Origin of the sequence: Flavobacterium sp. HJJ (assembly GCF_015351475.1) — a bacterium.
GTDB classification, from domain to species: domain Bacteria; phylum Bacteroidota; class Bacteroidia; order Flavobacteriales; family Flavobacteriaceae; genus Flavobacterium; species Flavobacterium marginilacus.
This window is the reverse complement of record NZ_JADKPR010000007.1, coordinates 173,015-217,754: the sequence shown is the minus strand read 5'-3', so window position 1 is coordinate 217,754 and position 44,740 is coordinate 173,015. Positions and strand designations below refer to the sequence as shown.

Annotated in this window: 26 protein-coding genes (1 of these 26 only partly in view); 13 read left to right on the top strand and 13 right to left on the bottom strand. The window is 35.5% G+C overall.

What is annotated here, in order from left to right; genetic code table 11:
- Positions 1–328 precede the first annotated feature (328 nt).
- The 11 genes from IRZ80_RS08175 to IRZ80_RS08125 all read right to left on the bottom strand — a co-directional run bounded on the left by IRZ80_RS08175 (position 329) and on the right by IRZ80_RS08125 (position 14,063).
- Positions 329–1,384, bottom strand: a complete 1,056-nt coding sequence (locus IRZ80_RS08175; protein ID WP_194641063.1) for an NAD(P)-dependent alcohol dehydrogenase — start codon at positions 1,382–1,384, stop codon at positions 329–331.
- Positions 1,385–1,948: 564 nt separating this feature from the next.
- Complete coding sequence (locus IRZ80_RS08170) at positions 1,949–2,365, bottom strand: helix-turn-helix domain-containing protein (RefSeq protein ID WP_228520839.1); 417 nt, start codon at positions 2,363–2,365, stop codon at positions 1,949–1,951.
- A gap of 194 nt (positions 2,366–2,559) precedes the next feature.
- The gene (locus IRZ80_RS08165; RefSeq protein ID WP_194641062.1) at positions 2,560–2,964 is read right to left on the bottom strand and encodes a hypothetical protein; all 405 of its coding nucleotides are present in this window, start codon (positions 2,962–2,964) and stop codon (positions 2,560–2,562) included.
- Positions 2,965–3,313: 349 nt separating this feature from the next.
- A complete protein-coding gene (locus IRZ80_RS08160) occupies positions 3,314–3,949 on the bottom strand; it encodes a Crp/Fnr family transcriptional regulator (RefSeq protein WP_194641061.1) in 636 nt (211 codons plus the stop codon).
- 350 nt (positions 3,950–4,299) lie between these two features.
- Positions 4,300–4,668, bottom strand: coding sequence for a hypothetical protein (locus tag IRZ80_RS08155; RefSeq protein WP_194641060.1), 369 nt, complete (start codon positions 4,666–4,668; stop codon positions 4,300–4,302).
- 154 nt (positions 4,669–4,822) lie between these two features.
- Entirely contained in the window at positions 4,823–5,503 is a 681-nt protein-coding gene (locus IRZ80_RS08150; protein WP_194641059.1) for a hypothetical protein, read from the bottom strand.
- A 235-nt stretch (positions 5,504–5,738) separates the two neighbouring features.
- Positions 5,739–6,614, bottom strand: coding sequence for a hypothetical protein (locus IRZ80_RS08145; RefSeq protein ID WP_194641058.1), 876 nt, complete (start codon positions 6,612–6,614; stop codon positions 5,739–5,741).
- Positions 6,615–6,985: 371 nt separating this feature from the next.
- Positions 6,986–7,951 (bottom strand): DUF3800 domain-containing protein, encoded by a 966-nt coding sequence (locus IRZ80_RS08140; RefSeq protein WP_194641057.1) that lies wholly within the window; start codon positions 7,949–7,951, stop codon positions 6,986–6,988.
- A 264-nt stretch (positions 7,952–8,215) separates the two neighbouring features.
- Positions 8,216–9,292 carry an efflux RND transporter periplasmic adaptor subunit gene (locus IRZ80_RS08135; RefSeq protein WP_194641056.1) on the bottom strand — a complete coding sequence of 359 codons (1,077 nt, stop codon included), beginning with the start codon at positions 9,290–9,292 and terminating at the stop codon, positions 8,216–8,218.
- A 92-nt stretch (positions 9,293–9,384) separates the two neighbouring features.
- Positions 9,385–12,666 (bottom strand): efflux RND transporter permease subunit, encoded by a 3,282-nt coding sequence (locus IRZ80_RS08130; protein ID WP_194641055.1) that lies wholly within the window; start codon positions 12,664–12,666, stop codon positions 9,385–9,387.
- A gap of 11 nt (positions 12,667–12,677) precedes the next feature.
- Complete coding sequence (locus IRZ80_RS08125; RefSeq protein WP_194641054.1) at positions 12,678–14,063, bottom strand: TolC family protein; 1,386 nt, start codon at positions 14,061–14,063, stop codon at positions 12,678–12,680.
- 162 nt (positions 14,064–14,225) lie between these two features.
- Here IRZ80_RS08125 and IRZ80_RS08120 point away from each other — a divergent pair, with 162 nt between their 5' ends.
- Together IRZ80_RS08120 and IRZ80_RS08115 are read left to right on the top strand one after the other, a co-directional pair.
- Complete coding sequence (locus IRZ80_RS08120; protein ID WP_194641071.1) at positions 14,226–15,260, top strand: sensor histidine kinase; 1,035 nt, start codon at positions 14,226–14,228, stop codon at positions 15,258–15,260.
- Positions 15,260–15,964 (top strand): LytR/AlgR family response regulator transcription factor, encoded by a 705-nt coding sequence (locus IRZ80_RS08115; protein WP_194641053.1) that lies wholly within the window; start codon positions 15,260–15,262, stop codon positions 15,962–15,964. Before IRZ80_RS08120 ends, IRZ80_RS08115 begins: the two co-directional genes overlap by 1 nt.
- A 103-nt stretch (positions 15,965–16,067) precedes the next feature.
- On the opposite strand, the gene IRZ80_RS08110 is transcribed toward IRZ80_RS08115, so the two are convergent.
- Both IRZ80_RS08110 and IRZ80_RS08105 read right to left on the bottom strand, forming a co-directional pair.
- Positions 16,068–17,258: a thioredoxin family protein gene (locus IRZ80_RS08110; protein ID WP_194641052.1), complete on the bottom strand. Its 1,191-nt coding sequence runs from the start codon at positions 17,256–17,258 to the stop codon at positions 16,068–16,070.
- A 328-nt stretch (positions 17,259–17,586) separates the two neighbouring features.
- The gene (locus IRZ80_RS08105; protein ID WP_228520838.1) at positions 17,587–18,084 is read right to left on the bottom strand and encodes a 2'-5' RNA ligase family protein; all 498 of its coding nucleotides are present in this window, start codon (positions 18,082–18,084) and stop codon (positions 17,587–17,589) included.
- A 368-nt stretch (positions 18,085–18,452) separates the two neighbouring features.
- On the opposite strand from IRZ80_RS08105, the gene IRZ80_RS08100 reads away from it, so the two are divergent.
- The 11 genes from IRZ80_RS08100 to IRZ80_RS08050 form a co-directional block, all read left to right on the top strand.
- A complete protein-coding gene (locus IRZ80_RS08100) occupies positions 18,453–22,526 on the top strand; it encodes a hybrid sensor histidine kinase/response regulator transcription factor (RefSeq protein WP_194641051.1) in 4,074 nt (1,357 codons plus the stop codon).
- Between the two features lie 909 nt (positions 22,527–23,435).
- Positions 23,436–24,833 (top strand): hypothetical protein, encoded by a 1,398-nt coding sequence (locus tag IRZ80_RS08095; RefSeq protein ID WP_194641050.1) that lies wholly within the window; start codon positions 23,436–23,438, stop codon positions 24,831–24,833.
- Positions 24,834–24,879: 46 nt separating this feature from the next.
- Positions 24,880–27,912: a SusC/RagA family TonB-linked outer membrane protein gene (locus tag IRZ80_RS08090; protein WP_194641049.1), complete on the top strand. Its 3,033-nt coding sequence runs from the start codon at positions 24,880–24,882 to the stop codon at positions 27,910–27,912.
- An 11-nt stretch (positions 27,913–27,923) separates the two neighbouring features.
- A complete protein-coding gene (locus tag IRZ80_RS08085; protein ID WP_194641048.1) occupies positions 27,924–29,531 on the top strand; it encodes a RagB/SusD family nutrient uptake outer membrane protein in 1,608 nt (535 codons plus the stop codon).
- A gap of 1 nt (position 29,532) precedes the next feature.
- The gene (locus tag IRZ80_RS08080; RefSeq protein ID WP_194641047.1) at positions 29,533–31,179 is read left to right on the top strand and encodes a glycoside hydrolase; all 1,647 of its coding nucleotides are present in this window, start codon (positions 29,533–29,535) and stop codon (positions 31,177–31,179) included.
- A 189-nt stretch (positions 31,180–31,368) separates the two neighbouring features.
- A complete protein-coding gene (locus tag IRZ80_RS08075; protein WP_194641046.1) occupies positions 31,369–34,197 on the top strand; it encodes a LamG-like jellyroll fold domain-containing protein in 2,829 nt (942 codons plus the stop codon).
- Positions 34,198–34,316: 119 nt separating this feature from the next.
- Positions 34,317–35,900 (top strand): glycoside hydrolase, encoded by a 1,584-nt coding sequence (locus IRZ80_RS08070; protein WP_194641045.1) that lies wholly within the window; start codon positions 34,317–34,319, stop codon positions 35,898–35,900.
- Positions 35,901–36,304: 404 nt separating this feature from the next.
- Positions 36,305–38,521, top strand: a complete 2,217-nt coding sequence (locus tag IRZ80_RS08065; RefSeq protein WP_194641044.1) for a family 43 glycosylhydrolase — start codon at positions 36,305–36,307, stop codon at positions 38,519–38,521.
- A gap of 60 nt (positions 38,522–38,581) precedes the next feature.
- Positions 38,582–41,002: a sugar-binding domain-containing protein gene (locus IRZ80_RS08060; protein WP_194641043.1), complete on the top strand. Its 2,421-nt coding sequence runs from the start codon at positions 38,582–38,584 to the stop codon at positions 41,000–41,002.
- A gap of 179 nt (positions 41,003–41,181) precedes the next feature.
- Positions 41,182–42,819 (top strand): DUF6377 domain-containing protein, encoded by a 1,638-nt coding sequence (locus IRZ80_RS08055; protein WP_194641042.1) that lies wholly within the window; start codon positions 41,182–41,184, stop codon positions 42,817–42,819.
- 196 nt (positions 42,820–43,015) lie between these two features.
- A protein-coding gene (locus IRZ80_RS08050; protein WP_194641041.1) for a glycoside hydrolase family 3 C-terminal domain-containing protein crosses the window boundary here: on the top strand, positions 43,016–44,740 show its 5' portion. It continues 492 nt past the right edge of the window; 1,725 of the gene's 2,217 nt are visible here — the first part of the coding sequence; it begins with the start codon at positions 43,016–43,018; its stop codon lies beyond the right edge, outside the window.

The window sequence follows — 44,740 nt, the reverse complement described above, 5'->3', positions numbered from 1 at the left end:
AATCTGTGGCAAAATTTAATCAATTTTCGCAATCCAATCTTGCAGACTTTCAGTCTGCCTAACCAAATCTACGGACTTTCAGTCCATAGTGGTTTAGTTTTAGAAAAAAGAAAATTCACAAGGTCTGGGTCATAATTTTTGTCAGCAAAACTCCGATAACTTAGTATTACTTCGTCAGTTCGCTATCGTTGTGCAGATCTGAGACAGGGTTAATTTTTTTTCAGCAAACCGTTACCGCTTATATTTAAGTGATAACGGTTTTTTTTTTGAGCCACTGAGGAACTAGCGGTAAAGTTACTGAAGTCTTAAAAGTTAGAATGACAGCAGCTTATTTAAGTGATGCCATATCTATCACAAAACGATAACGGACATCGCTTTTCAGCATTCTTTCATAAGCCTCGTTGATGTCCTGTATTTTGATTAATTCAATTTCGGAAACAATGTTGTGTTCACCGCAAAAATCGAGCATCTCTTGAGTTTCGGCAATACCGCCAATTAAAGATCCTGCTACCGATTTCCGTCCCATTATCATCGGAACTGTGTTTAGAAACGGTTCTATTCCTCCAAGATAGCCTACAATTACGAGTGTTCCATTTGTGTTCAAAGTTCCCACATAAGGATTGATATCATGGATATAAGGAACGGTATCGATGATTAAATCAAATTTTCCGTTTACAGCTCTCATTTGATCCGCTTCAGTAGAAATAATTACTGAATCGGCACCCAGTTCCAAAGCATCTTTTTCTTTTCCCGGAGTTCTCGAAAACAGCGTTACTTCGGCACCAAGACCTTTGGCCAGCTTTATTGCCATGTGACCAAGTCCGCCCAATCCTACAACGGCTACTTTACTTCCTTTCCCTGCTTTCCAGTGACGGAGCGGTGACCAGGTTGTAATTCCTGCACATAATAAAGGCGCTGTGGCGGCCAAATCAAGATTTGCTGGCACTTTCAGGACAAAATGTTCCTCTACCACAATTTTCTCCGAATAACCGCCAAGGGTCATTCCTCCCAAATGTTTGTCTTTACCATTATAAGTTCCTGTAAATCCATTCGAACAATATTGCTCCAAATCCTGTCTGCAGCTGTCACAAGTCTGGCACGAATCTACCATACAGCCCACAGCTGCAAAATCACCCACTTTTAGTTTCGTTACTTCGCTTCCTACTTTGGTCACTTTCCCTACAATTTCGTGACCAACAACAGTTGGGTAAGTTGTAAATCCCCAGTCGTTTCTGGCGGTGTGCAGATCAGAGTGGCAGACACCACAATACAGAATATCAATTTCAATATCCTTTGCCGTAACGGTTCTGCGCTGGATATCCATTTGTGCCAGAGCCGCATCAGCCGATGCGGTTCCGTAAGCTTTTACATTTATAGTTTCCATATTTTTTTAATTATAAGTGCGTTATTCCATTATACAAAGTTAATTGTTTGAGTATGGTTCGATTTATGGAAAACAATCCAATACTTAAGAAATTCAAATATTTTATCAATTATTTTTGTACTGTATGCTGATTGATTTTTTTGCGGTTACATCACTATCCGAATTAAAACCAGTCAATGGAAGAATTGCTGTTTCAATTAATCTGCATAGTGAATTGTTTTCTGTCCCTGTAAAGCAGAGCAAGAATAATTGTCTTTTGAATTTCTAAAAACATCAAAATAAATGCAGCATACCACATCTAAATCATTTTCTACACCTGAATAATTGCGCACTGAACAAATAACAATCTTCGGGAAATTAATAAGCCGTTAGTTCTGCGTGCTCGTTAGCGCAGTTTTACAAACTTAGCCCACTCTAATTGGTAATTAAAACATTTTTATATGCTTTGTTTGCTGTACTTTGTGGGCTCAGAATGCAATTCTGTGCTATCGTTGTCTATATCGCTATCGGGTCTTTTTTAATTAAATTTTTACACTTATTATCAGAAACTTTCTGAGATGGTAATTATTTTAATTCACCATACTGATCCACATAGCGTTCTAGTTCTGAATTGGTTCTTTTTAGAAGCTTTTCTAAAAGGATAATTTTATCTTCATAAAGTTTTTTTAATGTTGTTTGATTTTCTGAGTTTATAAGAATATTGCCATTGTAATTCCCGTTCACATTATTAAAACTATTAAAATATTTTTGAGTATCAAAACTAATTATTGCTTCTACAGTAAGCCCAAACACATTGGCAATTTCTTCGAGTTTACTGTATCCTAAATCTGTTTTGCCTTTTTCAATTTTGCTGTAACCTGCTTGAGTGATACCTAACTGTTCAGCCATATATTCCTGAGTGTAATTTTTCAGCTCTCTAATGTTTTTTATCTTTTTTTTAATAGATGAAGTACTCATATTATTTGGGGTGTTTTTATCCATGTAGTTTGTATTTGGGTTCAATACAAATGCAGAGTCTTTTAAATGTTCAATTTTGAAATATTTTAAAAGTAGGGTTTAAAAATATTTTTTTATTTTTTCTTTGTTGTAATAATAAAACCATAAACTACCGCTATGCCTATTAAAACAAAATCGTATTGGGAAATTCCTGTATATAACATAAGCTGTTTGAGGTATTAAATTTCTTGGGAAACTAATTTTTTGAACTTTAAATCCAAATATAAATCAATGTGTTTACCAATTTTTGTTCTGTCTGTTGTCTTAATTTTAATTATAGTTTCTTTGTTATAAATGTCTTTTACAAATACATAAAATTCAAATTTAGAAGTGTCATGAAAACGCAATGTAATAATGACGGAATAGCACAAGATGGCTGGGATTATATAATACAGATCCATTAAATTTGAGAAAAGCATAAAATAATAGGCTAGTGCTGTAACAGAGATAAAAGCAAAATTCTCTTTACTGTAGGATTTGTTTTTTTTTACTAGACTCAGTTCTTCAATTTCATCAAAAGTGTAATTCCAGCTTTTTGAACCATAGCGAAATTGGACGTTGTTATAGGTAAGAATTGTAAACATAGTATGTTAATAGTTGTTAAGATAGAATATCTTAGTTTGGAATAAAAAATGTAGAAGTTTGCTAGAAATAGATTTTACTCAATTCAAAGTATGCTTAGTTTTTATACGTAATGGGAAAATTATTTTCAGTAAAACTATATTATATTAATTTGATTTTCTTACAATTTTAATCATAGAATATAACTATTAGTTATAATATAGTTTTAATAAAAAAAATCTTAATTCAGGTATTTTATAAACCACTTTGAAAGACTATAGCAAATTAGTTAATGATTGATTTTCATTAATTATAACACAAAGGAACAATGTAAAGCGGATTAAACTGATAACATTTGTTATCGATTTGTAATTATTCTTCTGCAGCGTATTTCTTTAAGCGGCTAAGATGAACGGAACTAATATTAAGATAAGAAGCAATATAATGTTGTGGGATGCGCTGCAATATTTTTGGAAATTTTGCATTCATTGCATTGTATCTTTCTATGGGAGTCTGGGTATAAATTGCTTTTATTTTATCACTAACAATAAAAAAATAGTCTTCAGCAATTAGTCTGCCAAGTTTTTCACCATTTCTTACTTTTTTATAAAAATCCTCCAGTTTTTCAAGAGTAATCTTCATTACAATTGTATCCTCCAGAGCTTGAATAGCAAAACTTGAAGGAATATCTTTTAGAAAGCTTTCATAATCAGCTGCAAAAGTATTTTCAATCGAAAAATGAAATGTTTTCTCTTCTCCTTTGTAATTCACAAAATAAATTCGAAGCAATCCGCTAATAACAAAATAGACATTCCTACATGTCGAACCCTGAAGAAGAAGAACATCTTTTTTATTGATATATTCAATACTGAAAAGAGAAGAGCAATAGAGCCACTCCAAATCATCAATTTCGATATATTTTAAAATTAGCCGGCGTATAGTGTCAATATTATTAGTCACATCAATTTTTCGTACGGTTTTAGTGCTAAAATATTGCTGAAATTTCAAAAAATATGTTGTATGATATACTTTAACATATTCGTTGCAAGAAAGGTTTTTTTCAGTCTATTTTTTTACATGTCTAATCATAATTTTATATGACTATCTGTGACTAGTACCATTTTACAGAATAAATTAGTTTTGAATGTTTTTCAAAAACTTTATCCTTTATGTTCTTTGCGCCTTTGCCTAATTTCTGGCAGAGGCGCAGAGGCAAGCACTCGTTAGAGCAGTTTTGCAAAATGTGCCCATTCGAATTGGCAATTGAATATTTTTATATGCTTTGTCTGCATCACTTTGCGGGCATAGAATGCAATTCTGCGTGATCGTTTCGTAGATCTGCGCGGTCGGATTTATTTTTACAACGAATAATGTTGTTCAATTTTCTGAAGTAATAAATCTTTATATTCAGATTTCAAATCACTTTGTTTTAAAATTCTTTTGGCTTCTGACAATTCATTATCGAATTGATCAAAATTTTCTCCATGATATATTTGATCGGCTAATGTCCAATAAAAAAAAAGTAAATCTGAATTAAAATTTGATTTTTGAAGTATTGAATTTATGTTTTGAAATACTTTGTGCATTCTTTCAATAAAATCATCATTGACAATGTCAAAAAAGGTATCTAAATCAATCTTGGCAAAGTTATGATGTAGCAAATCATATCTTTCAATGCTAAGTTGATTAATTATATTTTCAAAAAAAGTTGTTTCAGGCGGTGTCATTTCTACTGATTTTTTTGTGCAATTTCGCTTAACGTTGTGATGGATTAAGGAATCGTAATCTTTTAATTAATGACTAATTTTCCAAGTACAAAATCATCTTTAAATTAAGCCAAATCCCGCCATATTGCCAACGACGGTTGTAGGACGTTTTTATTTAATCATGTTCTAAAAGTGTTTTTACTTTGTTGTTTTTTTTTGAATATCCAATCATTTTTCCGCCTTCATCACAGTCAAAGCAAACTATGTCAATAACATTTACTGTTGAATCAGTAAAAACTTCATTAAGAAATTCTTTATCTTCAATATCTTCTTCCCAATCTTTTATTTCGTTATATTTCTTTTTTTGAATCGGATATACAGCATTATCAAAGAAATCATTAACGTTCTTGTTGAAATAAGATTTGTATTGATTGGCAGTTAAAGACTTTATATATTTTTTGATGTATTTTTCATATTCCTTTTGAGAACTAGTCGGAATTGTTTTGGGCTCTTCTATACCTTTTATGAAGTAATATGTTTGAAAAGATTCTTTGTAAATAATTTCATTTTCTTTTGTAATAATTTTTAATTCTGACTTTGAACTCTCAATAGTTCCAGGATTAATAGTCAACAAAAACAAGTCTTTAGATTTAGAGTTTGAAAAAAAATATGTTTTTGAATTCTTTATTGTATCATCAATTGAAAACTTCAATTTGTCTTCATTAATGTCTAATGAAACTTCTGAATTTTTGGTTTGTATAGAGTCTATTGAATTGCTTTCTAATTTGTTTTCTTTACAAGAATAAATAATTATAGAAGTTATTATTAAGACAATGCGTGTTTTTATTAATTTCATAATTCTGTCGTTTTCAACTAAAATCCTAACTAACTTTTTATTAATGTTCTGTAAATCATATATTTAAAAAAAAAAACTATTTTTTTGTATTAATTCCTTTCATTTTTCCGCTTTTCCGTCGTTAGAATGCGATGAGGCGGATTTAAGGAAGCAAAATCTTTCAGTTAATGACTATTTTCCAAGTACAAAACCATCTTTAAATTAAACCTAATCCCGCCATATTACCAAACGACGGTTATAAGCCGTTTTTATTTCCTTTTCGCCACTCTTCCAGTGTCTTCAAAGTTTTAGTTTTTGCATTAAAGTATTTTATTTCATAATTCTTTGGATAAACGTAATAGTTTCTTTCTCTATTTCCTGCTGTTACTCTAATCCAATAATAATCTTTTCCACTATCATATGGAGATTCTAAAATGGTAGTTGAAGACCAATTTTGATTTTCGGGCATCTTTATCAATAGATTCATGATCTTCTCTCTTTTTTCATTATCAACATTACAAATCTCACAAATTTCAAAACTTGGATTTCCAGTAGGAAAAAAAATTTCATTCAATAGAGGCTTATTTTTTTCAAGTTCTTCAACTCTTTTTTGAGTCCATATGTAATAAATAAAGTGTTTTCTCGATTTATCATCTTTTAGACCATACTTATAAGTTTTAAGAGCAGATGTTTTGTCTCCTATACTTTCATAATAATTCCCAATCGCATAATAGTCACCATTCGAATTACCAATGCTGTCAATAAATGATTTAGCTGTTTTGAAGTCTTTTAGTTTTACATAATTTGCAGCATAGGAAATAGCTGTATTTCCAGTTTTGTCATCTTCGAAATTTAGTTCCCTAATCGATTCTTTGTACTTGTCAATATGATAAAACAACTCTGCCTTAAAACTATGTAAGCTTCGGTTTATGTTAGGTTTAATTTGGGATTTGTATTTATCTGTTTCATTTTGGTTTGCAGTAAATAAACTGTCAATTTTTAAAAGCACTCTATTAGGATTCTTTTCAGATTCGCTATATAATTTAGTTAAAACAGCTTCGAAATTTTGTATTTCTTCTGAAATTTTTTCGTCTTCTTGATGCATTTCCATATGACTTTTTTCAAATGTCATATCAGGAGTATTTTCTTTACAAGAAAAATAGAGTATTAACAAAAAGAATGTCGTTGTTTTTAGGTTTCTCATAAAATAAATGGCTTATAACGTGTTGCTACTACAGCGGGTTTGGGGTTAAATTAAGACCATTTTTCGGATTTGCTAAACACTCCAAATACAAAAACATTTTTCCATTAAGCTTATTGCCCAAATCCGTTGTAGTAGCAGTTAGTGGCTGTTTTATTTGAAGAATCTGTTTATAATATATTCTTTTTCCATTTCTTCATTACTAAGTGTATTATGTATAAAAGCTCTGTTTTTTTTATCTGATTTTTGAATTATATCTAAAATAAGTTCAAAATTTGAAAATTGAACATCATCTAAAATATCTAAAATTTTTTAATTTCATCAATTGTATTTTCATTTATGAAATTAAAATACTTACCTAAAACGCCAATAAATATATCAGATGCTTGAATAAAAAAATTATTTTTTGAGTCGTCAAAAACATAATTTTTAAAATTTTTTGTGTTTGATTTAAGCTTATAGTCTTTGAGAAGTTCTTCAATTGTCACTTCTCTATCAAAAACGTGATTTGAATTTTTAAATATATAAATTGTACGTAAATAAAAATGAATGAAATTTTTAATTAGTTGATGGTCTTCTTCATCTGTAATAAATGGCATTTTACCAACCTCTTTAGCTTCATTTAGAATTTTAATCAGTTTTGGTAATTTTTCTTGGAATTCTTTTTCACTTAAATAGGGTTCTAAAATGCTAATTAATATAGATACAAAATCGCTAATTGATTCAGATTTTACATTAGGATATTCGAAAGAAAAAAATAACTTAACGATTTTTTCTTTTTCTTTTTTCGCAATCTTAAATAATATGTTTTTTAGTTCACGATTTTCTTTAAAATCAAAATTTCGTTCAATTGATTCGCTTTCTGCTGAATCTACAATATCGACTAATGAAAAATATAAAAAGTTAAGTGATGAATAATGAATGTATAAATCGCTATGAAATAAAAAATCTAAAAATATCCTAAGCTTTTTTGATTTAAGACAAGAAATAAAATCTCCTGTAGCAAGATTTTTTAATTTTACTTCAGTTACATTGTATTGTAAATTTAATTTATTAAAACAATCTCGAAAATCAGTTTTAGTAGTTTCAAAAACAATTCCACCAAGTACAAAATTACTTTTGGAAGAATCATTAAAATCATTTTCCTTTAAATAGAATTTTCTAATATTATTGGTTTCGTCATAATAGAAATTATATGTTTTTTCGGTATGTTCTAATTGATTTGAATCAATTGTCAGTTCTCTAATTTCGTCAATTTCAAAATCCATAATATTTTATTATTTAATCTGTTTCTGCGGAAAAATAGCCACTAACTCGTTTATATTCGATACAAACATTCACCAACCGACCGAATTTGGGTTTATATGTGAATGTTTGTGCCTAATTATTATTTCCAAATATATTCATTTTTTCTTACAACCCATCCACATCTTTTCGTAAAATGTATTATAAAACAGGTACTGCAAAACAAAAAAAGTGCCATAAAACCCTAAAGTCTTACAGCACTTTAACCACAAATTAACTATTAAAGATTATTCCTTTATATCATCACCTTCTTTAATTTCTTCGCTGGCAATTTTTACCATTTTATCATTCGAATTCAAATCACCAAATATTTCAATTTTATCATCGATTTCTCTTCCTTTTTTAACATCCACTCGGGTGGCTTTATGATTGACAACCTTAATAACAAAAATACCTTCCGCTGAATTCACCAATGCCGTTTTTGGAATGACAAAGGTGCTGTCTTTGGCGTTAAGCGGTAACAGGACTTCGGCTACCATTCCGGGCAGTAAACTGCCTTTGGTGTTGTGCACATCCATTTCGACTCTTTCGGAACGCAGTTTCAAATCCAGAGCACCGGACATTCTCTGAATCGTCGCTTTAAAAGTATCCGGCAGTGATTTTACATTAAAACTCATTTCGTCGCCCTGGTGCAGGTAACCCGTGTACAGCTCCGGAATAGAAACCGCCAGACGCAGTTTGTCCTGCTGCTGGATTGTCAATAACGGCAAACTCGAAGCAGGGCCAACTAAGGTTCCCAAATTCACGTTTCTTGCCGACACAACACCGTCAAAAGGAGCGCGTATTTCGAGATAGCCTTTCATAATCGAAACTTCTTTGTGCGCCGCAATTGCTGCCTGATATTGTGCGTAATCCGAGTTTTTCTTGCCGTTTGCCATTTCCAGATCGTTTTTGGAAATCGTTCCTTCTACTTTGCTCGTTTCATACAGGCGGCTGTAGGTGCTTTTGCTGGTTGCATAAATCGCTTCCATCGATTTTAATCTCGATTCGGCTGCCGCCAGCTGTGAACTGATTTCGGGTGCTTCCAGAACAATCAACAGCTGTCCTTTCTTCACTTCTGATCCAATATCAACTTTCAATACCTTCACAAAACTGCTCACTTTGGCATACAGATCCACCTGCTGGAAACCTGTTAATTCGGCTGGTAAACGCAGTTCGGTGGTTAGTTTTTCTTTTTGCAAAAGAAAGGTTTCTGTTTTAGGTTCGATTTCTGTAACAACAGTTTCTTCTTTCTTTGAATTGCAGCTGTTAAGGAGAAATAATGCTGAAAAAAACAGCGCGCTATATTGTGTTTTATTTTTCATTTTTTGCTTTTATATGATGTCTTTTTTAATAAATAGGCGGAAAGAATAAAAGTGTATCGAATTACTACGTTAGACTTTCAGCTTTATGACTTTCAAACTTTCGACTTACTTAATGATGAGATATAATGAATGCTTTCTTCGTCTTCGGGATCTAATGAAACCGATTGTGTCGTGGTATGTTCCTGTGCCCAGGCAAAAATCAGCGGCAGTATCAATAACACGGCAAAGGTGGAGAATAACAGTCCGCCAATAACTGCTCTTCCCAGCGGTGACACCTGATCGCCTCCTTCGCCATGACCAATTGCCATTGGTAACATACCCGCAATCATCGCCACCGAAGTCATAATGATCGGACGAAGACGCAGTGCCGCCGCTTCACGCGCTGATTCGAGTGCATTGCCGTTTATTTTTCGCAGCTGTTCGGCATTGGTAACCAATAAAACCGCATTGGCAATCGAAACCCCAACCGACATGATGATTCCCATATACGATTGTAAATTCAGCGTTGAGCCGGTAATCGTAAGCATTAGCAGTGCTCCCAAAACTACCGCCGGAACTGTGGTTAGAATCACCAGCGACACTTTGAACGACTGGAAGTTAGCGGCCAGCATTAAGAAGATTACAAAGATGGCAACTAATAATCCAGCCTGTAAACTGCTTAATGTTTCGCTCAATACTTTACTCATTCCAATAGGCGTGATGAATAAGCCACGAGGTAATTCGCCTAGTGAGTTTATCACTGCATCCACATCTTTTGTCGCCGTCCCCAAGTCGGTTTTGTTGATGTTTGCTGTAACAGTGATGTATGGCATGGCCCCTAAATTGTCATTTTCACCGCTCACATAGCCGGGTGTAATTTTGGCAACGTCACTCAAAACAGGACGGAGCGAGTTTTTCAATACCGGAATTTCCCCTATATCGGTTTTGCTTTTCATTTGATTCAGCGGCACCTGAACCTGAACATTCACCGACAATCCTGATTTTTCATCAATCCATGTATTCTTTTCGGTATATCTTGATGATGAGGTCGAAGCTATCAGCGAACGCGAAATATCATTCATATCCACGCCCAGTTCAGCAGCACGGGTTCTGTCAATATCAATATTCATCGCCGGATAATGAATCGGCTGACCAATCTGCACATCACGGAAATAGGGAAATTTATTCAGTTTCTCTATGATTTGATTCGCATAGGTTTCATTTCGTTTTTTGTCTTTTCCAGCAATTCGGATTTCGATTGGAGTAGGAGAGCCCTGGCTCAGCACTTTATCGGTCAATTCAATTGGTTCGAAAGTCATTTTTACATCAGGCAGTATTTTTTTGATTCGCGCTCGGAACTCGTCTTTAAATTCATCCATATCGGCATGATAATCTTTCAGACTCACCTGAAAAACGGCTTCGTGAGAACCTGCCATGAACAGATAAATTGGATTAATCGAGAACAAAGACGGGTGCTGGCCCACATAAACAGACGATATTCCAATATGTTCACTGCCGACCATTTTTTTCAGTTCTTTCAAAACCAAAATGGCTTTTTCTTCGGTACGTTCTAATCGGGTTCCGTCGGGAGCACGCATCCGCAGCTGAAACTGGCTTGAGTTTACTTTCGGGAAAACATCTTTTCCGATGAACGAAATAAACACAACAGCTAGAATAGTTGCTGCAATCAAATACGTTAAAGCAGCTGCTTTTTTGTAAGGAAACAACCGTTCAAGCGTGCGCATGAAGCGCATTCTGAAACGCTCAAAAGCACTGATTTTTCCGTTTCCGTCAGTATCAGTTCTTTCAACATACTCTTTTTTCTGAGTAATCAGTTGTTTCTCTGATTCAGGTGTTAAACCGCATTGATTGAATTCGGCTTCATCGTCGGTAATATTGGGTGCATGTTGGTGTTTCGGATGATCTTTCATCAGCCAGTTCGCCATTACAGGCACAAAAGTCTGTGATAATAAAAACGAAATTACCATCGAAAATCCAATTGCTAATGCCAAGGGCAAAAATAAAGCTCCCGGAATCCCAGCCATTGTAAAGGCAGGAGCAAATACGGCAAGTATACAAAGCAGAATCAATAATTTTGGCAATGCAATTTCTTTACAGGCATCCCAGATAGCGAGTGCCTTGGGTTTTCCCATGTCGAGATGCTGATGGATATTTTCTATCGTTACGGTACTTTCATCTACCAGAATTCCGATGGCTAATGCGAGTCCGCTCAATGACATTAAATTGATGGTCTGCCCGAATAATTTTAGGAACAAAACGCCCGAAATAATCGAAATTGGAATCGTCAGAATTACAATCAAAGCCGCACGGCGGTCACCAAGGAAAAGCAGTACCATTAATCCGGTCAAAACCGCTCCAATTATTCCTTCAGTAATTAAACTTTTAACCGAATTGATTACATAAACCGACTGGTCAAATTCATATGATAATTTAACATCTTCGGGAAGCGTGCTCTGAATTTTTGGCAGTTCGGCTTTCAATTTCTGAACCACATCCCAGGTCGAAGCATCTCCGGCTTTGGCAATACTGATGTAAACGGAGCGTTTTCCGTTGACCAAGGCATAACCGTTAGTAATATCGGCACCGTCTTTTACCGTGGCAACATCACCTAATTTTAGGTTCTGAACCCCGCCTTTAAACAGCGGAATCTGTTCGAAATCCTTGATTTCCTTAATCGTATTATTGGTTGGCGAAATGTAGTTGACATCGCCGATTCTCACGTTACCTGAAGGTGCAGTCTGGTTGTTCACACGAATGGCTTCCACGATTTGATCGGGTGTCATATTGTGCGATCGGAGCAAATCGGGATCTACATTAACTTCGACAGTTCTTGGGCTTCCGCCAAAAGGTGCCGGCGATAATAAACCGGGAATTGAAGTAAACGAAGCACGGACATAGACGTTGGCCAAATCCTGCAGTTCGTTATTGGAACGTATTTTACTGCTCAAAACCAATTGACCAATCGGCAGGGAAGAAGCATCAAAACGGATGATAAACGGTGGCTGTGTCCCCGGAGGAAATCCAGCCTGTATTCTATTTGAAAGTGCACCCAGTTCGGCAGCGGCCTGTGCCATATTGGTATTTTCATAATAGGTCAGTTTCATAATCATTAAACCTTGAATGTTCTTGGTTTCGACCGATTTGATACCGTTGGCAAAAGGTAAAATATTCACATAATTTTTGGCAAAATAGGCTTCCATCTGATCTGGCGTATAACCTCCAAACGGATGCGCAATGTAGATTACCGGCAGATTCATTTTCGGGAGAATATCTACTTTGATGTCTTTGATGGCACCAATTCCGAAGAAAAATAAACCGGCTACTAATACCAATATAGAGATGGGTTTGCGGAGTGCAAAACGTATTAAATTCATCTGGTTTTTAATTAAAATTCATTTATAAATAAGTCAAAATTGCCCGTTGCTGCCACTTTCAGCAGAAAAGACTGCCAGACATTGTTATTCACAATATCACGGTCAATTTCGGCACGGTTTAGCGTAAACATAGTTTGTGTCAAATCGGTCAGATCGGTTAATCCATTTTTGTATAAAGTCGATTTTTGTACGTAAGCCCTTTGAGCTGCGCTGACCTGAACAGGCGCTTCGGCATAATTTTCCAGAGTGATTTTGATTTTATCATTAGCAAAATTCAGCTGTGATTTCAATTCTCTGTCCGCCTGATTGTATTCTTCTTTCAAAGCTTCGGTAACATATTTTTGCGCCTGTACCTGTCTGCTCATTCGAAACGGAGTGGTCAGGTTCCAGCTGATTCCAATTCCGACTAAATAATTGGAACGATCCGGATTTACGCCGTCCCAGTAGTTCTTGGTAAAAGCAGTCTGATCGATAGCATAACCGGTATTAAAACCAGAGGCGCGGGTCTGCAGCACGCCGAATGCACTCACCGTAGGATAGTAAAAACGTTTGTATAATTTGGTCTGCTGACTGCTGTAATCTGTCTTTGTTTTATAAAACTGCAATAGCGGATGCAGGCTGTCTGGCGCTTTTTCGGCGAAAGCCAATTGTTTTGGAATCTGATTAACAAAAAGCGTGTCGGCAATAAAATCCTGCGGGGCAACGCCCATCAGATCGACCAGTTTATTGTTTTGTTCTTTGACGAAATTCCGAGCCAGATTCAAAGCCATTTTAGCTTTTGATACTTCGGCTGTCGCCAAGGTAGAATCGACTCCGGCCAATAATCCATTTTTTACGCGGGCTACAGCGGTTTTTTTGAAAACTTCGGCACGGCTCAAATTCTTCTGCTGTGAAATCAATAATCGCTGACTTGCTAATAAATTGAGGTAAGCCGATGAAATTCTGATTTGCTGCTGAAATTTTTCCTGATTCAGATCTTTTTCCTTAACCTGAATATCAGCTTTGGCCAGATTGATTTTTTCCTGTGCTTTTCCGAAAGTAAAAAAATCCCAGTTCATATTCACCAGATATAATGCTCCAAAAGCCGAATTCCAGTTCTGCTCCGGAAGTGCCGGTCCAGAAGAAGCAGTTCCTAAACCGTTAAAACCGTATAAAGCACCATTCTGCCCATTGATTGTTCCGTAATCCTGCTGTGCAGAAAGATTCAGATTTGGGAGATAATCGCGTTTGGATTGTTTAAGTGTTTCCTGCGAAGCCTTGCTATAATTGCTTTTTGCTTTTACAGAGCCGTAGTTTTCAAGACCTGTTTTTAGTGCTTCTTTCAAAGACAGGGTTTGTGAAAAGCCGGAGCTGGCAAAAATCAGGAAAATGAATAAGGTAATTTTGTTGAAATACATAAAACTCAAATGTGAAATTATGAAACAAAATTATTTCTCTTAACCGGATATAAGCCTCCTTAAATGATGTACTGCAATTATAAATGACCAATTCAATTGGTCATTTATTGGTAATAATAATTAAAAAATAGCAGTTAATTTGTAAACTATTTAAGTATGAAAATGAACAAAAAGTTTAATGATATAATGGAGAATAAATGGTGGCAGGAAATTGCCGTCGTCAGTTTTTCATTTACGATTTATACCCTGAAAAATGACTGGATGTTATTCAGTTCTTTTGTTTCCATTTTGATGGGGATTTTTTTCTACTGCATTTTATATATGCATGCCCAGTTCAACCGTTTTTTTATACTTCCTGTATTATTCAAAGAACAAAGACCGCTGGCATATATTGGTTTAACCCTCTTGGGAGTATTTGTGTTTTCGATAGTTTTATATGAAATTACAGGTTTGGATATGTTTGCCAAATGTCATTTGTATCAAAACTCGCATCAAAGAAGTTATATTTATCAGCTGGCGAGTGTTTTGGGAACTCTGGTCTGTATTTTGAGTCCGATAATTGTTTTTAAATTCTACAGAATTAATAAAAAACAAACCGATGAAACACTGCTTTTCAATCAGATGCAGCTGAATGCTTTGAAAGGACAATTGAATCCTCATTTTTTATTCAATACTTTCAATACACTTTACGGAATAAGCCTAGAATTTCCAGAAAGAACTCCCGATCTGATTATGAAGGTCTCACAGCTGATGCGTTATCAGCTGGAAAGCAATAACAAACAATGTGTGTCACTTGAAGATGAACTGGAGTTTATCAATAGCTATATTCAACTCGAGAAAGAGCGCGTCGGGTATCGCTGTGATATCACGTATGACTGCAAAATTGACAACGAGAACGCTTATAAAGTCTCACCGATGCTGTTGATTGCTTTTATCGAAAATGCTTTTAAACACGGTACCTGCGCCATTGAAAAATGTTTTGTCCGAATTATTATTACTGTCGAAAACGGACTGCTTCATCTGCATGCAGTCAATTCCATTCCGAAGAAAACGGATGTGGTTTCTACTAAAATAGGTTTAAAAAACACCATCGAACGCTTGAATCTGATTTATGGAAAAAGCTATGAACTGGACATCAAAGACGATAAAAATACTTATATTGTGGATTTGAAACTGCAGCTAAAAAAGATTGTATAATGAAGGAACCAAAAAAATGCATTATTGTTGACGATGAGCCGGCAGCGCATTATGTTTTGGCAAATTATATCAAACAAAATCCGCAGCTAGAATTGGTTTTTCAGGGCTATAACGGCATTGAAGCGATGGATTATCTTCGGGAAAATAAGGTGGATCTGATGTTTCTGGACATCAATATGCCCGAAATCTCAGGTATGGAACTGCTGAAAATTATTCCGAATCATCCCAAAACGATTTTAACGACAGCTTACTCCGAATTTGCTTTGGAAAGTTATGATTACGGCGTGATTGATTATCTTTTGAAACCGATTTATTTTCCAAGATTTCTGAAAGCTGTTGAGCGTTTTTTTTCCATGGAAATCATCAAAACTGAACCCGAAGAAATGATCGTCAATTCAATTGTAGTAAAGGTTGACGGTTATATGATTGATATAGCACTGGACGAACTTTTATATGCACAGAGTTTTGGTAATTATGTGAAGCTGTTTACGGCAAAAAGAGTGTATTTAGCGTCGATTACTACTGCCGAATTAGAAAAAGAGCTTCCTGGAAAAAACTTTATCAGAATCCATAAATCATATATCGCTGCAATCGATAAAATTGACGATGCCGAGAAGGATTTTGTCCTTATCAAAAAGGAAAAACTGCCTATTGGAATAACCTATAAACGGGAATTAACTGATCGATTGAAAAATAAAATTTAGAAATAAACGTGCTTACTAACTCAATTATTTCAAACAGGAAGCCTGCTAAGAGTATTTTCTTGCAGGCTTTTTGCTTTCAGTTTCTAAAGTTTTTTTAACAGATTTATTTTGTGCCTAACTCTTTTAGAAATTGATTTACATCTTTGGCATCCCATCCCATAGCGATAATAATGTTTTTGGCTTTTTGTGCATTTTCGATTGCACTTTTTTTATCATTGATTTTGTTGTAAAGTCTCGCCAATAAAAGAGTGTTTTCGGCTGAATTGTTAATCTCAACTGATCGTTTTGCCCACAAAATTGACTTTTTTAAGGCCTCTTTATCTGTGATATGGTCAATGTAAATTTTGGAAATACTATTAATCGTCTGGTAATCATTCCAAGCCCATTTTTCTACCGATTCTAAAGTGGTCTGCTCGTACTTTTTCCAGCTTTTTGTGACTTCATACATTTGTAAATCAAGTTTGAAAACCAAAGAATCTGCTTTTGCAAGATTGATGTTTTTTGCAAGGATTCTGTTTTTAGAATAGCCGATGGAATCTAAATAATTGATGTTTTGGGTTAATGTTTTCTTGACTACATTTAGAATTTTGGCTTCGACTCTTTTTGGCGAAGCTGCTTTGGCAAAATCGTTTTGATGACTGATGATGGTTTCAAAACCTTTTGAATTCAATTCATTCACGCCAAATGCGACAATTTTCCAGTTGATAGGGCTTATCAGCTGATCTTTGGATTGGGTAGCTAAATATCTGGCAGTAACTTCATCACTTTTATCCGAATCAATACTTTTTCTTAAAACACTTAAGTACATAATGCAGTTTTCAGGGCTGCTTATATCTTCATTAAACTTTTTTTCCAAAGTAGGGATCTGCGTATTTGGGTTTAAAGCTTTTTGGGCTTCAGCAATAAATTCCTCGGTGGTAAATTCACCTCCGGTGCTGTACAGGTGGGTTTCTTTTTCATCCAAAAACAGGAAAATGGGGAAAGATTTTATGTTGTATTTTTTCATGAATTCTTTTCCAATAGGAGTTTCAGAATCCATCATTACATTGATGAAATTGCTGTTGTAAAAAGCAATGACATTGGGTTCTTTTAAAACCGTACTTTTCATTTTACTGCAATGAGAACACCAAGCAGCATAAACCATTATGAATATAGGTTTTTTAGATGTTTTGGATTGTTCTAATGCCAGTTTATAATCGTTTTCAATGAAGTTTATTGATGTTTTTTGTGCTTTCATGACTGAGACAAAAAACAAAAGAGCGATGATAAAAGTATGTTGAATGGTGAATTTCATTGATAGTATATTTGGGAAAAATAATATTCCTTTTGAAACTGCAATTTAGTGTTTTTTACTTTTCCAGCTTTTTTGATTTTATCAAAAAAATCATAAATATGTACTAATGAAATGAGTTGTTTATTGGAGATCAAACAGATTTTAAAAATAGAAGAAGCCTCGTTATGCACAATATTGTTATTTCGGCCAGAGAGGAATTTCCATAAGTAATTCAGTAATCAAAATCCGAAATCTTTATCGAGTTTCTAACGGAGATTTCTCTTTTATCGGATTGAGAAACAGCGCTTAAATTTAGTCTTCCGAAAACTTTTTTTAAAAAGTATTAGCTTTAAAAAAGCGTTCCCTGAATAACTTCTGGAGTCGGATTACTGCCGAATTTGAAAGTATGAGTTGCAAAAAACTGTTTTACCTTTTCATCAAATTGGCGCAAAACGACACTGTCACAAACAAAATGCAGATTAACTTCGGTAAATAACCCATTGGCTTTAATGAGATTTTCGGGACTCAGTTTTCGGGCGATGGAAAGATGCGGATTATCACTTTTTTTCATATCCAGAACTTGAAGCGATTTGTTAAAATGCTTCATGATGTGCTTCAAATCCTTTTTCGAATTGTTGTTGGGTGCTATAAAAAAGGCACCGTTGGGAAATGTACCAAATTCATTTAGGTGTACCTCGACAGGAATCAAAGGATTGCATAGTTTGCCAATTTGTTTTTTGATGATTTCTATCGCTGTCTCATTTGCTTTGAATTCGCAGATGGTAATGTGCCCTACAGAATTTTTACTATTATACCAGCCCACTTCGCCAGCCAATTGTTTTTTCATGGATTTGACCAAAATAAGGATTTCCTCAGGAGGATGAATGACGAGAGAATATAGCTTTTCAATGTATTTTTTTTAATATGTAAAAGTAAAGTTTTTTGCCGGCAAGCCGGAAATTTAAGAAAATTCGAAGATTAATTTTTCAAGTAGAGTAGTATTCTTATAAAAAATACAGTCTGTTCCTTGAAGAAGTGTTTAAAGTCTGATTTGTTTGTTTTTAACTCAAATACCTGCTAACTTAGCATGCTCATTTTAATAAAAAGGAGCAGTTTTAAATCATTTTGTTTCGCTGTTTCTATTTGTTATTGGTAAATTTGGCCTTTTAATTGTGTTTTTTACACGTATTAAAAATAATATTAAAACCTACTTCGTTGAAGAATTTTATCCTGCATTTCATACTGTTACTCACTTTTTCTATAAACGGTTTTTCGCAAGAATACTCCGTTAAATTTCTTGATATATCTGATGGGCTGTCTAATAATTCAGTTACTACAATTTATCAGGATAGTGACGGTTTTATGTGGTTTGGAACTTATGATGGATTAAACCGTTATGATGGTTATAATTTTAAAGTGTACCGCAATAAGATTAATGATAAAAACTCATTGGCGTTCAATACAATTTATCATATTGAGGGAGATTTTAAAAAAAATATATGGGTTGGCGGTGCAAATGGTGCCTGCGTTTTTGATAAACGAGAAGCTATTTTTCATCCTCTTGCCTTTGTTTCAAAAAATAGCGCCGCTCAGAACTTAAAAGATGTAGTGCATCAGATTCGGGCAGTTTCCAGAGATCAGGTATTGGTCGCTTCACAAAATTTTGGAGTACTTATTTATGAGAACGGTTCCTATACGGGAAAGTCTGTGGGTCTTGAACTATCCAGCAAAACGCTGTTTAATTATAATGCCACGGTTCTTGAAAATGATTCAAAGAATAATCGCTGCTGGGTGTATGTTAGAAATGTGGGTATCTGCCAGTATAATTATAATTCCAAAAAACTAAAGGTTGTTTATTCATTATCGAGAGAGGTAAAATGCATGAAGCTGTCTGCTGATGCAGTTCTTTGGCTGGGGACAGACGAAGGGCTTTATTCTTTTGACACACGGACTAATTTTTTATCCTCAAATTATCTGCCGGTTAATTCTACAGTTTCGGATATCCGTATTGACAAGAAGAAAGAAATGTGGGTAACAACTGATGGAAGCGGTATTTATAAAGTGATCGGTCAAAGTAAAAAAGCGGTTCCTTATAGTCTGTCCAAAGGCAGACAGCTTGTAAAAAGTAATTCGATTTGGAGTCTGCACGAAGATGCTTCAGGAAATATGTGGATAGGCACCTTGCGAGGTGGCATAAGCATGATAAGCAGCAGTCCGAAATATTTTAAAAACATCCGATATAATGTAAAAGACAGCGATCCCGCCGAAAATTTCATTTTGTCATTTTGCGAAGATGAAAAAAAGAATCTTTGGATAGGGACAGATGGAGCAGGTTTGAAATATTGGAACAAAAAAAACAATACCTATACCATTTATAGCACTACGGCCGCTTCCTCTCATAAAATCAGCAGTAATTTTATCACAGGAATAATAAGGGATAATAATAATGACATCTGGGTGTCAACCTGGGCCGGGGGAGTAAACCGGATTAATCCTGTATCAAATACTATTACCCAGTTCTCGTGCTACAATCCATCAACCAGACAGATTGAGAAAAACATCTGGTTTGTATATAAAGACTTCGATGGAGATATTTGGGCAAGTGCGACCAATGAGGGTTCATTGTATTTATTTGACAGAGCTAAAAACAGTTTTATGCTTTTTAATAAAACCATTGATAACCTGCAGTGCCTTGTTGAGGCGAGTGACGGTAAGTTTTGGGGCTGTAATTATACGTCATTATTAGCTATCGATAAAAAAAGCAGAAAATACCAAAAGTTTCTAATTGGAAATCCTATACGATGCATACACGAGGATAAGGATAAAAATCTTTGGCTGGGAACTCAGGAAGGAGGGCTGGTGCTGTTTGACAGAAAAACAAATACCTTCAAAAGGCTGACTACAGATGACGGTCTGCCTTCTAATACGATTTTGAGACTGCTGGAGGATAAATCCGGAAATTTATGGATGAGTACATACAACGGGATCTGCCGATTTGATAAAAAGACCAAAACTTTTAGGAATTTTTCAGCAAATGACGGACTGCAGAGTAATCAATTTAGCTTCAATGCCGGTTTGAAATTGTCTAGCGGAGAATTTCTTTTTGGAGGGATAAATGGTTTTAACTCCTTTTTTCCAGAAGACATAAAAGAGTTCAGCCAGAAGAATAATTTACTGCTGACAGATTTTTATTTAAACAATCAGCCTATTGAAGAAAATAAAAACGATTTAATTACTGAATGGGATTCCGGCAGAATCAAAGAAGTGAAACTGCCATATGACCAGACAGCTTTATCAATAGAATTTGTGGCATTGGATTATAACAATGCCGATAAAATTAATTATGCTTACTATTTAGACGGGTGGGACGACAGCTGGAATTATGTAGGTCAGGCTAGGAAAGCAAATTATGCAAGGCTGTCAGAGGGTACATATGTTTTCAAAGTAAAAACAACTAATTTTAGAGGAGGCTGGAACAAAGAAAAAAGCCTTATCACTGTTATTGTTTCACCGCCATGGTATAGAACCTGGTGGGCATACAGTTTTTATTTACTGGCGGGAGCAGGAATTATTTATGGATACATCCGATATAATAAAAACAAGGAAAAATTAAAGTATCAGGTAAAAATTGCCGAATTAGAAAGGGCCAAAGAAAAAGAAGTTGCCGAAAAGCAGTCATCAATGTTTACGTATATTTCTCATGAGTTCCGTACGCCTTTGTCTTTGATCATAAATCCATTAAAAAAGGCTATTAAAAAAGGAAATGTAGAAAATAGTTCTTCGGTGACTGATTTGGTAATAGCACATCGAAATGCAAGAAGACTTTTGAGTTTAGTAGATCAGCTGCTCCTTTTTCGTAAAGCTGAAAATGATGCCGATGAACTCAAAATGTCTGTTATAAATGTCAATAATCTTTGTTATGAAATTCATCAGTGTTTTGTGAATCAGGCAAAAGATAAAAACATTGATTATACTTTTCAGATACCGGAAAACAATATTGAAATAATAGGAGATTATGAGAAAATTGAAATATCCTTGTTTAATTTGATTTCAAATGCTTTCAAGTTCACTCCTGCCGGGGGAGAAATCAGTCTTCATTTGTCCGAAAATCAAACAGATGTAATTATCGAAGTTTTAGACAGCGGGACTGGAATTGCAGCTGATGATTTGGAAACTATTTTTGAGAAATTTAAAAGAGTGAATTCAAAAGTGCCGGTAGGAGGCAGTTCTGGTTTTGGAATCGGGTTATTTATTGTTAGATATTTTGTCGAAAAACATAAAGGAACAGTTAGCTGTACGAGCGAAATAGGAAAAGGAAGTACTTTTAAGCTCACGTTTTTAAAAGGTCAGGATCATTTTGAAGATCTGCATATAAGCATTGTTATTCCAAAATTGAGTCCTTTGGTCGAAGAATTAATGACTGATGATGTAGAAGATATTGTTGAGGCTTCAAGCCAATCTGCTCCGGATAATGAATTGCATAAAGTGATGCTCACTGAAAAGCGAACCCTTTTGATAGTAGATGACAATACAGATATTAGAAATTATTTGATTCAGCTATTTTCAGAAACACATATAATATATAGTGCAGATAACGGTGAAGAAGGTTTAAAACTGACAAAAAAACACATGCCCGACTTGGTGATCAGTGATATTGCGATGGATGTTATGGATGGACTTGAATTATGCCGAAAAATAAAAGAAAACAGCAGTTTATCCCATATTCCAGTCATATTATTGACAGCATCCAAAAATCCGGAAACACATCTGCAGGGAATAAGCGACGGAGCCGATGATTATATAACAAAGCCGTTTGACGATGATTTACTCGTCGCCCGTGTCGAATCACTGCTGAAAAGCCGCAGTAATTTGCGGACTTATTTTCTGGATAGCATTACACTTCGAGAAAATACGCAGAAGGTTCCAGCCGAATATCAGGAAATTCTAAAAAAATGTATTGCTGTTATTGAGGCTAATATTCACAAACGTGATTATACGATTAAAAATTTTGCCGCCGAAATGGGCATGAGCCATAGAACACTGTACACCAAAATTAAAATTATTTCCGGGCAGACATTAAATGCGTTTATACGGTCCATCCGAATAAGAAGAGCTGCGATGTTAATGCTTACCGAAAATATGAATATCGCTCAGGCAAGTGTTGAAGTAGGTTTTGAAGATCCAAAATATTTCAGGCAGCAGTTTGTTAAACTTTTTGGAATGACGCCGTCAGAATATATCAAGAAATACAAAAACTCTTTTAACTCCGATTTAAATATTGTCAAATAATATTTGAATCGGAGGGGAGTCTCCCTCATTGTATTTTAGATTTTTTTAACTAGATGTGATTTGTTTAAGATTAAAATAAATAATCATAGTCTGGTATTTTCATTTTTATTCGTCATTATGTCTCCCTAATCTTAAAAGATAGATTATTTACACTATTATTTTAAAAATATGAATCTGTTTGTTCTGTAAAACAATAATTACATATCATTTAAAAAATATTTACTATTTTTTGTTATTTCGTATTTTTTCGAACTTTAAACTATTTGATTGCCAATTTGACCTCCTTTTTTTTCCAATTTACCCCTCATGAAACTTTAGAACTAGCCATTACTTTGCACTTATAGTTACTACAACGTTATATTATTGTCAATTTAATAAGTTTTGTAAAAGGATATTTTAATCAAAATAAAAATCGTTTTCGTAGTCTATAATAAATTTTGAATTGATTATTAAAAGTCTGTCGAAAGACGGAATATTAAAAAAACACTTAATTAAAAAACATTATTTGTATTCTGTCAGCGAATCAGTTTTGACAGTTCCAGCGAATAATTTTTTTTCTTAAAAATTAAAAATGTAAAACAAACACTTATAAATAACCAAAACCCTAACAATTAATCTAAAAACCGTATGACAAAAACCCAAAGAACATTTTTTTACTGCAATAGTTTATTGCAGAACAAAGAAGGACATTTAGCAGAAAGGAAGCTGTTAAATCCTTTAAATGATTTGATTCATTAAATCCAAACAAAACCAGCTCTCTTGTTTATTTAGAAAATAAAAAATGAACAGGACAAACTAACAAGAATAAAACGGAGCAGTTACAAGATTGAATAGTTTAATAATACTGCCTGATACTATTGAATAGTTTAAAAATTAAAAAACCAATAAATAACCTTTAAAATTAAAGAAATGAAAAAAATTAAATTTTTATTTTTTCTTACTTTTTTTGCAGTCCTTTTTACGGGATGTCAAGATAATAAAGATGATTTTCCAAGTTCAGAAAAACCTACTCTGACAGTTGGCACAACAGAAATTTATGGTGCTCCTAATAGAAAATTTGAAATCAAGGCTGCTTTGGCAGATGATTTAGGATTAAAGAGCGTACGAATTCAAATAGCAGAATTAGCATTAGATAAAGTGATTGTTTTTGCAGCAGATCCTTTGGTTACAACTTATGATTTAAGTTATTTCTTTGAAATTCCTGCTGACAGAGGAGCATCTGAAGCTTTTAAAATTAAGCTGACTGTAACAGACGTTTCTAATAATTCAGTTGATCAGGATATTAATTTACGATTAGACGGAGAATTTGATGCTCCTGCGATAGCTATGATAACTCCAAAAGAAGGAGCTGTTGTATTGTTATCAACAAGTAACCAAATGCCTGTGAATTTCACTGTTAACGATAATTCAGGTATTGATTTTGTTCAGGTAAAATGTGCTGCTTTAGGTATTGATGAAACTGTACAATTGACAGGTGCACCTCAGTCATATACTTTCAACAAAACATATACGCTGCCTGTAACAGCTGCTAATTATGTGTTGACAATTACTGCAAGAGATAAATTTGCAATTCCAAACACAGGAACATTAAATATTAATGTTGTTGCTACTAATGAGTATCCTGCAATTTATTTATGCGATCAGCCAAAAGGAACTAACCTTACTACAGATGCAGTTGGAGTTCCAATGTATTTCCATGACAAAAACGGACAGGATTTCGAATTTAAATATTATGCTGATGCTGATAATAAAGAAATTTATTTCTTAGGGCAGGAATCAGATTTTGCACCGCACTGTTTTGGATTGAACGCATCAGGAAACTTAAAAGATGATGTTACTGCAGCTCCAATTGTTTTACCAACAAAAGGATACTATAAAATAAAAGTCAATCCAAATACATTAGCGTACACAGTTACAAAATATACGCCGTCAAGTAAAGTCTGGGCAAATATTGCTAACGGATTATGGCATGATGACGAAGCACAGAGAAGACCTTTCGTAAGTGTCTGCGGAGGCGGAATCAAAGATGCTAACTGGGATACTTGGAATGGATGGGTTCAAACAGGACTTCATTTAGCAAACAATCCTAACAATCCATATCAGTTAGTGGGTGAGTATACGCTTACTGGAACTATAGAAGCAACATTTACAGGACAATGGTGGAATCCATCTTGGAGACTTATCAAAAATGGTATCGCAACTATGTCACCAGGTGAAAACGGAAATGCTAAATATCCAGCTGCTCCAGGTGTGTATAAAGTAATTCTTGATACTGAACTGGAAAGAGCTTTTATAACAAAAAAATAGTTTGTTATAACCTAGTTGTAACATTTAATAAATAAAATATTTAGATATGAAATATAAATTTATATGGTTATTTATAGCCGTGTTGTGCAGTAGTGCAGCATTTGCGCAAATAACAGTAAAAGGATCTGTTAAGGACAAAACTGCCTTGCCGATTCCAGGTGCAAATATTATTGTGAAAGGAACAGGAGCTTCTGCTTCTACCGATTTTGATGGTAAATTTTCTATTGTAGTTCCAAGCAAAGACGCCGAGCTTCAGTTTTCATTCATCGGTTTTACAACAAAAATAGTAACTGTTGGCGATAGAACAGCAATTGATGTTGTTTTGGAACAAGTTGGACAAAACCTGGATGAAGTAGTAGTTGTAGGTTATGGAACAATGAAAAAGAAAGATGTAACGACTTCGATTTCTTCTATTAAAGGAAGAGAACTTCAAACGATGACTGTAGGTAATGCTACTGAATCACTGCAGGGAAAAGTTTCTGGAGTTCAGGTAACAGGACAAGGAGGTCCTGGAGCACAGCCAAGAGTATTGATTCGTGGTATATCTACTTTAAATCTTAGCACCGATCCTCTTTACGTTGTTGATGGTGTTCCAATGGGAACGAGTATTAACTTTTTGAGTAACAATGAGATTGAGTCTATGGATGTGCTTAAAGATGCTTCTGCAAGTGCTATTTATGGTTCTCGTGCGTCAAATGGTGTTATTCTTATCACAACCAAAAGGGGTAAAGTTGGAAAACCTAAATTCAATGTTGATTTGAGCAGTGGTTTCCAAATGATGGATAATCCTTATAATATGGCAGATGCTGAAAGCTATGCAAATATTATGAATAAAGCGTATACTGCTTCTGGATACTCTGAGTATCTGCCAAATGCTGAGCAATACAGAGGAAAAACTACTGATTGGTGGGGAACAGGAATCAAAAAATCGTCACCAGTAACAAATGCTTCCATAGGAGTAACAGGAGGTTCTGAAAAAAACACCTATGCTGCAAGTTTGAACTATTATAAATCGGACTCTTTTTACGGAGTAGGCGGATGGGAAAGAATTACGGCAAGAATTGCTAATGATTTCAAATTTTCTGATAAAGTTTCGGTTGGTATTACTTTAAATCCGCGTTTCGAAACTTGGGGTTCACCAGGGAACTGGGCCGATTTTGATAAAGTTGATCCAATTACGCCAATTTACAAACCGGCAGACCAATTAAACGGTACCGAAAATGAATACAGCGTCTATGCGCGTTCTCCATCGTATGTTTGGAATCCAGTAGCTTCTGTTGCAAGATATGATGATTACACTGATCAGTACAATTTGAATACCAATGCTTATTTACAATATGAACCTATCAAAGGACTGGTTTTCCGTACTCAGGGATCTATCGAAGTAGGTGATAAAACACAAAGTATTTTCAGACCAGATTTCGTAATTGATGCGGCACACGAAAAAGCAGAAATCAATAGTATTGAAAGAAAGAATACGACTAATCATGACTGGACATGGCAGACTACAGCAACCTATAACAAAACATTTGCTGATAAACATAATCTATCTTTAATGGTAGGTGCTACAATGGAAGAATACAATGGAAATGATGTAAAGGGCTACGGAGAAGGAGTACCGAACAATACAGATTCTATGAGAGAACTAAATGCGGCTACCAAAAATTTTAAGAGTGAGGGTAACAGTTGGTCTAGTTCTTTGGAATCTTATCTTTCACGTCTTTCTTATAACTATGACAGTAAATATTACTTGACAGGTTCATTCAGACGTGACGGTTCTTCAAAATTTATGGCTAATAACAAATGGGCGAATTTCCCATCTGCATCAGCTTCTTGGAGAATTTCAAATGAAGAGTTTATGGAAAACACAAAAGATGTGATAAATAATCTTAGTTTAAAAGCAGGATGGGGTAAAGTAGGAAATCAGAATTTACCAGATGCTGTTTATCAGTCAAATATTGGGACAGGATATTATGTTATCGGAGGTGGAGTTGTAGATACTTCTTACCCTTCTTCTATGGCTAATAAAGACATTAAATGGGAAACTGTGGAAGATTTTAACTTTGGTCTTGATTTTGGATTGTTGAAAAATAAAATTTCAGGAACTTTAGAGTATTATCAAAAAACAACAAAAGATATGCTGTTCAAGAAACAGTTTCCAACTTACAGCGGATTCCCAGACTATTCAACGATGTGGACAAACGTAGGTTCTATGAAATCGAATGGTATTGATTTGATTTTGTCTTATAAAGATAAAAAAGGAGCTTTCTCTTATGGTGCAGATTTTACGTTTACAACTGTTAACGTTGATATGATTTCATTGTCAGCTGACGGTGAAAAATTATACGGATCAAACAGCAGAACCTTGACTGTTGAAGGTGATGAACCTGGATATTTTTACGGATATGTTGCTGATGGACTGTTCCAAAATCAAACAGAACTGAATTCTCATACAGATGATCACGGAACCAAATTACAGCCTTATGCTCAAGTGGGAGATATTCGTTTTAAAGATGTAAATGGTGACGGTAAGCTGGATGATAAGGACAGAACAAAAATTGGATCTCCATGGGCGGATTACACTATGGGCTTTAACTTGAATTTAGCTTACAAAGGTTTTGATTTGGTTGCTAACTTCTATGCAAGTATTGGTAATGAAATTGTAAACCAAAATATTTCTGACTTATATAATGGTGCAAGTTTGACTAATAAAGTCGCTGGGCTTGAAGATATGGCTTGGCATGGAGAAGGAACTTCGAATTCTGTACCGCGTCTGTCTAAAAATGACAACAACGAAAACTTTACAAAATTCTCATCATTGTATGTTGAAGACGGGTCATTTATGCGTATGAAAAACCTTCAGATTGGATATACTTTCCTTAATCAGTTTGGACTTGACAGACTTAGATTGTCTATATCAGGTCAAAATTTATGGACTGTAACTAACTATACAGGTGTTGATCCTGAAGTTGCAGGAGGAGATCCTGATAAAGGAGACAGAGTTAAAGGAGCAGGTTTTGGAGGATGGAATTATCCAGTACAGCCAACAATCTTGATGGGTGTTAATGTAGGATTTTAATAAAAAAGAACATGAAAAAAATAATATTATCAGTACTAGCATTTGCTCTAATTGCAGTTTCTTGTGAAGATTTTATCGATAAAGAACAAAGAGGAAAGCAAACCTTAGAAAACTATTTTCAAACAGCGACAGAATGCGAAAACTATGTAAACGAACTAACGCATAGATTATTAATGTCAAACGACTGGTATACATTACTGGCACCAAGATTGACAAATGAATCAGCTACTGACGATGCATGGATGGGGAATACAGGACAGGACAGCGGTGCTTTCAGACCTTGTGCTCAGTACATTGTTACACCAGAAAATATGGGATCTATGAACAGTATTTATACCGCTCATTATTATACCATTCAATCAGCTAACATTGGTTTAGAAAAAATGGCTTTATCGCCGCTTTCTGATTCACAAAAAAACCAATATATCGGTGAATCATTGTTTGTACGCGCTTATTGCTATTATGAGCTTGTAAATAATTTTGGAGCTGTTCCATTATATACAACATCTCTAGGAACAGGCGATTTGAAATTGGAGCGCAGTCCAGTTACTGCTGTGTATGCACAAATTGAAGCCGATCTTAAAGAATCTGCTGCAAAATTAGAAAGCATTCCAGTTAACAGAAACGGAAGAGTGAACAAATGGGCTGCTTATGCTTTATTAGCTCGTGTATCTTTATTTCAAGGAAAATGGGCAGAAGCAAAACAATACTCAAACAAAGTTATCACTGAAGGGCCTTATGCTCTTGAAGCAGATTTCTTGAAAATCTGGGATGTTAACAACCATAATGGTGTAGAATCAATTTTGGAGGCTCAGTCTTCTTCTGTACAGGATAAAAATTTAGGATCTATGCTTCCTACTTTTTCAGGTGCAAGAGGCGAGGATAAGAAAAACTTCCCAAGCAATGATGCAAAAGATGTTATTGACGGATGGGGATGGTGTATGCCAACAAGTGACTTGGAAAACGCCTATGTTTCTGAAAATGATGTGATTAGACGTAGAAGTACAATCACTAAATGGGGTGAAGCTGCTTATGGTGATGAAGTATTGAATCCAACTCATAAATTCAGCTTGAATGATAATAAATCAGGACGTATCTGCCGTAAGTATTATATTCCAATTGCTACACGTCGTGCATTGGACAAAAAAGATGGAAAACTGCCGCTTAATGTGCCATTGATCCGTTTGGCTGAAATGTATTTGACAAGAGCAGAGGCAGCATACCAATTAGGTGATGCTGGAGGAGCTTTGGCAGATATCAATGTTATCAGAGCCCGTGTAAAACTTGATCCTAAAGTTGGTTTGGCTGGTCCAAATTTATTGAGACAAATTTACAAAGAGCGCCGTTTAGAATTGGCTTTCGAAGGATTACGTCTATTTGATATCCGTCGTGAGAAAGACCCAAGCACTGGAAAATCTGTTATTGAATCTTTGATGGGACCAAACGGAACTTTTGTTAAATATAACTTAAGCTCTACAGATCCTTATGAAACCACAAACTTGAAAGAAGCACAAGACAAAGGAATCAATTTTAATCCTGCCAAAAATTTACTATGGCCAATTCCACAATTGGAAATAGATTTAAGCGGTGGTTTAATAACTCAAAATACTGGTTATTAATATGACTATTGTTAAAAATAATTATAAAGTAAGCCTGCTGATTGCGGGCTTGCTTTTCATCAACTCTTCTTTAATAAGCTGCAGTTCATCTGATAGTACTGATAATTCAACACCAGTTAATTCTACTACAAGAGATTTGAATGTAAATCTTGATGCTAATCTGCAGACAATGGAAAGCTTTGGTGCTTCGGATGCATGGCAGTGTAATTTCATTGGTAAAAACTGGCCTCAGGATAAAAGAAACACTATCGCTGATTTATTATTCAGTAAAGATGTAGATGCTGATGGGAATCCAAAAGGAATTGGATTATCACTTTGGCGTTTTAATCTGGGAGCAGGAAGTACTGAGCAGGGTGATGCAAGTGATATAGGCGATGAATGGAGACGTACCGAATGTTTTACTGCTGATGGTGTTACTTATGATATGAACAAGCAGGCTGGGCAAATTTGGTTCATGAAAGCGGCTAAACAGCGCGGTGTTGAAAAATTATTAGCTTTTGCAAATAGTGCGCCTGTTTATTTGACAAATAATGGTAAAGCTCATGCAAGTATTAAAGAGTTTTACAATCTAAAGGATGGAAAAATGCCTGAATTGGCAGATTTTTGGGTGAATTCAATTGATAAATTGAAAACAGTTCATGGTCTGACAATCGATTATATCAGCCCTTTCAATGAACCGCAGTATGAGTGGGATGGAACAAGTCAGGAAGGTTCACCTGCTACAAATGCAAATATATACAATTTGGTATCTGTTTTATCTCCAAAACTGCAGACAAAAGGTCTTAGTTCCCAAATTGTTGTAGGAGAAGCTGGAGCTTATGAGCCATTGTATAAAACGGTGAGCAGTACAGCCAGCAGATCGGGTCAGATTGATTATTTCTTTGGACCAAATTCTACAAAAAATATTGCTTCAATGAGCAATGTAAAGAAAACAATATCTGGTCACAGTTATTGGCAGGCTTGGCCATTGAACGAACTTATTACTTCAAGACAATTGGCTGCTTCAAAAATTATGACAGCTCCGGGACTTAGTCTTTGGTCTTCTGAATATTGTGTTCTTGAAAGCCCTGGAGCTTCTGAATTGATTGGCGGTGGTGGTCCTGGAAGAGACTTAGGAATACAGTTAGCACTTTGGACAGCCCGTATTATTAGTACAGATATTTCTATTGGAGGTGTTACTTCATGGCAGTGGTGGACAGCAATTAGCCGTGGTGATTATAAAGATGGTCTGATTCACGTAGATGACGGTGCGTCAAAAGGAGCTGGAAATGCCGATTACTGCAAAAATGACGGTTTCATTAGGGATTCCAAAACGCTTTGGGCTTTAGGAAACTTCTCATTCTTTGTAAAACCGGGAATGGTGCGGGTGCAGATACCAGGTTTGGATAATGCAGCTGCAGCTACTGATGTAATGCTGACTGCTTACAAAGATGCGACGAATAAAAAATTGGTAATTGTAGCTGTAAATTTCAGTAACACAGCAAGAACGTACAAACTGAATCTTTCAGGAGGTACTTTAACAAATAATAAGTTTACGCCTTACACAACTTCAGATACTAAAAGTCTGAAAAAAGGAACTGATGTAGATGCAGCAGGTTTTGAGATAGGAGCAAGATCAGTTATAACATACGTTGGTACCTACAAGTAAAATGTTTTTTGGATAGAACTTTGTTTTGCTTTTTTTACCCCTAATTTCATGAATTAGTGTTGTTAGGGGCAAAAAAAGGCAGGGCAAAAAAGTATATATAATTAGCAGTCATATTGTACATGCTATTTGTGAACTGCAATTTGCATCTATCTGATATAAGTTAAAATAAGTGAAAAACAATTGACAATCATGAGGCAAAAATATTTCCTATTAGGGGTTTTATTGTTAGGATTTGGAATAATAAACATAAATGCACAGTCTAGCACAAGTGATAACTTAATAGCACAGCCTATTACAGATAACACAGTGCCATTTAGTGTTTTTGATAGTGGTATTTCAGCTCCTGTTACATGGGGACTTGATACCGCTTGGCCTGATGAAAATAATATGCGCAGAGGCGTATCTTTTATGGGCAAAGAAAATGTTGATATTGTAAGAATATCATTTCAGCCTACTCGTGAACTGATTAATGGTGAATTTCAAAGCGGCAACTATGTAGGAGCAGATGGAATAACATACAGCAGTCAAACAGATTGGCTGGACAGACGTCTTGCTCTTGTGGCTTTAACAGGAGAAAAAACAAAAGTGGCATTCAATTGTGACCACCCTTTTGTAGCTTCCTGGTTTAGTCCTGGTGATCGTACTGCTTATGCCCAACGCTGGGAACAGCTGATCTATGCAAGTACAAAATATGCTCAGGGAAAAGGGAGAACCGTAGTATCTGTAGCACCTTTTAATGAACCAGATAATGGATGGGGGCAGGGTACTGTTACAAACTTTAATGATATTGCAGCTCGTCTAAAAAGTAATCCTTATTTTTCTGCTATCCGTGTTTCGGGAGGGAATACGCTCAATTGCGATCTGGCTCATAATTGGTATGATCAGTTAAAGGCTAATTTAGATGAAGGGAATACGCATCAGCTTGCTGGTGGATTTGATGGTTATGCAAGTTTTTTTGAGAAAGTCCGAACTGACGGCAAGTATGCCACCGCTGATGAATTACACAATGTAATGGAAGCAATTGTTGGCATCAAATACGGCATGCAGACCGGAATATGGTGGGGAACCGCCGAACTTGCAAGAGGTGAATTTGTAAAAGCAAGCCGAAACGGAAAACGATTGGCTTATGCAGAAAATCGTCCAAAGTGGACAGCCGCCGCAGTTTATAAAACAAGCCAAGGCAGCGTGCAGGCATTTGGAGGAACTTCTGAAAGACAGGCTGTGGCCACTTCGTACCGTTTTATATCAAAAGACAAAGAGGTTTATTTTGATGGTTATGGCCCGCAGCGTGAATATACGATGCAATTGCCAGGGGGTACCGGCTACCAAAAGGGGCAAACCAATGCTGAAAGGGTTGTTAATATTACTTGGGGTGATGATATACAGCCGGTTATAAATGGCCGTTATATATTAGTAAACCGCAAAAGCGGAAAAGTATTGGAAGTTGAGAATGGCTCTACTTCAGCTGGTTCAAGCCTTCGTCAATACAATTATAATTCAAGTGCTGCATATCAGCAATGGAATGTTACTCCAGTCGATTCTAGGATTGGTGGTGATTTTAGCTATTTTACATTTACAGCACAGCATAATGGCATGTCTCTGGATATCTATAATTATTCATTAGACGATGGAGGGAAAATTGTCGTTTGGAACGATCTTAAATCAGTAAACCAGCAGTGGTTTCTTGATTATTCCGAGGATGGATGGTTTTATATTCGCAGCCGATTCAGTGCAAAATGTCTGCAGACTGCCAGTACAGGCGATAATATTGAACAATCTGAAAAATCTGGAGGGACGCAGCAGCAATGGCGTTTAATCCCTATTGGTACTCCTATAGATTTTGTATCTCCCAGTGCTCCAGGTAATTTAACAGCCACAGCTAATGCTGCTTCTATTCGGTTAGACTGGACGCCTAGTACGGATGCAGATGTTGCCGGCTATACAGTTTTTAGAGCCGAATCAAAAGGCGGATCTTACAATACAATAGGCCGAAATATAAAAACTGCTTCTTTTGTCGATAATACGGCTGCTGTAGGGAAAACTTATTTTTATGTAATCAAAGCAGTAGATTATTCTTTGAATCGTTCTGTTTATTCGAATGAAACTTCGGCTGCAGCCACAGGCAATAAAGACATTATAGCACATTTTCAATTTGATGATAATACATTAGACAAGAGTATTCAATTAAACCACAGTGCTTCATACGGTGATATTGCCTTTGTTGACGGAAAAACAGGCTCAAAAGCAATTTCGCTGAAAGGTACTAATGGTTTCTTGCAGCTTCCAGCAAATGTGGCTAATCATGATGAAAGTACTATTGCAGCATGGGTAAATTGGAAAGGTGGAAATCAGTGGCAGCGAATTTTTGATTTTGGAAATGGTGTGAATGAAAATATGTTTTTAACTGCCAATGCTAACAGTGGTAATTTACGTTTTGTAATCAATAATGGGAATGGTGAGATTCAATTGGAGAGTGACAAGTTAGCAGTCTCCACTTGGGTACATGTCGCTGTAACAATAAGTAAAACAAAAGGTTTAAAAATGTATGTCGATGGTAAATTAGTAAAACAGCTGGATAACTCGACTGTAAGCCCAAATGATTTTAAACCAATTCTTAATTATATCGGCCGCAGCCAATACACTGCAGATCCATTATTCAATGGCTATATAGACGATTTCAGAATTTACAATTACACATTATCTGAAAACGAAATAGCAGCTCTTGCTTCTAGCAGTTTAGGTGTAGATTCAAATGAGATGAACGGAAGCGGAGCGGCAAACGTATCATTATGGCCTGTTCCTGCTGATGAGGTGATGCGTATGGGGCTTGCTGAAATGAATAGTACTGCATCAGCTCTTGTTGTATATGATATGCAAGGAAAAATTGTTATAAACAGAACGTATAGTGATAGTAAAAATATAGAACTGGATACTTCTGATCTTCCATCTGGAACTTATATACTAAAATTGAAAAATGACGAAAAATCAGTTGTCAAACAATTTATTGTAAGGCATTGATTTTTGTTTAGATTATGATATTTTTTACAGATTTTCCCGCAAGTTAATAAGCAGAATCTCTTGAGGGTTATCTTAAAAGCTGATAATAGTTATAATATTAATATACAAAGAATAAAAAAATGAAAAAGGTATATGTTTCGCTTGTATTGCTAATGAGTATACACTCTTTTGCACAGCGGACAATTAGCATCAGTACTGATAATGTCGTACAGACCATGGATGGATTTGGTGGTTCTGATGCATGGAGATGTCAGTTTGTTGGAAAAAATTGGCCGGAACAAAAAAAGAATGCCATTGCTGATTTACTGTTTAGCAAAGAAATCGATGCACAGGGAAATCCAAAAGGTATCGGACTTTCTATCTGGAGATTCAATCTCGGGGCAGGAAGTATGGAACAAGGTGAAGACAGCAGGGTTTCAGATCAATGGAGAAGAAGCGAATGTTTCCTGAATGCTGACGGAACTTATGATTTTTCAAAACAGGAAGGACAAAGATGGTTTTTGCAGGCAGCAAAAAAACGCGGTGTCGAAAAATATTTAATTTTTACAAACAGTCCTCCAGTTCATATGACAAACAACGGATTGTCATTTGCAACGCAGAAAAATAAACTGAATCTGAAAGAAGGAGCTATCCCAAAATTTGCCGATTTCTTTGTTAAAAGTATTCAGGGATTGGAGAAAAATGAAGGAGTAAAGTTTGATTATGTCAGTCCAATAAATGAGCCTCAATGGGAATGGATGGCTAATAATGGTGACAAAAACAGTCAGGAAGGAACACCGGCAACCAATCAGGAAATTTATGATTTGACAAAATCTCTTTCAGAAAAACTGAAAGCTCAAAAAATGAATAACAAAATTGTTATTGCCGAATCTGGACAAATCAACTATTTGTATGAAAATGTAAACGGAGAAAACCGCGATAACCAGATAGATTACTTTTTTGGAAATACAAAAACGAATATTTCTAAACTTTCTAATGTCGAGAATACTATTTCAGGACATAGTTATTTTACAACCTGGCCGGTTGACAGACAGGTTTTAAGCAGAAAGCTGATTGCTGCGAATGTAAAACAAAAACCAGGATTGAAATACTGGCAGTCGGAATACTGTATTTTAGAAAATCCAGGAGAAGCTGAAATTCCTGGCGGCGGTGGCGGCGGAAGAGATTTAGGCATGCAGACGGCATTATTTGTTGCGCGTTTAATACACAATGATATTGCGCTTGCCAATGCGGCTTCATGGCAATGGTGGACATCGCTTACCCGAGTAGATTATAAAGACGGTCTGATTTATCTTGATGACGGAAATAGTAAAGGAGGAACGGCACCGGAGTATGTGAAAAATGACGGAGAATTTCATGATTCAAAACTGCTTTGGGCTTTTGGAAATTACTCATTGTTTGTGCGTCCGGGAATGCTTAGAATAGATGTCGCTAATCAAGACGAACTGGCTGCTGCAAATGATGTAATGATTACTGCTTATAAAGATACAGCAAATAAGAAACTGGTAGTGGTTGCGGTAAACTGCGGGAAATCAAATCAGAAATACAAATTTGATTTAACTAAGGGAACACTCAAAAACAATGAATTAACTCCTTATGTAACATCAGAGAATTCTAATTTGAGCAGAAAGGACATTCAGAAGATTGATAATCTGGAAATTCCAGCCCGATCTGTTGTCACATTCGTAGGGGAATTTCAATAAGGTTTTACAGAGATTTATTTTAAAGTTTTAATAAGAACTGAATGAATTCTAATTTGGAATTATTTTTCTATAATGATAGCTTTTAGATATTTTTTTGAGGTATATTTACAAATGTATAAACCACACTTATATTATAGCTGTATTACTTAAAAAACAATATTTAAGCAATTATAAATAAAGAGAATACTGATGATTGTATATAAGTTTCGTAAAACAAGAGTACCTGTTTTGTTTTTTTTAATGATTGGCCTTATAGTTCAATCCCAAACTAAAACCGAATTTCATAGCTGTGCCCCCAAACGGACTATGGGATGGAATAGCTGGGATTGCTTTGGGCCAACGGTTAAAACAGGTTTGTACAAAATTGTCAAAGTATCTAAATAGCTAATCATATTCTAATAAGCATGAACACTAATTCAAACATCTTCATCAAAAACAAAAAATCTTATAAATTGGTTTTTTTGTTAACTGCCTTGGTTATTCTTGGGCAGGCTAACGCGCAGTCGGTTTCAAAAAAGAAACTGCCAAAGTCAGAACTAAAGAATTCTAAAGCAAAAACAACGTCCTATTTATTTGCCTATTTTACTGGTAATTCAGGTAATGAAGAAGCGATTCGTTTCGCGGTAAGTAATGATGGCTATAATTTTAGAGCATTAAATAATAATCAGCCGGTAATCGATTCTAAGCAGATCAGTTCAACCGGAGGTGTGAGAGATCCGCATATTCTTCGTGGTGAAGATGGTAAAACATTCTATATGGTTGCCACCGATATGACTTCGGACAAAGGCTGGGATTCTAATAGAGCAATGGTTTTATTAAAATCAGATGATTTAATAAACTGGAGTTCAGCGATTATAAATATTCAAAAAAAATATCCAAACCAAGAAAATTTAAAACGCGTTTGGGCACCGCAGACAATATATGATGCAAAAAAAGGCAAATACATGATTTATTGGTCTATGCAGCACGGAAACGATATTGACAAAATTTATTATGCTTACGCCAATGCTGATTTTACCGATTTGGAAACGGAGCCTAAGCAGTTGTTTTTCAGCCCGACAAACGGTGCGTGTATTGACGGTGAAATTATTCTCAAAGACAATAAATATCATTTGTTTTTTAAAACCGAAGGAGCAGGAGCAGGCATAAAAATTGCAGTTTCTGATAAACTTACCGAAGGTTATGTTTTGAATGATAAATATGTACAGCAGACTAAGTATCCTGTGGAAGGAGCTGGAGTTTTTAAACTGAACAATTCGAAAGATTATATCCTTATGTATGATTTATATACCAAAGGTAAATATCAGTTTACAAAAACCAGTGATTTAGAGAATTTCTCAGTAATTGACAATGCCGTTACGATGAATTTTCACCCGCGCCACGGAACGGTTATGCCAATAACGGCAGATGAACTGGCACGTTTGGAAAGCAAATGGGGAAGTGCAGATGATATTTTGAGTTCTCCTGAAGCAAAAGAGATAAAAAAGATAAACATAAAACTTGACGCAGCCACAAAACAAGTTCACCTTCCTGTAAAATGGGGAACAAATTTAGCGTCATTCAATCCTGATTTTACAAAACTTGCCGGTGTTAGTGTTAGTCCAAAAACACCTCAGGATTTTACAAAAGGGCCTGTAAAATATACGGTTGCTATACAAGGAAAGCCGTCAGAAATTTGGTCAGTTACCGCTTCGGTTGCTAATAATGCTGCTTTGAATGGTTTATATGCCGATCCTGATGTAATGTATTCTGAAAAAACTTCTAAATATTATATCTACCCTACAAGTGACGGATTTGACGGCTGGTCTGGAACTTATTTTAAGACATTCTCTTCACCTGATTTGGTAAACTGGACAGATGAAGGAATTATTCTGGATCTCGAAAAAGATGTGACTTGGGCAAAGAAAAATGCATGGGCTCCTTGTATTACAGAGAAAAAAGTTGGAAACACTTATAAATATTATTTTTATTTCACAGCTGGCCAGAAAATTGGTGTGGCTGCAGCCGATAAGCCCGAAGGACCATTTATAGACTCAGGAAAACCTTTGGTAAATAAATTTCCTGAAGGAGTTACAGATGGACAGCAGATAGATCCGGACGTATTTACAGATCCTCAGACAGGGAAAACCTATTTATATTGGGGAAATAATTATATGGCCTGTGCCGAATTGAACGAGGACATGATTTCTATCAAACCCGAATCGGTTAAGGTAATAACTCCGGATAAAACTTTCCGTGAAGGTACTACAGTATTCTTTAGAAATGGCAAATACTACTTTTTATGGTCTGAAGATGACACCCGAAGCGAAAATTACCGAGTGCGTTATGGAATTTCAGATTCCCCATTTGGAAAAATCACTATCCCGGAAAACAATTTAGTTATCGCAAAAAATAAAGAAGCAGGCATATTTGCAACTGGTCATAATTCGATTATTCAAATACCGGGCAAAGATGAGTGGTACATTGTTTACCACCGTTTCAATTATCCAAAAGGAATAACAATGGGAAATTCTGCTGGATTCAATAGGGAAGTCTGTATTGATAAAATGGAGTTTGACAAGAATGGAGCAATATTGCCTGTAACTCCTACTCATGAAGGAATAAAGCCTGTCAAAAAATAAGCTCATCAAGAAAAGACCATCAATCAAAATATACGAATGAATAATTAAAATAAATACATAATGACTATTAAAAAGCTCGCATTACCAATTCTTATTTTTTCCTGCTTATCAGCTTTTAGCCAGATATCGTTTGGGGATTCAAAAAAAATTAATGACAACTGGAAGTTTACGCTGGAGGATGCTTCGGGTGCACAAAACACTTCATACGATGATGCTAAATGGGAATCAGTAAATGTTCCTCATGACTGGAGCGTGGAGGGGAGATTGAGTCCAACTTTGGCGAGCTGTCAAGGTTATCTTCCCGGAGGAATTGGATGGTACAGAAAATCATTGAATATTCCTCAAAATAAGAAAGGCGAAAAAGTCTATTTATATTTTGAAGGTGTGTACAACCGAAGCGAAGTTTTTATTAACGGTCATTCTTTAGGAAAACGCCCTAACGGATATATTTCTTTTGCTTATGATGCGACCCCTTTTGTGAAATATGGAGAAGATAATATCATTGCTGTACGTGTTGATCACAGTAAGAGTGCCGATTCCCGCTGGTATTCAGGATCAGGAATTTATCGTAATGTATGGTTAGTTTATTCAAATCCGGTGCATATTGCACAATGGGGTGTTTATACCTATCCAGAAGTTGCTAATGGAACTGGGACTTTGAATGTTGAAGTAGCTTTGGAAAACGGTTCATCTGCAAAAGCAAATCTTACAGTTGTCAATGAACTTTTAGACAACAGCGGAAAAACAGTTGCCAAAAGTTCTCAAAAAGTGCTTGTTGATGCCAACAAAGAAAACAAAACTGCAGTCAAAATAAATGTAAAAAATCCTCAATTATGGGATTTAGAACACCCAAATCTGTATCAGTTAAAAACAACTGTTCTAAAGGATGGGAAAACAATCGATAAAACAGTTACATCAACAGGTTTTAGAAATTTCACATTCGATGCCAATAAAGGTTTTGCTTTGAATGGTAAATGGATGAAAATGAAAGGAGTTTGTCTGCACCATGACGCTGGAGTTTTAGGATCTGCAGTACCAAGAGAGGTTTTGAAAACCAGATTGATTACTTTAAAAGAAATAGGCGTAAACGCTATTCGTACAAGCCACAATCCTCAGGCACCAGATTTTTATGCTCTTTGTGATGAATTAGGAATCTTAGTTCTTAATGAAGCATATGATGAGTGGGAATTTCCAAAACGTAAATGGTTAACAGGATGGAATGTAGGAACTCCAGGTTTTGAAGGTTCTAATGATATTTTTGTTGAATGGGGTGAGAAAGATTTAGAGGACATGGTACGCCGTGACCGCAATCATCTTTCTGTTTTTGGATGGAGTATTGGTAACGAAGTTGATTATCCAAATGACCCGTATTCACACCCTGTTCTGGATAATGGAAAAGACGGCTTTGGACAAGCCAATTATGGCGGTTACAAAAAAGATGCACCAGATGCAATGCGTCTTGGCGGTATAGCCAAACGTCTTGTAGCAGCTGTGAAAAAATATGATAAATCCCGTCCTACAACAGCAGGCCTTGCAGGTGTTGCAATGTCTAACGAAACAGAATATCCAGGAGCTTTAGATATCACAGGATATAATTACACAGAAAGCAAATATGGTTCGGATCACAAAAAATATCCTAGCAGAGTGATTTTTGGAAGTGAGAATGTTCATGATATGGGACCATGGCTGGCAGTAAAAAATAACGAGCATATATTTGGACAGTTTTTATGGACAGGTATTGATTATTTAGGTGAATCGAATGCTTGGCCATCAAGAGGATTCTATTCTGGATTAGTAGATCTTGCCGGAATTATTAAGCCAAGAGGATATTTCCGTCAGTCATTATGGTCTGAGAAACCAATGATTTATGCAGGAACATACATCAGCAATAATGAAAAAGAACTTTCTAAAGATGCTTGGCCTATCTGGAATAATTACAATGAAGGCCAGATCATTAGAGTGGTTTGTTACACTAACGCAGCCAAAGCCCGCTTAGAATTAAACGGAAAAGTTATTGGTGAAGAAAAGAAATACGACGAAAATACAGGCGTGATTTATTGGGATGTTCCTTTTACTCCGGGTAAATTAGAAGCAATAGGACTTAGCGATGATAACAAGGTTGTAAGCAGATATTCAATTGTTTCTTCTCAGCAGCCGTATGCTTTGGTGGTTAATGAAAAAAATATCACTGTTAATAAAGACGGCGTTGCCAAAGTGATCGTTCAGGTATTGGATGAAAAAGGACTGCCTGTAATACTTTCTGATAATGAAATTACCTGCGCAGTGAGCGGTTCAGGTACTTTATTAGGATTGGAAGCTGGAAATAACAGCGATATGGGTGATTATACTGATAATGTTCAGAGAGCATTTCACGGACATCTTGTTGCTTACATTCAGTCAACAGGAGGCAGTGAGCCTATAAAAGTTAATTTTACCAGCACTTGGTTGAAACCAGCAGAGGTTACTATTCAGGTAAAATAACCAGCAGAATTTTGAATAGTTTTCTAAGAAATTAAAAATAAGTTTCAGTTTTGTTAATTAGTAAAAGCTGTTTCTCATATGAGGAGCAGCTTTTATGTTTTCTAATTGTAAATAGAAATCAAAAACATTCTATTCACTTTATTATATTTGTAATCCATATCATTTAGCCATTATTCAGTTTGAAAAATTACCTGCTTTTTTTTTTACTTACAATAAGTTATTCGGGTTATTCATCGGAGGCTGATTCTATTTTTGATAAGTTAAATGATGCTTTAAAAAATAAATCGAAATATGTTCAAGTAAAGGAGCAGCGCATTCTGAATTTCAAAAAAATTAAATCCGAAGATCTATCGAAGGAACAGGAATACAATTACAACAAAACGTTATATGCTGAATACCAAAAATTCGATTCTGATTCTGCAATTTTATATGTCAAAAAAAATCTTGTAATTGCAGCAGAACTGCAAAATAAAGCTTTTTCGGATTTAGCTAAACTGCAATTGGCCAACCTATATTCTTCATCTGGAAAATACCGTGAATCGGAAGCTATTTTGAAAAGCATCAATAAGAAAACATTGACCAAATCACTGCTTCCAAATTATTATATGGTGTATCGGGAATTTTTCGAGCATTATAACGCAAATAGCAGAAGCAGAGAATATATTGAACAAATAGGAAAATATAGAGACTCTTTGTTAGGGGTATTAAATCCTCGAACATTGGAGTTTAAAATTAACCAGGCACAGAAAAATGTTTTCAATAAAAAATATACTCTTGCCCTAAAACAATTATCGGTTTTATTAGAAAATACAAAAGAGGAAGATTCGCAGTACGCGATGATTACGTACCTTTTTGGTAAAATTTATGAAACTACGAAGCAGTTAGAACTAAGGAAAAAATATTATGCGCTTTCTGCTGCTGCAGATATTAAAAATGCTATAAAAGACAATGCTTCACTTCAGGAATTGGCATTGGTTTTTTACGAAATTGGCGATGTTGATATGGCTTATAAGCTCACTCAGTCGGCAATTGAAGACGCACTTTACTGCAATGTTCAGTTTCGAACACTGTTAATGTCTGAAATTTATTCGATTATAAATACCGCTTATTTAGAAAGAGAAGCCCAAAGAAAAAGCGAATTGCAGATATACCTTTTGTGCATTAGTTTACTTTCGGTGTTTCTGATCTTGGCTGTGATTTATGTTTCTCGACAAATGAAAAAAGTATCCAGAATTCGTGGAGAACTTTTTGCGACAAGCCAAAAATTAGCCGAGTTAAACAAGGATATTACAGAAACAAACAGCCAGCTGCAGGAACGAAATGCCCAATTATCTGAATCCAATCATATTAAAGAAGAATATATTGCACATTTTTTCAGTCTGTGCTCCAGTTATATCAATAAATTAGAAAATTACCGTGTTATTCTAAACAAAAAAGCAGCACTCAAACAGTTTGATGAAATTTTCAAGATGCTGAAATCGACTACTCTGGTTGAAAAAGAACTGGAAGAACTGTATGAGAACTTTGATGTAATTTTTCTAAATCTGTATCCGACTTTTGTAAAAGACTTTAATGCATTACTCATCAGTGAAGAACAGGTTGTATTGAAGCAGGGAGAATTGCTGAATACTGAACTCCGCATCTTTGCATTAATCCGTCTTGGGATAACAGACAGCGTAAAAATCGCAGCATTTCTTCGTTACTCTTTAAGCACGATTTATAACTATCGGACCAAAGCCCGGAATAAAGCCGCTGTCTCTCGAAATGATTTTGAGGAAAGAGTTATGAAAATTGGATTATTACCTTCGAAAGGCTGATTTTCATTGTAAAAGCACTACTTTTTTTAATCTTATTTTTGTTTTAATCATTTGTTTTTCAGCGTTTTGATTTTTTATTTCACTACTTTTTTTGTTTAAAAATCCTACACATACTATTACGTTTTAGTTTTACAATATTATTAGGAAATGCTAAAATGTCCTGATAGTATTTTAATGATTTAATAAATTATGTGGTATGTTTAAAAATGTTAAAACGATTGTTTTTTTACTATTATTAGGTTCATTCGGAGTGAATGCACAAAATAAAGTTCCAGTTTATCTTGACGATAAAAAACCTATTAATGAACGTGTAGAAGATGCACTTTCTAAAATGACAACTGAAGAAAAAATTGCGATGATTCATGCGCAGTCAAAATTCAGTTCGCCAGGTGTTCCGCGTCTGGGAATTCCAGAAAACTGGATGACTGACGGACCGCATGGAATTCGTACCGAAGTAAAATGGGACGAATGGGATCAGGCAGGCTGGACAAATGATTCGTGTATTGCATTTCCTGCACTTACTGCTTTATCTGCCACATGGAATAAGGAAATGGCTTCTTTATATGGAAAATCAATTGGTGAGGAAGCACGTTTCCGAAATAAAAATGTATTGTTAGGACCAGGCGTAAATATTTATAGAACACCATTAAACGGCCGTAACTTCGAATATATGGGCGAAGATCCTTTTCTTACTTCAAAAATGGTTGTGCCTTATATTAAAGGGGTGCAGTCAAACGGAGTTGCAGCCTGCGTAAAACATTTTGCTTTAAATAATCAGGAGACAAACCGCAATGCCGTAAACGTAAATGTTGATGACCGTGCGCTGTATGAAATTTATCTGCCGGCATTTAAAGCAGCTGTTCAGGAAGGTGATGCTTGGGCTATTATGGGATCGTACAACAGATACAAAGGGCAGCACTGCTGTCATAATGAGTTTTTGTTAAATAATATTCTCCGCGGCGAATGGGGATTCAAAGGAGTTGTAATCTCAGACTGGGGAGGAGTTCACGATACCAATCAAGCGATTCATAATGGTCTGGATATGGAATTTGGTTCTTGGACTAATGGACTTTCATGGGGAACAAGCAATGCGTATGATAACTATTATCTGGCAAAACCATATTCAACGATGATTGCTAAAGGGGAAATCGGAACAAAAGAATTAGATGAAAAAGTGCGCCGTATTCTGCGTTTATCGTTCTTGACTACGATGAATAGAGAAAGACCTTTTGGATCATTTGGAACAAAAGAACATGCCGAGGCTGGTTTAAAAATCGCTGAAGAAGGAATTGTACTGCTTCAGAACAAAAATAATATTCTGCCGATTGACTTGAATAAAACCAAGAAAATTGCTGTCATTGGAGAAAATGCGATCAAGATGATGACTGTTGGCGGAGGAAGTTCTTCGCTTAAAGCAAAATACGAAGTATTGCCTCTTGACGGATTAAAGAAGAGAATTGGCAGCCAGGCAGCAATTGTTTACGCTCGCGGCTACGTAGGAGATCCGACTAGTAAGTATAATGGAGTTGCTGCAAAAGTTAGTTTAGAAGACAAACGTTCTCCAGCAGAATTAACCGCCGAAGCTTTAAAAGCGGCGAAAGATGCTGATGTAGTTTTATTTTTCGGAGGCTTGAATAAAAGCGATCATCAGGACGCCGAAGGAGAGGATCGTAAAGGCTTAGAACTGCCATACAATCAGGATAAACTAATCAGTGAATTGGTTAAGGTAAATAAAAATGTGGTTTTTGTAAATATTTCGGGAAATGCGGTGGCTATGCCATGGGTAAATGAAGTTCCCGGAATTGTGCAGGGATGGTTTTTAGGAACTGAGGCAGGTACAGCTTTGGCTAAAGTTCTGGCTGGAGATGTGAATCCATCTGGAAAGCTGACATTTACTTTCCCGGTTAAATTAAATGATAAC

Bases quoted from the DNA above. Each gene is read 5' to 3' on its own strand.
- IRZ80_RS08175 (WP_194641063.1), bottom strand. From the start codon at position 1,384: ATGGAAACTATAAATGTAAAAGCTTACGGAACCGCATCGGCTGATGCG.
- IRZ80_RS08170 (WP_228520839.1), bottom strand. From the start codon at position 2,365: ATGGATAAAAACACCCCAAATAATATGAGTACTTCATCTATTAAAAAA.
- IRZ80_RS08165 (WP_194641062.1), bottom strand. From the start codon at position 2,964: ATGTTTACAATTCTTACCTATAACAACGTCCAATTTCGCTATGGTTCA.
- IRZ80_RS08155 (WP_194641060.1), bottom strand. From the start codon at position 4,668: ATGACACCGCCTGAAACAACTTTTTTTGAAAATATAATTAATCAACTT.
- IRZ80_RS08150 (WP_194641059.1), bottom strand. From the start codon at position 5,503: ATGAAATTAATAAAAACACGCATTGTCTTAATAATAACTTCTATAATT.
- IRZ80_RS08145 (WP_194641058.1), bottom strand. From the start codon at position 6,614: ATGACATTTGAAAAAAGTCATATGGAAATGCATCAAGAAGACGAAAAA.
- IRZ80_RS08140 (WP_194641057.1), bottom strand. From the start codon at position 7,951: ATGGATTTTGAAATTGACGAAATTAGAGAACTGACAATTGATTCAAAT.
- IRZ80_RS08135 (WP_194641056.1), bottom strand. From the start codon at position 9,292: ATGAAAAATAAAACACAATATAGCGCGCTGTTTTTTTCAGCATTATTT.
- IRZ80_RS08130 (WP_194641055.1), bottom strand. From the start codon at position 12,666: ATGAATTTAATACGTTTTGCACTCCGCAAACCCATCTCTATATTGGTA.
- IRZ80_RS08125 (WP_194641054.1), bottom strand. From the start codon at position 14,063: ATGTATTTCAACAAAATTACCTTATTCATTTTCCTGATTTTTGCCAGC.
- IRZ80_RS08120 (WP_194641071.1), top strand. From the start codon at position 14,226: ATGAACAAAAAGTTTAATGATATAATGGAGAATAAATGGTGGCAGGAA.
- IRZ80_RS08115 (WP_194641053.1), top strand. From the start codon at position 15,260: ATGAAGGAACCAAAAAAATGCATTATTGTTGACGATGAGCCGGCAGCG.
- IRZ80_RS08110 (WP_194641052.1), bottom strand. From the start codon at position 17,258: ATGAAATTCACCATTCAACATACTTTTATCATCGCTCTTTTGTTTTTT.
- IRZ80_RS08105 (WP_228520838.1), bottom strand. From the start codon at position 18,084: ATGAAAAAACAATTGGCTGGCGAAGTGGGCTGGTATAATAGTAAAAAT.
- IRZ80_RS08095 (WP_194641050.1), top strand. From the start codon at position 23,436: ATGAAAAAAATTAAATTTTTATTTTTTCTTACTTTTTTTGCAGTCCTT.
- IRZ80_RS08090 (WP_194641049.1), top strand. From the start codon at position 24,880: ATGAAATATAAATTTATATGGTTATTTATAGCCGTGTTGTGCAGTAGT.
- IRZ80_RS08085 (WP_194641048.1), top strand. From the start codon at position 27,924: ATGAAAAAAATAATATTATCAGTACTAGCATTTGCTCTAATTGCAGTT.
- IRZ80_RS08080 (WP_194641047.1), top strand. From the start codon at position 29,533: ATGACTATTGTTAAAAATAATTATAAAGTAAGCCTGCTGATTGCGGGC.
- IRZ80_RS08075 (WP_194641046.1), top strand. From the start codon at position 31,369: ATGAGGCAAAAATATTTCCTATTAGGGGTTTTATTGTTAGGATTTGGA.
- IRZ80_RS08070 (WP_194641045.1), top strand. From the start codon at position 34,317: ATGAAAAAGGTATATGTTTCGCTTGTATTGCTAATGAGTATACACTCT.
- IRZ80_RS08065 (WP_194641044.1), top strand. From the start codon at position 36,305: ATGAACACTAATTCAAACATCTTCATCAAAAACAAAAAATCTTATAAA.
- IRZ80_RS08060 (WP_194641043.1), top strand. From the start codon at position 38,582: ATGACTATTAAAAAGCTCGCATTACCAATTCTTATTTTTTCCTGCTTA.